The sequence below is a fragment of the Lacrimispora struthionigena genome, assembly GCF_048627165.1.
Lineage (GTDB): Bacteria > Bacillota > Clostridia > Lachnospirales > Lachnospiraceae > Lacrimispora.
Genome location: NZ_JBMBWP010000002.1, coordinates 2,233,529 through 2,291,199 on the forward strand (window position 1 = coordinate 2,233,529; position 57,671 = coordinate 2,291,199).

A 57,671-nucleotide genomic window follows, 5' to 3' on the forward strand; every position below is an offset into this window, starting at 1 on the left:
CGCCATAGCAAGCATCTGCTCTCTTTTTTCCTCTGGAAGCTGAAGTACCTGAGCCAGCTGGGGATTCTGATTCAGGGTAGAATCAAAGGTATCATAAAATACATTAAATGCGATACAAGCCTTAATCCTCTCATCAAATGCCGCTGCTCTCGGCGCAAAATAACCACCTAGGCTCATACCAAGCAGTGCCAGCTTCTCCATATCAACTTCTGGTCTTGTCTCTAAATAATCAAGAGCTGCGCTTACCGGAACTTCTGCGTCATGGCGCATGAAAAGATTTTGTTTCCGTAACGCTTCTCCCTGTCCTGGCATTTCAAATACCAGACAATGGTATCCTCTTTTGATCGCTGCAGCGGCCCCGCAGAAATACAGTTCCTGTAAAGTGGAATCATATCCGCCTATAAATACAAGCACCGGACGTTTTTTAAGTTCTCCTTTTTTGTCCTCAGATGCACCGTAAAAATATCCTTTCAAATGAGTTCCTTCATAAGGGATTTTTACGATTTCAAAATGACTGTCTAAAAGTTCCATAGCTTTTTCAAATGCCATGACGCTTTTATCAAAATTTTCCATTCTTCTTTCGTCGGTTCCATCTAAAAAGAATTCTCCAGTACGATAATAATTATGGGCTCGCAAAAATGCCTCTCTGGCGCTTACCTTATGCTTCTTATCAAAGCAATCCATTGCTGTCTGGTAGGTTCTGTCCGCTGTTTTTTTCCACTCCAGAAACCAGCTTTCAAAGTTGCCTTCTTCCATTTTTGCTGCTGTTGCAAGGCACTCCCCTATTTCTGCTCCCTGATAACCTGCGTAGGCTGCAGCCCTTAATAATTCAAATGAAAATGCCTGATCGTTAAAATAAAGTTTCATGTCGATTTCCTCCTTGTAATTGTGATATTAATTGGTATAAGTTGTTTTATGTTTATTTCATTGAACATTCAGTGAATGTTATTTCTTAAAAACTACCTGGAAAAATATCCATTCTATTTTCCAGGCTAAAAATTGTAAGCAGCATTTTCATTCACCATTCGTTCAATCAATATTATATATCAATGTTTTTTAAAATGCAATAGTTTTTTATTGATAAATTATTACATCGTAGCCATACGTCTGCGCCGGTTAAAATAACTATATTGACTTCTCCTATTTTAAATAAATTACCTTTACAGCCGCTAAATTAAGATCTGCTGTTGTTGAATCATCTGTTTTATTATAAATAATAACATTTCCTGCTGCTAGCTTGTCAAATATTGCATCATATTCCTGCTTTGAAAATGTACTGAATTTAGATGTCTCCATTGGAAGTCCTATGCCATTATTTTTAACTGAATAGGTCTGAGGGGCTCCTCCATGAAAGGAACCGGTATAGTAATCCTCTAAAACATCATAAATCACTGGTTTCAGCATTTTCATAGCAGATGTAATCACTGTCTCCGATTCTGAGCTTTGATCAAGATCAACACCAATGACCTTTGCCTTATTTTCTTCTGCAGATCTAATAACCGATTTACCGATCGCTCCGCCGCATGCAAAAATCACTTGTGTACCCTGGTGATACCAGCCATCTGCTATTGACTTGATTTCCGGTGACTCAAAGAAAGTACCTGTATAGTTATATGTGATTTCAACCTTTATCCCCATTTCTTCTGCTGCCAGGTTACAGCCTTGTACAAACCCATATCCATAACGAATTACGGATGGCACCGCCATTCCCCCCGTAAATGCCAGCTTCTTATAGCCATCCTTTACTGCAGCATATCCTGCTAAAAATCCTGCCTGCTCCTCCGAAAATACCAGCGATAATACATTATCGTTTATTCGGGTTTCCGTATAAGATGCATTATGAGGCTGTCCGTCAATCAAAACAAATTTTACATCCGGATATTTATCCTGTTCTATAAAAACAGGTGTTTCAAATAAGAACCCAGGGCAAACAATTATTTTGGCACCATTTTCAACTGCCAAATCAATCTTCTCGATGTAATTATCTGAAGTAGCTTCCTCTGGCTGATATAATTTATATGTAATATTATGTTCTTTTGCATACTGTTCAATTCCTTCCCATGTGGCCTGGCCAAAGGAATGGTCCTGGGTTGTTCCAAAGAACGATACCAAGGCTATTTCATATTTTTCTTCATTAATAGAGGTGGTTACACTCTCTTCTGATTTTACCTTCTCTGAGTTATCCCCATTGCTGCAACCAGATAAAATCATACAAACACTTACAATTAGGAAAAAACTTTTCATCCTCCGCATCCTTTTATCCCTCAACTCTCTGTGTCATTTTCAGCTGATTTTTCCCATTTTTTTTCGCTTCATATAACGCCCTGTCCGCTGCTTTGTAGAGATTACTGAATTCTTGTGCATCATTGGGGTATAAGCAAGCACCTGCACTGAAGGTACAAGGTTGTACGCTTCCCTCCGTTTGGGATAAGACTTGCAGGCATTCCTTCATCTTTTTAATTTGTTCTGCTACTTCTTGTTCCAAAAGAATATCTTTAACAAATATAATAAATTCATCTCCGCCGATTCTGCCTACCACATGGTATTCGCCATAAGTTTCTTTCAGATGATGCCCCACTCTTTTTAAAACCGCATCCCCTTCTGCATGTCCACGGCTGTCATTGATATTTTTAAAATTATCAATATCCAATATAAACAATACCCCTCCTGCACGAGGATAATCCTTTATATACTCCATGATCTTGCTCTCTGTTGCCATCTTATTATATAATCCGGTGAGCAGATCCATATTGGCTTGCTTTAGCAATTTTTTATTTGTCTTGTTATAAATGATGCGCATAATAATCATGGTTCCTATTAATACAATAACAAAGGTAATGATCAGAGCAAGTAAATAGTCGATTAACTTTTCTATATCACCCCATTCTCTTGTTAACAGATTGTCATATAATTTCTTGTCAAACCCAATTGTAATATACCAGTCATTAATCCCGACGGGTGTACAAATTACATATTTATCATACCTTTGACTTGTAAAGGCAGCTATTTTTTTATTACTATTTATAGCCATCTGCAATTGATCTGTATCGGTCTTAAGATCCCAGTCCTTTAGTAATTGAGTTATTGTTGTTCCCTTAGGCGGTTTCTCTTCAATGCCATCAGTTGTAATCACAATACCATGATCTACGCTAAATATAAAATTAGCGTTATTAAATAATTCATTTTGATGAAAAATCCTTTTTATACGGCTAACGGAATAATACATTAATATGTAATTGCTGACAGTCCCCTCTCTGACAACTGGAATTATTGATACAACTGCTTCCGCCTGCATAATTCGATCTTTTTGAATGTATGCATAATAAGGGGCTGTTGCTGCATCTGGATGAAGCAATTCATCTTTCTCAACGTTTACTTTAATGCCATTCTGTGTAACTCCAATCCCATCCGTATCACAATAGACCACCATATAAGCCTGGGAATTTGCACACAAAGTTCCAATTAACGGTAACGCGTCTATGGATTTTTCCATGGGTAAAGCAACTATCATATCACGAAATGCAATTCCCATACGGGTCATATTGTCAAGATCCTCATAAATCTGGGAGGAAAATCCTCCGGCAGTCGCTGCAATCTCATCCTCAACGATGGTGATCGCCGTCTTATTACTGCTAATACCAAATTTATATAATGTCACAAGTATTAGAATTAGCAATATGCTTATTAGCAAAATGATTGCTAATATCTTTGTATTAGGAGCCTTTCCGCTAATTTTCATATAACTCCTCCGATGATCTCTTCTGTTTTGACCTCTTTCGAACACTTGAATCTATCATATATTCCAGAATTCAGATTGCACGCTTTATTACGTTCAGTTTACTATATTTCAGATAAACCGTCCATAACAAGTACGGCTCGTAGATACAAAAAATAAGCTGACACTCTATGGTCAATTCCATAGAGTGCCAGCTTATTTTCGATTTATATAATCTTATTTTGTAGTCTTACTTTTGTATAACCGGAATCCATATCTCAGCACTATACCCTGATTGTAGATTGCCAAAATACATTTCCATATCAAAATCACAATCCGCATGCTCATAGCTTGCTACCGGAAACCATTCGGAATAGATTCTTCCCCAGACTTCATGCAGCTTTTCATCATCGTCTTCACTTTTCCATTCGGTTTGAAATATTGCCCATGTTTGCTTTGGTATGGCCAGAGTCTTATATTCAGGTGAAACTGCCTGATCCTTCTTAATACAGCCAACCATGTAGGACATGTCTCCATTCACATTATGGGCATATGTTACGCCTGCATCAACCGGCTCACCTGTCTTTTTGCCGGCCGCCTGTATGAGTGCCGGTTCCCGCCCATCCTGTCCGCAGGTCATCCAAAACTCAGGGATATCTTTATAGCATTGACCATTAACAACAGTTGTTTTCAGCTCAAGTCCAAATACCTCAAATGGTTCTTTCTCTTCAATACGATAATTCATCTCGGATACTCCTTTGATCGATATTGAGAAGGTCATTTTAGGAAAAGCTTTGAGCGAAACACCAATATCGCGCGCTGATATCGGCATTACACCATGAAGATTTTTAAATGCTCGACTAAATGCTTCTGGCGATTCATATCCGTACTTTACCGCCACATCAATCACTTTAATATTGCTTGTCTGCAACTCAAAGGCTGCCAATGTCAAACGTCTTCGTCTGATATACTCGGATAACGGTACGCCCGTAATGAACGAAAACATTCTTTGAAAATGATATGTCGAACAACATGCAATCTGCGCCAGTTTTTCGTATGAAATTTCATCCGTGAGATTTAATTCAATATAGTCTACAGCATTGTTCATTCTGTCAATCCATTCCATTAATCTACCTCCTCTCCAGAGCTATATTATCATATCGGACTGTCTGACACCTTGCATTTGATGTACAAAAAAATCATGTTGCGGTATGTCGCATTCTATTATTTTTTGCATTGGTGGCATTTGACCATACGGCCATTTCATACAGAAAATCAGGAAATCCTTCTATATCACTATGCCATCGCAGTGGTCTATCTCATGTTGTATAATCTGTGCAATCCATCCGGAAAACTTCTGGTACTGTTTTTTAAAATTTATATCCTGAAACTCCACCTCTATATCTTTATATCTGGTGGTATTGCGTACTCCAATCAAAGAAAGACACCCTTCCTCCGTCTCGTACATACCAGATTTCTTTACAATCACTGGATTAATCATGGCAATATTGGCAAAACCTATACTTACTGCTATTATTCTCTTCTTAATACCAATCATGTTAGCCGCCATTCCTACACAGCCTTCTTCATTCGCTTTTAATGTATCAAGCAGATCCTGAACCACCTGCTTGTCTGCTTCCGTCGCCGGTTCTGACTTCTGATTCAGGAAAACGACATCCTTCATTACTGGTCTAATCATTACAAACCTTCTTTCATTTACTCAAAATAGTTGTATTTCAGATAGCTATAAATTTAGTTTTTTGTTGATGTTCCTGTGATAGCTTCAACTGCAACCTGCCATCACCCATCCCTTATTATTTTTTCATCAGCTTAAATATAATATTGGTAATGTATTTGTATGTCTTACAATTAAAATTCGTGTAGGACATTTCAGAGCTTTTGAATATATATTTTGACAAAACCTGAAAGAATATTGTTAAAATCAAAAGGCAACCTTAATAAATTGCCTTTAGTTCATAATATTTGAAAATTCCGAAATACTAATTATTCTATTTCTTTAAATCAGTATTTTATAATTTATTAGTAGTTGTAGTAATACTAAATTTATACATATTTTCATTATCCTCTTCATCGAAAACTGTTCCTAATAATTTCCCATTATTCTTTTCTATAATTTTTTTTGAAGCTATATTATCTACGCTGCAAGTCAAAACCGCTTCTTTTATTCCAATCTTTTCCGCTTCAACTACTGCTAATTTAAGAATTTGATTTCCATAACCTTTATTTCTACAGTTTGGTGAGATATCATACCCGATGTGTCCAGCTGTTCCTATTTCCTGGTGCCTAATTCTTACCACTCCCACAACCTCATTATTATCAATCAACCAAAATGTTGAAGTGGCAACCCATCCTTTTTCTACATCTATCCCTTTAGAGTTATTGCGTAACCCATTTAAATACTCATCAAAATTCTCTAGCCCTTTTTCATATATATCCAAATAATGATTATCATTTACACTTTTATACGCTTGGACATAATTTTCAAAGCTCTTCTGGTATTCTTTAGCAGGTCCAGCCAAAAATAAATTCTTCATAATTTATCCCCCATCTTTACATATATTAATTCGTAAAATTTTAATGTTATGTTAACCTATTCATTAAATAATTTTGCTGATAAAGGGCTGTAGGCACACTGTTGGTTTAGAGTATCATTAGGGTATACTCTTGTGATATAGCGCTAAACTGAGTCATTAGAGTGCACTTTCTATACATACTATAATGACATATCCACCCACTCTAGCTCAACGACAACAGAAACAGGCACCCGGCTTCTAACGAGCTTAGTTTTCTCTTTTTCACTTGTCCGTTCAAATACCGTATGCTTCACAAAGTGTTGAAAATTCAGTATTTCTACAAATCCTTGCGACGTAGTCCTACCACTGTCTCCACGTGTGTAGTCCAGGGAAACATATCACACCCTCTCACCCGGTCAAGCTCATACCCTCGCTCCGCCAGATACTTCAAATCCCTTGCTAACGTGGCAGAGTCACAGCTGACATACACCACCCGCTTCGGTCCCATCTTCACAATGGTCTCCAGGCATTTTTCATCGCACCCTTTCCTCGGCGGGTCCACCACAATCACATCGGCATAGACCTGATTCTTTTCAAACTGTTCCGGCAGTACCTCCTCCGCCTTCCCTACAAAAAACTCTGCGTTCTCAATCCCATTTAGCCTTGCATTCTCCCTTGCATCATCAATTGCCTGGGGAACGATTTCCACTCCATATACCTTCTTTGCTTTCTGCGCCAGAAATAAAGAGATTGTACCGATTCCGCAATACAGATCCCATACTGTCTCACCGCCGGTAAGTCCCGCATACTCCAAAGCCGTTTCATATAGCTTCTTAGTCTGTACCGGATTGACCTGATAAAAAGAAAGAGGGGAAATACGGTACTGTACGGAACCAATATAATCGGTGATATATCCGGGTCCAAAAAGATTCTCCACCTTGTTTCCCAGAATCACATTGGTCTGTTCCTTATTCACGTTCAGAGATATACTTGTCATTCCCGGGATCTCAAGCAGGCTTTTCACCAGCTCCTCACTGTGCGGCAGCTGATTCCCGTTAATCACCTGACACACCATCAGCTCACCTGTCTGAAATCCTTTCCGGATCAGCGTATGGCGGATCAGTCCCTTATGAGTGCTCTCATCATAAGGAGCCAGATGGTATCGCTCCATGTGGGTCTTAATACGACCTAATACTTCCCGGTTCTCTTCCACCCCTAACAGACAGTCCTCGCACCCGATAATGGCATGAGTCCTTCCAGCATAAAAGCCTGCCACAGGTTTTCCAGCCTTATCCAGCCCCCAGGGAAACTGGGCTTTATTCCGATACCTCCATGGCTCGTCCATCCCCATAATAGGAAGCATGGGAACATCTCTAAAGCCGCCGATCCGGGTAATATTGCCATATATTTTGCGTTCCTTGTAGCGAAGTTCCTCTTCGTAGCTCATGGACTGAAGCTGGCAGCCTCCGCACTGCTTCGCTACCGGGCACAGGGGGGTAATTCTGCTTTCTGACGGCTTGATTATTTTTTCTAAATGTGCGAAGCCGTAATTTTTTTTCACCTTCATTGCTTTTCCTTCCACCTGATCACCAATTACTGTATCCTTTATAAACCAGGTGAAACCGTCAGTTTTACCAATTCCTTCTCCTGTCTCACTTAGATCCTCAATTAATACCTGGATTCTGTCATTTTTCTTCCACTCTGCCATTTCGTCCTCCAATTGACGCCTCATTTGAACTAATTGTATCCTGTTTTCTCTCAGGAAGCAAGAAAAAAACAGGAGCTAAACACCTCCGGTAAGACAGGCCGTCTTCCTTCGTTGTTCAGCTCCCGAAAATTTATTTGCCTTTTCCGTTGGCTTTTTCCATATGGATATTTTTACCCTTAATTTTTACATCCTTCATAGCAGTTAACACGGCATCAGCGCTTTCTCTTGGAACTTCTACAAATGTATATTTGTCATACATGTCGATGCTTCCAACCATCTTGCCGGGCATACCGGATTCTCCGGCAATGGCACCAAGAATATCTCCTGGTTTGACATTCTGGTTCTTACCGATGTTAATGAATAAGCGAGCCATATCTTCTCTGGAAGAGGAATCATATCTTCCGCTGTTTCCTCCACGGCTGCTGTTGCTTCTTCCTCTGCCGCCTCTGCTGTTGTTTCCGCCTCCGAAGCCTTCCAGCTCGTCAAGGTTGCGAGGTTCTCTGGTATCGATGATGTCTTCATTCTCTTCACCCATCATCTTACGTAAGAGAGCCGCTGCCAGATCAAGAGAGGTGTAATCCTCCTCCAACAGCTTCTTCTCAATGATATTAACTGTTTTGCTGAGATCTGTATCACCAATAATCGCTGCAACGCCTTCTAAAATCTTGTCTACCTTGATGGCAGTTACATCGTTGAGTGATGGAATTGCCTGAGGTACGATCTTGGTCTTGCAGTAACGCTGAATGTCACGAAGCTTGTACACTTCCTTACCAACCACGAAGCTAAATGCGATTCCTTCACGGCCAGCACGACCTGTACGGCCAATACGATGTACATAATACTCGTCATCCTGAGGAAGGTCATAGTTAAATACCGCTTCTACGTCGTCTACATCGATTCCTCGGGCTGCTACATCAGTAGCCACAAGAATCTCTGTCTTGCCGTTACGGAAGCTGTTCATGACACGATCACGCTGGATCTGCTTTAAGTCTCCGTGAAGACCTTCCGCAAAATATCCTCTTCCCTGAAGGGACTGTACCAGTTCATCTACCTGCTTTTTCGTGTTACAGAAAACAACGGAAAGCTTGGGTGCATACATATCTAAAAGACGACACATTACTTCCAATTTACTCTTTGGTTTCACCTCATAGTAATACTGGGTTACTTTCGGCACTGTCAGTTCTTTCTTCACTACCTTTACATTTACCGGTTCTTTCTGGAACTTTCTTGCGATGTCCGAAATTGCCGGAGGCATGGTAGCTGAAAACATAACTGTCTGCCGATCTTCGGGAAGCTGACTTAAAATGGTTTCCATGTCCTCTAAAAATCCCATGTTCAGCATCTCATCTGCCTCATCCATAACAACCGTATGGACAAAATCAAACTTAACGGTTTTCCGGCGCATATGGTCCATAACACGTCCCGGTGTTCCGATGATGATCTGAGTACCGTCTTTTAAGGAACGGATCTGTTTCACGATGTCCTGGCCGCCGTAGATAGGGACGACCTTCACACCATGCATATATTTAGCAAGCCTGCGGATCTCATCTGCCACCTGAATAGCAAGCTCTCTGGTTGGACAGAGGGCCACCGCCTGAAGCTTTTTTACCTTAGGGTCAACTTTTTGTAACAGGGGAATTCCAAAGGCAGCGGTCTTTCCCGTTCCTGTCTGGGCCTGACCGATAATATCTCTTCCTTCCAACTGAACCGGAATTGCCTGGGTCTGGATCGGAGATGCCTCTTCAAATCCCATATCTGCTACTGCCCGCAGAATTCTTTCATCTAATTGTAACTCATCAAATCTAACTGTTTCCATAAATGATTAATTCCTTTCTCATTGCCAGCCGGGTTCTTATGTTGCCGACGGCCGCACAAACACACTATCGCAAATAAAACGAGAGGTATCAGGCACGTTTCAGACCTTCATCCTCTCGTTTCACACGAAAGTAAAGTATAACAGGTTTTTTTTTTCATGTCAAGGGGATCACATTAATTTTTCTATTGTTTTAAGTTGAAGGGAAATCCTTTTGAATGTTATTTTTTTAACCACCCTTTTCTGGTGAAATACCAGATCTCCAAAGCAATCAGCAGGATACTCAAGAGGATACAAAAAGGATATCCGTATTTCCAGTTAAGCTCCGGCATATTTTTAAAATTCATACCGTACCAGCCTGCTATGAGAGACAGGGGAGCAAAAACAGCGGTTACCATAGTCAGAAAGGATAATGCATGATTCTGCTTCATGTCCATTCTCACCTGATACATCTCCCGAATCTGCTGAGCGTATTCCCTCAGTTCTCTCCCATATTCTGAAAGCCTTGCCATTCTGCCGGCAAACAGATGAAACAGTGCCCGTTCTTCATCCTTTAACAGACCATTATAATTCTCCGTTAAAGTCTGACTCATATTCATCAGCTGCCCATAATAAGACGATACCTTAGCCAGTTCCTTCCTGGCCTTTAGAATGATTCCCAGTACGTCTTCCTTTTCTCTTCTGCCGCTCATGATTCTGTCTTCCATTTCTGTTAAGTATTCCTCATATTTCTGAAGATATTCAATGTCATCTCTGACCTGATATTCCAAAAACTCGAACAGGAGATGGGCTGGATAAGTCTTCTCAAAAATCTGAGTCTTATCAATCTCCTTTAACATTCTATCAGCTTCTCCGCTGTCATCAATCAGGATCAGGCGCTTTTCATTCATATAATAACCAAATATCAGTGGGCGTTTCAAAGGATTTTTCTTCACGGGTATTACCAGGGTACCTACCACACAGTCTTTTAACAAATCTGTTCTGCAGTACTGGCTCCGTTCCAGACTCCGGATTAGTATATGATCCTCATAACGGGTATGATGTCCCTTTAAATATTCTTCCTTGCTTAAAATATCGATCAGAACATCATCTTCAGATACCGTTTCTTCTCCCTTTACAGGAATCAGTCTTTTGTCTAATTTATATCTCACATCTGTTTCCTCCTAAACCCCCATACTCGGTCTTATTTTTGACCTGCCTTTTCTAAGTTTAGTACCTGATATTTCACTTGTCAATAGAACAGGCCTTTTGGGCAAACGCTTCGGACTCCCATCCTAGTTTCACCAAAAAGGCCTATTTTAATAGGAAACTTCTGAATTCATCTTATGATTCAAATAACTGATGTACAATCTCTGCGATTAACTTTGCGGATCCAGTTACGCCAAGTAAAGAAGAGTCAATCATCAGCTGCTTATGCTCCGGATCATTGGGTAAATAGCCTGCATATTTTTTATGATATGCATTCCGGGCTTTGTCTACGGAAAGAATCATCCGTTTCGCCTCAGACTCTGTCATACCTAGTGTATCCACACAGTTTTGCAGACGTTTCTCATAAGAAGCGTAGATGAATATGTTGATGTTATTTTTCTCTTTTTCAAGAAGAAAATCAGAGCATCTGCCAACCAGGATACAACTTGATTTTTTTGCCAGATTAAGAATAATATCTTTCTGCACATCAAATATAATATCCTGCATATATTCCTCGTCAGTTCCAAGTGGAAACATTCTTGGCAAAAAGCTGTGCCTGGATTTTTCCTCTTCGTTGCTGACTGTTGAAACCGGCAGATTCAGCTTATTTGCAACTTCCTCCACAATATCCCGGTCATAAAACTCCACTCCCAGAATCTGTGACAGTTCCCTGGCAATGGAACGCCCCAGACTGCCAAACTCACGGGTAATGGTGATCGTAAACTTCTCCATAACAGATGTACCTCCCTAACCGGTTACAATTGTTTTCTGATATCCCCTGACTACACAGCTGAGGGCAAAACAGATGGCAAAATAGCATAGTGCCTCGAAAGCGAACAGCATCATCATTCCTCTGACATCGTAGATACTGCCAAGGACTACGGCGCAGTTTCTCATGAATTCTGCTACGTCTACCATCTTTAAGAATGAAGTATCCTTAATAATAGTAATAACCTGGCTTAAGAGAGCCGGAATCACCTTCTTATATGTCTGAGGCAGTACAATATACCACAATGTCTGAAAAAAGCTGAAGCCCTGGGACTGAGCCCCTTCAAACTGCCCATTGGGAATGGAATTTAATCCCCCACGGAAGATCTCTGCCATAACTGCAGAAGTAAAAAGAGTAATGGCAAATACCGATACTCCTACTTTATTCCCTTTTACTGTAAAATAGATCCAGAGAATCCATAAAAGGTTGGGGGTACAGCGGAAGAACTCTGTATAGACTGCTACCAAAGTTCCGGCCCACTTCCATTTACCAGAAGAATAAGTACGAATCAGTGCCAGCATGGTTCCGAAAAATATACTGAGGATCGTAGCCAGTACGGCAATCATGACCGTCATCTGTAAGCCCTTCAGCATGAAAAGTACATTTGCCGGTGTAAATATCTGTTGAAATAATTCTAACATGCTGCCTCCTCGTCTGCCTGTATATCAAGCTTTTTTGCAACTGGCAGCCGCATGGAGCGGATCTCTAAATATCTTGCCAGTCTGGCTAACGGGAAACAGATAATAAAGTACATCACTGCACTTGTGAGATATGCCTGGGCAAAATACCCTCTGTCAGCGCCCCATGAATCCGTAAAATACATCAGATCCATGCCCGCAACCATGGCTAGTATGGAAGTATTTTTAACCAGATTTAAAGCCTGATTGGCGAGAGGCGGCATAATAATTTTAATGGTCTGAGGCAGAATGATATGATACATGGTTTCCAGATAGCTAAAACCCTGAGATGCTGCTGCCTCAGACTGCCCCTTTGGAATCGCTTCAATTCCGGTTCTTATGACCTCAGAAATATAGGCACCATGATAGACGCCTACCCCGATAACCCCTAATACAAACTTAGGGATACGAAACCCGGAACTGGAAAACAGCATGGGAAGAACCGAGTAATAACACATGACCTGTAAAGCCAGAGGTGTATTCTGTATGAATTCCACATAGATTCGTGAAATGATCTTAAGCAGCTTCCACTTGGATGAAGAGAACATGCCGAATATCACTCCAAGGACCAGCGCAACCGCCAGTCCTACCAGTGATATTTTAAGTGTCATAAGAAATCCAGGGATATAATATTCGGGGAATGCCGCAAAGAGGGCACTCCATCGTTTTCCATCAAAAAGACCTTTAATCATGTCATTTTTCCTTTACTTAAAACAGCTTACTGTAATCCCCACTGATCCTGAAGTTTCTTCATGGAACCATCAGAAAGCATGGAAGTAACTTTTTTCTCTACTGCCTCTGCAAGACCTGTATTTCCCTTTGCAGCTGCAACACCGTAATCCTGCTCTGCAAAGCGGTCTTCCAGAATCATATTTCCATCATTTACATAACCTGCAAGAATCGCGCGGTCAACAGAGAAGCAGTCAATCTGCTTGGTTGCCAGTGCCTGAGCCAGTGCAGGATAACCGTCAAATTCCTGGAACTGGGGATTTACCTTTAATCCCTTTTCATCCACATACTTCTTAAATCCGTCCTTTGTTGTGGAAGACTGTGCCACACCGATTACTTTCTTGTCTAAATCCTGAATGGATTTAATTCCGGAATCTTTGTTTACCAAAAGACCAACTGCATCGGTATAGTATGGTGTGGAGAAATTATAGGTTTCTTTTCTTTCTGGTGTAATGGTAAAGGTTGCAATAACCAGATCGATTTCCCCATTCTCTAATAAAGGTCCTCTTGTTTTAGCCGTTACACCCTGGAATTCCACCAGCTTCTTTTCCTTTGCCTCAGCTGCGCTGCATCCGAAGATGGATCCGGCGATCTCATATGCAAGATCATCTTCAAATCCTTCGTACTGTCCAGTTGCTGTATTCTGTAAGCTGAACTTTGGAATATCTGATTTACAGCCTACTTTTAACACTCCGCGGTCAATAATTTTCTGTACGTCTTTTGCAGCTGTGCCTGCTGCACCTGCTCCGGTTGTTGCTTCTGCAGAAGAACCTGCAGCTTTGGTATCTGCCGGTGCTTTCGTTGCCTCCGGTGCTTTGGAACCGCATGCGGTTAAGGTTGCTGCCATAGCAAACGTCAGTGCCAGGGATAACATTTTCTTCATCATAATTGTTTCCTCCTCAATCATCTTATTATATTAAACATCACCCTAATGAAGGATTTTGCTTAAGAACGCTTTTGTCCGCTCATGTTCCGGGCATTCAAAGAAGTGTTCCGGTGTTCCCTCTTCCAGAATATACCCACCATCCATGAAAATTACACGGTCTGCCACCTGACGGGCAAATCCCATCTCATGTGTCACACAAATCATTGTAATATTCTCATGAGCCAGTTCCACCATAACGTTTAATACCTCCTGCACCATCTCTGGATCCAGAGCTGATGTGGGTTCATCAAATAAAATCAATGGCTGCTTCGTGCATAATGCTCTGGCGATTGCCACCCTCTGCTGCTGTCCGCCGGAAAGCTGTACCGGATAATTACCCGCTTTTTCTTTTAAACCCACACGTTCCAGACATTTCATCGCTATCTTTTTTGCTTCTTCCTTGGGTACGTGCTGAAGTTTAACGGGTGCCAGTGTCAGATTTTCCAGAACAGTCAGATGGGGATATAAATTAAATTGCTGAAATACCATAGACGAGTATTTTTTTGCCATTTCCAAATGATTTTTCTTTGTTACCTGTGTACCTGCCACGGTAATGGTGCCGCTGGTAGGCTCCTCTAAATAGTTAATACAACGGATAAACGTGGATTTTCCGGAGCCGGATGGTCCGATGATAACCAGTTTTTCCCCTTCCCTGACCGTAAGACTGATATCCTTTAACACCTCAAGGTCTCCGAAGTTCTTTTTTAAGTTTTCAACTTTCACCATATCTGGCATGTTTCCAGCCCCTCTCTGCGTAATTTCTGAAAAAAAGCACAAAGACACCTAAGAATCTTAAGTTCTTAGGCGCCTTTGCCTGGTTGCGTTTTGATATTGTTGTTATTATAAAAAGTTTTGCATCAAAAGTCAAGAATTATTTTCCCCTGCATAGGGGCAGGCTACAAAGTGGTTGGGGGAAACTTCCATCATTTCCGGTATATGGTTTTTACAGTCTTCCCTGGCATACATGCATCTGGTATGGAAGTGACATCCGGTTGGAACATTCATGGGACTGGGGAGCTCACCACTTAACATCACCCGTTTTGATTGGGCTGCCAGCCTGGGATCTGCCAGTGGAATGGCAGAAAGCAGCGCCTTCGTGTAGGGATGAAGGGGGTTTTCATACAACTCATCACTGTCTGCAATCTCCACCAGCCTTCCTAAATACATCACGCCGATCCTGGTTGAAATGTGGCGCACCATGGATAAATCGTGGGCAACAAACAGATAGGTAAGCCCCATCTCCTTTTGTAAATCCTCCAAAAGATTAACCACCTGCGCCTGTATGGATACGTCCAGGGCGGAAATGGGCTCGTCACACAGAAGAAACTCCGGTTCTACTAATAATGCTCTTGCAATTCCGATTCTCTGGCGCTGTCCTCCGGAAAATTCATATGCATATTTATACATATCATCCGGTTTCAATCCCACCTTTTTTAAGATCTCTTCCATTCTGCCTTCCATTTCATCATTGGATAAACCGGCAACTGCAGTCAGGGACTCTTTTAATATCTCCCGCACATTGTGGTGGGGATCTAAGGAAGAATAGGGATCCTGGAAAATGATCTGCATCTGTTTATGAACAGGGAGAAGCTGCCTTCCCTTTAAGCCGGTGATATCCTGCTCTTTAAACAAAATAGAACCGGAAGTCGGATCATACATACGGATTAAAGTACGGCCAAGGGTGGATTTTCCACACCCGGATTCTCCTACCAGACCAAATGTCTCTCCTTTTCGTATGGCCAGATTAATATGATCAACTGCCTTTACCTCCGCTTTTTTCCTGCCAAAGAAATCTCTGGCTGGAAAATACTTACAAAGATCTCTGGCTTCCAGAAGTATCTCACTATTTTTATTATCCATGGGATTTTACCTCCCCTTCCTTATGATCCAGCTCTTCCCCGGAATAAATGCACAAGGCTCTCTGGGTTTCGCTGTAAGTGCGGTACTGGGGAATTTCTTTCCTGCAGTCTTCACAGGCGAATTTGCACCGTTCCGCAAAAGGACAGCCGGATGGCGGGTTAATCAGTGATGGTGCCATACCCGGTATGGGTTCCAGGCGTTCTTTCCCTGCTGAACGGGGTTTCGGCACCGCATGAAGAAGTGCCCTGGTATAAGGATGTCTGGGGGAATAGAAGATCTCCTCTGTTGTTCCTTCCTCCATTAAAAGTCCGCCATACATAACTGCAATTCTATGGCTTAAACTGGCCACCACCCCTAAGTCATGGGTGATGAGAATAATGCTCATACCGGTTTCTTCCTGAAGACTCTTAAGCAGATCCAGGATCTGTGCCTGAATTGTCACATCAAGAGCAGTGGTAGGTTCATCGGCTATTAAAAGCTTTGGCCTGCAGCAAAGAGCCATGGCGATTAAAACCCTTTGTCTCATTCCTCCGGAAAATTCGTGGGGATATTGTCCCAACCGCTTCTCCGGTGAGGGAATTCCCACCTGGTCTAATACTGCAACCGCTTCTTTTTTTGCCGCTTCTTTATCCATTCCCCGGTGGCGTTTTAATACCTCCATCAGATGAGAGCCGATGGTCTTTAAAGGATTTAAGGCAGTCATGGGATCCTGGAAAATCATGGCCATTTCTTTTCCCCGCATTTTTCTTAACTGCTCCGGATCCATAGCCAGCATATCCTGCCCGGCAAACGTAAGTTCATCAGCCTTTACCTCTGCATTATCCGGCATCAGACCCATTACTGACTTCATAAGTACACTTTTTCCGCTTCCTGATTCTCCAACCACTGCCAGAATCTCACCGGATTCCACATACAGACTGACTCCACGCACTGCCTGTACGGTCCTGCCATGAGTATGGAAGGTGGTCCGAATGTCTGCAGCAGACAGTATTATTTCTTTCTTTTTTAATGTCTCTTCCAATCCTTCGTCCCTCCTTTACTCTTTCTCACCGCTCATTACCTTTGGTTCTACATAGACGCGGAGCAGATTACCCAGCTTATTAAAAGCAAAAATTGTAATAATAATTAAAAGACCGGGAATCAAGGCCATATGAAAACTGTTCTGCATGGTTCCCTGGGCATTTTGCAGAAGGCTTCCCCAGGAAGACATGGGCTGCTGAATACCAACTCCAAGAAAGCTTAAGGAAGATTCCGTCATAATGGCATTGGCCATGCTGGTGGTAGCTGCCACAATAATAGTCGGGAAAACCGACGGTATAATATGGCTGATAATTATTTTCCATTTACTGACTCCGGAAAAACCAGCATAAAGAATAAACTCCCGTTCTTTTAAAGACAGCGTCTCGGCCCGCACAAGCCGCGCAATCTCCATCCATGTAAAAAGACCAATCACCAGTATAATAGACTGGATTCCCGGCTTTAAGAAAATGCTGACAACGGTAACCAGTACCATCCACGGTATGGAATGAAGAATATCAACAATTCTCATCAGAATCATATCCACAATTCCGCCAGTCAGCCCTGCAATGGTTCCTGCAGCCACACCAATGGTTAAACTTGTGAGCATGGCTAAAAACGCTACGATCAGGGAAACCCTGCCGCCATAGATCACCCTTGCAAAATAATCTCTTCCCACTTCATCCGTACCAAACCAGTGGGTAAGAGACGGTTCTTTCAGTCTGTTGGCAATATCCGTTGCATTTGGCTCCATGGGAAGAAAGGGTGCCAGAAGCGCAAACAGAATAATGATACCTAAAAGGATCAGGGAAATGACTGCTGCTTTATCATGCTTTAAGGCCAGCTTAACACTGTCAATCCGAATTGATTTATCTTTATTTCTTTTTTCTTTTATCATGTCCCGTCACCCCATTTCCTTAATCCGCGGATCGATCAGACAGTATAAGATATCCGACAGCAGGTTTCCCAGAATAACCAGAGTGGAGGAAAGCACCAGAATAATCATAACAATTGGGTAATCCATTCCCTGAATCGCTTTGATGAAATAAGGACCTACTCCCGGCCAGCTGAACACCGATTCCGTGATAATGGCTCCTGTCACCAGAAGAGGCAGTGCCATACCAAGGCGCGTAATCACAGGCAGAAGCACATTTTTACATACATGCTTAAACATGATCTCACTTTTTGTTGCGCCAAATGCCCGCTGCACCATAACATAGTCTTCAGAAAACTGGGTCAGGGTGGAGGAACGGACAAACTTAATGTTTGCCGGCATAAAAGAGACCGTAAGTGTAAGAAACGGCATAATGAAGTGCTTTAAAAAATCAGCTATGGAAGATTCCTTACCCACGGCGTGCATTCCTACAATGGGCAGAAGTTTAAGTTTATAACCCAGAGCAAAAATGAGAAGCATGGCAAACCAGAAGGAAGGAACTGCAATTCCCACGGAAGAAACCGCATCTATGATCTTATCCGCTTTTTTATTTTTATTGGCACCAGCAATAAGACCCAGAACAACCGCCAGAATATAAGCGGTTATAAAAGCCGGAAGTACCAGTTTTACTGTATTGGGAAGTCTCACCGCAAGGTCTGCCGCAATACTTTGTTTTGTCACGATGGAATATCCGAAATTACCGTTCATAATCCCGTCAAGCCAGCGAACGTACTGAATATACACCGGCTGGTCATAACCGTATTTTGCTTTGATTAAATTGATTGTCTCCTGTGACATCTTAGGGGTTGTCATGGCGTCAATGGCATCATAGGGTGCAAAATGCATCAGCGCAAAGCATAGAACCGTTATGAGAAGGACCATAGGGATGGCTGTTAATATTCGTTTCAATATATATCTGGCCATATCATTTCTCCTTAATAAAGAAAGAGGTGTCTGCTGCAGTTAATGCAGCGAAACACCATTCTCTCTCATTTTTTGCAGATGCAATTACTTTTTCTGTAACTTAGAGGTATCCTCAAAGGTATAAACAGGAACCAGCTTTGCAGCATCAATTCCTGATACATTCTTAGAAACAACTAAGAGGCGTTTGTTGGAATATAACGGATAGAAGCATGCTGTATCCTGAATCTTCTTCTGAAGATTGGTGTAAATTTCTTTCCGTTTTGTCTCGTCTGTTTCTTTACGTCCCTGTGCAAACATCTCATTGATTTCAGGCTGATCATAATACATATAATTGTATGCTGCGCCTGTTTCAAATAAGCTGGAGAAGGTGTCAGGGTCAATTCCCATGATATAACCGCCAAAGTACATATCATAGGTATTATTCTTATCTTTCATCTGCTGGCTGAGTGCCTTGGAATCAATACCGGAAAGAGTCACTTTAAATCCAGCCTTTTCAAGCTGTTCCTGTACCAGTAATGCTGAAGTAGACTGTAAGGTGTCTGAACCGCTGTATGCAAGATTCAGTTCAGGCTTCTGTACGCCGGAAGCCGCAAGATATTCTTTGGATTTCTCAAGGTTCTGCTCGTATTTTTCAACATCTTCTGTAAAGAACTTGCTGTTCGGCGGCATGAAACTCCATGGCAGATCATAATAATCTGAGCTTAAAAGAGCCGCATCTGCAATTGCCTTCTTATCAAGAGCATACAGAATTGCTTTTCTTAAATCCTCATTCTGAACACGGGCGGCATTAATCATCATATATGCCACACGGCCTTCCTGATAAGGATAAACAGTTAAGTTAGCAGAATCAAGATTCATCTGAGCAACCTGAGCCGGAGTTCCAATCCATGCATCTACTTCACCGCTCTGGATTGCTGTCATGGCTGTATTCTCATTTTCAATAATACGGTATACGATATTATCAATAGAAGGTGCTCCCAGGAAATAGTTCTCATTCTTTGTAAACTTCACATAAGAACCTGCTGAGTATTCAGACATTACATAAGGTCCGGTTCCTACTGGCTTTGTATTAACATCATTATTTTCAAAATTAGTTACATTCTCATACACATGCTTAGGCATGATGAAAATCTGGGAGAACATCTCCACTGCTGCGGAATTTACAAAAGGCATGGTTAATTTAACAGTGTAATCATCAACCTTTTCAATCTTTACAGCGCCTTCTTTATAAACTAACTGGGAATAAGCCCAGCCTGCATTTTCTTCCTTCTCCATAGCCTCGAATGTAAAGACAACGTCATCAGCGGTAAATTTCTCTCCGTCTGACCACTTTACATCATCGCGTAAATGCATGGTATAAGTTAAATTATCATCGGAGGTATCAATGCTCTTTGCAAGGAAATAGTTAATTCCGTCCGCATTATACATATATAACGGGGAGTAGATCATCTTAATAGTCATAAGACCAAAACGGTCACTGGTTGTGATTACATTTACATTGGCACCCGGATCACCTGCGATGGCATAGGTAAATGTACTCTCTCCTCCCTCAGACGGTTTAGACGCCTCTGCTGTTGTCTCACCAGCCCCTGCTGAGCTGCCGGATACTGCTGTTGTTCCCTCTGCTGCCGGATCTTTGCCGCCGCACGCGGTGAGTCCTCCAAGCACCATAACAGCTGCCAAAAGAATGCCCGCACGTTTCATAAAATTCTTTTTCATAATTTTCTCCTTTCATATACTGTCCCTTAAAACTTATCTGTCATTCATCAGAAAAAGTTAAAATCATTATATAACGAACTACCTACTTTTATCAACATATTTCGACATATTTCCTATTTTTCTATAGTTTTAATATGTTAATCGTAGTTTCTCCATAACCCAAGTAGTAAAAAAGACAGTCGTCAAGCCGGACAACTGCCTCTTTTGGCATATGATATATTTATTATGAACAATCTTGCAAATATGACTCTGCTTTTTTTATATATTTCGAATGGAAAACGTTCTTTCATAAGGAGTATAGTCATTTAAATAGAGAGTAAAGCCTGCAGTGTTGATTTCCTCACCTGAGTAATGACCGCCAAACTCATGTGTTCCGTAACCCGGTCCGATGAGAAGCTTCTGATCTTCGTGAATCAGATTGACGAAGCCGTCCCTGAGAACCATCTCTCCTGCCTTTTCCGCTCTCATGTGGAAATGCTCATTTTCCAGAACACTGCCTGCCGGAATACAAATTTCCACACGAAGAGGCGCTTTATCAAGTCCTTCTGCCTTAACAGTCACTTCCATACCGTCAGTTAATTCTTTCAGTGTAACTGTCATACGAATTTCACTGCTGTTTAATATCTCACGTTTCTTATGATCCATCTTCCACCAGTCAGCTGTATCCTGCTTTTCCTTAAAGGGAAGATAATACCAGCCTTTGGCAACAGAGGTCAGAACACAGACCCCGTCTTTTTCCTCAATGGTCTGGGGAACGAAATTACGGATATCACAGTAGCTTTCGCCTATTTTTAAATATACCAGAGTTTCTTTAAATTTCAAGAACAAAAATGCACTTTTTCCCTTGAGAATGCTGTAGCCATAATTAGAAGTCTTTCCTCTGATTACGCCTGCTTCTTCAAAATGCTTATGGTAGGTATCCAGAAAGCCGTAGCCCTTAAACTCATACTGTTCCATAAAATCATGAAGCATGATTATATGCAGACATTCCGGTGCCATATCACCCCGCTCCATATTATCTTTGATGATTTTATGAGCGGCGCGGTCGAAGATTTCTTCTCCCGTCTTTGCAGCCATATATAAATACTGGTAGAAATACTTATCCGGATAATCAGCTTTGCCCTGATCCTGTCTGGTTGAATTCTGTGTGAAAATGGTATCATCCGGATCAATATAAAAGAGCATCATTTTTAAATTTCGCTCTACATAACCAAGGTAATTTTCATCGTCGGTTTCTTCATACATTGCCATCATGGCATTGTTAACCACTGCATTGTAATTGCCGGTGGAACGTTCTGCGTACTCCCCTTCCTCATTTCCGTCAATTCCTTCTGCCAGATACTGGTCAGCCCGGGCAAGAAGCTGAGCCGCAAATTCAGGATTGTCTTCTTTTACAAGATTAGCACCCTGCATCAGAGCTGCAGTAATGCCCCAGCGGTGGTTTGGAGTGTGGAAGCCACCAGTTAAAAGAGCGTTTAAGGATTCTTCCAGTATAAAGCGGTAACCATCTTTCAGTTTGTCCAGTTCGCCTTCCCCGGTATATTTTAAAAACAGACGGTAAGTTGCAATAAGACGTTTAAAGCAAAAAGAGGTGTCTGGCGCAGATTTAAAATTGCAGGATGGATAATCAAAGCTTCCATCTTCTCTCTGGCAGTTTGCAATAAAGGTTACAGCCGCCTCCATGGCACGAAGTAGCGCAGCGTCCTTATAATATCTGCTCTCAGAATTTAAATAAACCGATGCAGCATCTGCCATCACATAGATGGTTGGCTTTACCTCTAAAATGGCACGTTTCATTCCGCCATAAAAAGGATCCTTCTCATTGGTGACCTGAGTGCTTAAAAAATGATCCACCCGCTTCTCTGCGGAACGTATCAGATGTCCCATATATCGTTTCATAATTATTGTCCTCTTTTCTTCTAGTCTAATAAAGCAGCTCCGATAAGCCCTGCATCATTGTCCAATACAGCTGGAACGATTCTTGTCCTGCGTTTTGAGGTTCTTGCATAGTCTCCCTGGTCAATCACCTTTTTCAATGGTTCTAGCAGAAGATCCCCGGCTTTGCTGATGCCTCCGCCGATGCAGATTAACTCCGGCTGGAATATATTGATTAAATCAAGCAGACCAGCCGCCAGATATTCAATGTACCGGTCAAATACCTTAATCGCCGTTTCATCCTGTCTTCTTACACCATCAAAAAGTGTCTTGCCTTCCACGCGCTCAATCTCCCCGCCGCAAAGTTCCCAGAGGATGGATTGTGTGTTTTCAAGCATCGCCTCTTTTGTCTGGGAAATGAGGGCAGTGGCAGACGCATAAGCCTCAAAGCATCCTTTTCTTCCGCAATTGCAGGGAATTCCGTTCCGGTCTATTGTGAAATGTCCAAATTCTCCTGCTGCATAGTTAATTCCCTCGAATAGTTTTCCGTCAAGTATAATTCCGCCGCCTACACCGGTTCCCAGAGTAACCGCCAGCATGGAGCTTACACCTTTTCCGCTTCCAGCTATATATTCTCCCCAGGCGGCCGCATTGGCATCATTATCAAAACGAATTTTTTTACCAGGAAGTGCCTTCTCCATCATGGAAACCACCGGCTCATTATAAAATCCCAGATTATTGGCATATTCAACCATACCGGTCTCCTTGTTAGCCGTCCCCGGCACTCCAAGTCCTACCGCTTCAATCTCTTCCCAGGCAATATTGCCTTCCTCAGCAGCCTTCTTAGCCAGATCCGCCATATCCTGAACAATTTCCCCTGCACTTCTTCCGCTTTTGGTTGGTACAGACAGGCGGGTAAAAAGAGTTCCGTCTTCTCCTACCAGACCTGCGGCTATATTGGTTCCACCTAAATCTATCCCGATATAATACTTCATTTACTATCCGCTCCCTTCCGCACACAACTGCCGGAGCTCAACAACGCCCCGGCATTCTCTTCTCTACTGTACTCTCCGTTTATGAAGAAACCAGGACTCCAACTGCTTCATATCTGCATTTACCACCAGTTCTTCCGGAAAGTTCAGGCTGTTTAACAAGGATAGTGCTTCATCAAACACTCCCACACTGCGGCAAAAATGTGCATCAGAGCTTACTATCACAGGAACGCTGTATTTCATACATAGTCTGGCAATTATCCGGCAATTATCTGCAGAACTTTTCCTGACACGAAAGGTTCCTTCATTAATTTCTACCACTTTGCCATTCTTTCCAAACTCCGGTATCACCCGCTCATAATCATATTCATAACAGGCAGTCCCGCTGTGACCAATAATATCCACCAGTGGATTTTCAGCCGCATGAAGATACGCTCTTGTATGATCCTCTACGCTTCCCGGTGGTATCACATCATCATGAAAAGAGGCTATGGTATAGTCCAGACGGTTTATTATGGTATCAGAACTTAAATCAATTTCACCTTCAAAGTCAGTGAAATTCAGTTCAGCCCCGCGATATACACGGATACCGTCCACCCACTCCGGTATTACCCTGAGATTTCGAAAATGACCTTCAGGTGCCCCATCCGGGTGAGCCGGACAATGGTTGCTGATTCCCACAGCCATTAATCCAAAATCCTTTGCTGCCGTTATGATTTCATAAACGGTACTGTAAGCATGCCTGCTTATATCTGTATGAGTGTGCAAATCTGCAGCAAGATGTTTTATCATAAAATTCCCACTTTACTTTTCTCGTATTCTTACCCGATGAGTATATCCCTTTTACCCGCAAAGCTTCTACATTATTTTTGTCTTTCTTTCCATAATTATTGCAATTTTTGTTTTTCTCATTCTAACCGTTCACTGAATCAATCCGTTTATCGTTGGACAGGCGGATAACCAGATCATTTTTTTCATAGCCTGCAGGATAAAGCAGATCAAGTTCGATCTTGGTTCCGTCCTTGGATTTCCCGATCTTTACATTCAGCACCTTAACCTTATCCTCATTTAGCTTATGAAATAACTCTGTAATAACGGCGTCGTAATGGGATGTGTTGATTTTCAGCATGCACCGGTAAGGTTCCTTGGACAAAAATGGCACATCGTGGAGCAGAACCTGTATCATAATCAGCAGAAACGCAGAACCACAGCCTAGATAATAAGCACCGGCTCCTACCGCCATTCCCACTCCTGCAGTTGCCCAGATTCCGGCAGCTGTAGTCAGACCGCTGACTGAATTATTCTTTACAAAAATAACGCCCGCTCCCAGGAAGCCAATTCCCGATACAATCTGGGCGGCGATTCTGGAGGCATCAAACTTGGGAATATCCTGAAAGCCGTACTTGGATACAACCATCATAAGAGCGGCTCCCATGGCCACAATGGCATGGGTTCTCATTCCAGCCCCTTTATTCCGGTTTTTTCTTTCGTATCCAATTAAATATCCTGAAAATCCGGCCACGACGATTCGTAAAAGCAAACTGGTCTGGTAAACCAGATCATAACGCTCCACCCAGCCAATCACCATCTGTTCCAATTGATACATGACAACTCCTCTTTTCTGTAATGAACTATATCTAATAAAATATGCTATTAATTTAACATGTTTGAACGGAAACGTCAGCGCAGAAATTGCTTTTTATATGCTGGTTACTATGCACTTTTTGTACTTTATTAGCCAAGATGGGGCTTCTTTTATGTGTTCAAAGTGCTTTAAAATTATAAATAGAATCGCACGTGACTTATTGTCTGTAGACTTATTATCTACATAACTTTAAAATTTAGGTTGGGATTGATATTGAATAATGGAGGTTAATTAAGTGGAGGATATATGCCTATTGTTTGGAAAAAATGTTCGAAAGTATAGAACTGAAAAAAAAATATCACAAGAAGAATTTGCAAGTATCGTTGGACTTCACAGAACTTATATAAGTGCTGTTGAGCGAGGTCGAAGGAGTATTGCATTGGAGAACATTAAAAAAATCGCTGATGCTCTTGACATTGACGTTTATAAACTTTTCATATTTAAGGAGGAATTCGATGAGTAAAATGGACGATGGAATAAAAAGAATAATAGGTGAATATAGAAATTCCTTTTCAGAGAAAACTTATTCAGATGAGAATAATGAAACAGATATTTTAATGCAAGCGTTTAATATATCCCCTGAATTAAAAAGAGAGAATCGACAGTATTGGGGTAGAGAGCTTGGAATGGCATGGCAAAGAATTGTAATTGAAATTTTTAAAAATAACCATCCTCAGTATAGCCCTGCATTGAGGTTTGGTGGAGATGAGCCTTGTGACTTAGTTGCTGGCAAGGATGCAATTGACACAAAATATCGAGTAGGGTCTGGAGACTCAGGAACACTAAAAAAGTTTAAGCAATATGGGGAAATGCTTAGAAACGAAGGGTATAGACCTGTATTTCTTATGTTGAGAAGTGACAACCTTAACGCAGCTATAACTGCTTGTAAAACGGGTGGGTGGACTGTACTTACAGGAAAAGACTCTTTTAAATATATCCTTGATAATACAGGCGTAGATATTGAGAAATATTTAAAGGATTTAGGAAGCAACTATCATATAAAAAGGTAGCACCCTAAAAAGTGCTACCTCATATTTTAAAAGGATAGTTGTTCTGGCGTAGTTACAGCATTTTGCAATCGTTTTTGTGCTATTTCAATATATTCGTTATCAATCTCAATCCCAACAAAGCCTATACCTAAACAAGAGGCTGCCAATGCAGTTGTACCAGAGCCCATGAAAGGATCGATAACTAAGTTATCTTCGTATTTTGGAACAGACATCTCAATCAGCATTTTTATTAAATCTAATGGTTTTACTGTGATGTGGTCATTAAAATCATCAATTGAATCTCGCTTTATATCCTCAATTATATTTGATTGAAATTTATTATTTACTTTCGCATGAAGTACGCTAACTTTGTATTCGGTAAGGGTTTCAATATAGTTATTAGACAATGGCTTCTGAACTAACGATATTGCTTCCCATTCGTTTCGGAGACAGCTATGCCATCCTTCCCATCTTTCAGAATCTTCTACACCCATCTTTTGTAGTTTTTTGGATATATTTAACCCTTTTGGAATTCCACTGTGTCTTCTCCATGCAATTATATCTCTAGTGTAAAAACCTACATTTTCAAGTCCAACTTGCACATGAGCAACTGTTCTAGTACTGTTAAATGTGAAAACATACGCACCCGGCTTCAGAATCCTATAAAGTTCCTTACCCCATTCTTCAACCCATTTTTGGTATTCAATAATATTTTCTCGATTCTTTTTGTACCATCTTTCATTTCGTACTCCACCAGCCAACCCACTACCGTATGGCATGTTCTTTACTAGAGTAGATGAGTTTTGAACGCGCTCAGTTCTTCTTTTTATTTCCTCTTTATCCCATTTGCGTCCTGCAAATTCATAGTTATATGGTGGATCAGTTATACATCCAGCAATTGAATTGTCAGGTATCTTTTTCATGACTTCAATACAATCTCCACAAATTATTCTATTTAAAAATTCCAATTTGATTTCTCCTTTCAAGTTGACTATATAGAATTGTAGCATATAAGTAACAAATATTCCAGTCAAATTATCTCTCCTATGTACAAAATATATTTTAATTTTAAATTTTTGTTATACAGATGCCCTTCTAAACGTAGAAGTTTATGAGGGCATAAAATTTCTGGTTCTCAACACTACGATTTGTCATGGCAAATAATAAAGATTTTTTTGTAGGATGTCTATTTCATCGTGGAAGTAAGTGAGAGGATAAATTCTTTTCGTACAACTTGCCTTCTCATCGTGAAAATATATGAGAAGAAAATTTTGTAGGATAGCTAAATTTTTATCTTAAGTAGTGAGGGGCACTTTTTTGGAACCAACCACTCGTTTCGTCGACGAAATAAGTAAAGGCACTTTTTTTCAAAACAGGTTGTCAAAATTGCTTTCTTGTTGGCTATACAGTATGGGCTTCTCTCAACTTTATAAAGAAAAATTCAAAGGAGGAATCACAAAAATGAAAAAACGATTCAACACCATTGATGGTCAAACACTTATGACCATGCCACTTTAGCCGCTTGAATTTGTCATTGAAAATGCGGGGTCACCAAAAGTGGGTAAAAGTTGGCTTGCTGTTACTGTTTCAAAAGGCGAAAAAATATGGGCAATAAAGTAAAGCAAGGAGATACTTTGTAACTCTGCTTTGAGGACAGCCAAATTCGAATTCAAAATCGACTGTTTGAAATTACAGATGAAGCTTAAGCGGCAGTTAATTTCTGTACAGAGCAAGCAACACTTGGCGGTGAATTAGAAGAATTAGATGAGCGGATCAGAACTTTTGTAGATGAGCATCCAAACTGTGTTCTGATTATTATCAACACCCTTCAAATGATTCGTGGGTCTGCTATTGACAATAGCTATGCTAGTGATTATAGTGATTTATCTGTTTTAAAAAATATTGCAGATGAACTTGGAATTGCCATACTGCTCATGTCGAATTGTTATTGAAAAAGCGAAACGGTATACTGACATCACAGAAGTGACGTCAGTATTATTACACCTTTTTATAGACAAGATTGTAGTGGGTGAAAAGGCTGAAAGATATTCAAGAACTGCTGAACAATGCGTCTGGATCTACTATCGTGACATTGGAATACTTGATGATGTCACTAAGGAAAATGATATATCAGAACTTGATTATGAATTTATTGCTGAGAATAACGATGAGCTAAGGCTTGTAATCTAGGCAAAACAAAAGCGGACAGCTTTAACTGTCCGCTAAATACCACCATTCATTAGTAGGTGCAGAAAGTATCCTTATGAACATGCCTTAAGAGGCAGGTCCTTTGTCTTACATTGTAATTTCGGAGATTCTAACCGGTCTGTGCTCTTTCACAGATTTCTTAGCTGCGATTCCCATTAATACCGGTTTTAAACCATCTAATACGCCAAGAGGAGTGTCTGTATCATTCTCAATGGCCTGGATAAAGCAGTTCACTTCTTTTGCAAAGGACTGCATATAACGCTCTAAGAAGAAGTAAAGAGGTTTCTCGCCAGTCACACCGTCAGCAGTGCTTAAAACTGCACTGGATTCTGTGTCGTTTGTAGTTGCAACCATACCCTTGGAGCCGAATACTTCTGCTCTCTGGTCATAGCCGTAAGCTGCTTTTCTGGAGTTGTCGATTACAGCAATTGCGCCATTCTCCATCTTGATTGTGATTACAGCAGTATCCACATCGCCAGCTTCTCCAATTGCTGGATCAACTAAAACTGCAGACTGTACATAGATCTCTTCTGCATCACATCCAGCCAGGTAACGTACCATATCAAAATCATGAATGGTCATATCAAGGAACATACCGCCGGATACTGCTGCATATTCTGCGCTGGGTGGCTCAGGATCTCTGGAGGTAACTTTGATGATATGGGGATCGCCAATTTTTCCTGCTGCAACTGCATTTCTCACTGCTTCAAAGTTGTGGTCAAAGCGGCGGTTAAAGCCTACCTGATATTTAACCTTACTATCCTTTAATGCATCAATTACCTCTTTGATCTTCTCTACGTCATGATCAATTGGCTTTTCGCAGAATACATGCTTTCCAGCCTTAATTGCTTCTACAGAGATAGGAGAATGAGTGTTTGTAGAGGAGCAGATTAAAACTGCATCGATCTCCGGATCTGCCAGAATTTCTTTATAATCCTTGGTTGTATTGGATACACCCATGCTCTTTGCCCAGTTTGCTGTTTCTTCGTTCATAAATGGGTCAGCGATTGTCTTAATTGTTGCGTTCTTAACGATATTGCAGATGCTTGCGGTATGAACCTTTCCGATTCTGCCTGCTCCGATAATTCCTACGGTTACCATAATATTCTTCTCCTTTTATCCTTTAAATTAAAGACCTGTTTTCTCAGCAATAAACTTTCTTGCACGGATTGCATACTCTAACGGATTAGCCTTAGCCGGATCCTGCTCTGCTTCCACTACCATATATCCCTCATAAGCTGCATCTTCCAGCACCTTGAAGATCGGCTCAAAATCTACACAACCATCGCCTGGAATGGTGAATGCGCCTGCACGTACGCCTGCTAAGAAGCTCATCTTCTCTTCTCTCACCTGTTTTACAACTTCCGGACGAATATCTTTTAAATGTACATGTTTAATACGCTTGATGTGCTTTGTTACCATCTCAACCGGATTCTCTCCGCAGTAAGCAAAGTGGCCGCTGTCAAAAAGAAGGCTTACGTATTCCGGATCTGTATGTTCCATCATGCGGTCTGTCTCTGCAGCTGACTGAACTACGGTTCCCATATGATGGTGGAATGTTAATGCCACACCGTATTTTTCTTTGGACAGCTTGCCAAGACGGTTTAAGCCTGTGCACAGAAGATCCCATTCTCTGTCGTCCATCTCATGCTTTCCTTCGAAAACCGGCTGGTCCTGAATTCCCTGTGTGCTGTAGCTCTGCTCGGAAACACCTACTACCTTTGCGCCCATGGCAGCTAAGAAAGCTACATGTTTCTCAAACTCAGCCTCAGTCTCCTCGTAAGGTTTGCTGATTAAGAATGTGGAAAACCATGCATTGCAGATCTCAACCCCTCTTAATTCCAGAGCCTTCTTTAAAACCTCCGGATCTTTGGGGTATTTATTACCCACTTCAGAACCGGTAAATCCTGCAAGTGCCATTTCGCTGACACACTGCTCGAAGGTATTCTCCTTACCTAAATCCGGAAGATCATCGTTTGTCCATGCAATTGGTGCAATTCCTAATTTAACTTTCTCCTTGTTTAACATTTTTGCTTCCCTTCCCTGTCTTATCATATTTTTATACCGCTGGTTTCGCGGCGATTAACCCCTGTGTTATTTAAAACTCCGCATCATGCAGCCACACGTATCGTTCATCTTCGTTACGGTCAGTCTGATTCCATGGATTGCCCTCCAGATGGCGGATCATCCAACAGGTATACATCTGGTATCCCGGAGCCACTGCCTGGGGATGGAGTTCCCCTCCCGGAATTGCGGAAAAGCTTCCGTCTGTGCTTTTAAATACCTGGTCGCCTACAAAGCTTGCACCGAATCCTTCCGGGTGGTCAAAAAGGAAATAGTAGGTCTCCGGCTGTGGATGTCTGTGAGGAAGATAACCGGACCAGTTTCCCCGGTCATTTAAAACCTCTCCTAAAACCATATTGGAGTAAGGAGCGATCTCTATATCAAAAATCGTATTCACCCGCCGTTTTGCCACATTACCAAACTTGCCCACAGAAGAATACTTCCATGGCGCATCTTCGGGCTGATACAGTTTTGCTTCAAAGGTTCTCTTATTTTCTGCTGACTGGACTAAAATTTCTGAATCCTCTTTTGCTTCCACGGAAATCTCTGTTCCTGCACAGCCATGCAGACACCATGGTCCCTCCGTAAAAACATCAATTCTTGAGGCTTCCTGTTCCACACTGCCGCCACGGTATACGATCTTTCCCTTTAGAAGAAGCACAGCTGTTTCCTCTTCTTCTTTTAAAAAGGTTCTGGTTTCCCCAGCTTTCATGCGGTAAACACGAATGTCCATGTTCATCTCCTTATACTCATTGGTATAAGTTGTTAAAATCTTTTCTCCGGACTCATCAAATTCCGGATATCCGAATACCTGACTCATATTTTCTTCCTTTCCGGTCATGTCCGGCCGTTTAATACTTTCTTGCTGCGTTTCTGCCTTCCATGACTCTTCCAAACGCTTCGTTTACGCTGGTTTTTTCAGACGTATCAGCAAGTCCCACATTCCACCAGGATTCATATCCGTCGGACATGGTCTTTGGAATTACCTTTAAGTCAAACAGGCAGGCTCTCTCCTGGCTCTTGGCATCCTTTAATGCATCTTCCAGTTCTGCAATGGTACGGCAGGTATAAGTCTTTAATCCATAACCTTCTCCCACCTTTGCATAGTCTACAGGGATTAAATCGCCGGTTGGTTTTTTCCCGTCTGTATAGCGGTACTCTGTTGCAAGGCTTCCAATTCCGTGGTTCATCTCCAGGTTGTTGATACAGCCAAAGCCGCAGTTATCAAAGATGAGGATATTGACTTTTTGTCTTTCCTGCATAATAGTCATAATTTCACTGTGCAGCATCTGAAAACTGGAATCGCCGACTACGCAGTAAACCTCATGTTCCGGCTCTGCAAATTTGACGCCCAGAGTTGCTGCCACTTCATATCCCATACAGGAATATCCATACTCAGCGTGATATCCGCCCCGCTTGTCAGTGGTCCACATACGCTGCATACAGCTTGGAAGGGAACCTCCTGCCGTAATAATTGTGGCATCTGCATCGATTACTCTTCTGATTGCTGCCAGTGCTGCGGTCTGGGTGATCTTACCATTGGTCAGACGGACAAATTCCGGAATTGTTCTGGGATCTCTTGCTTTGATAATGGGTTCGAAATCATCTCCTGTATACTCAATGCTGCCCAGGCGAACCATCTCTTCATCCCACTTTTTCTTTGCGTCTGTGATCTCATTGCGGTACTGGGATACATACTGTTTTTCTCTCAGCTTTTCCGTCAGTGCCTCTACGGTAACTTTTGCATCTCCCACTGCCATGGATGCATCCATCTTATAGGCATGAAATCTGCTGTTATTTATGGTAACAAATTTCACATTTTCTCTTTTAAACAGCCACTTGGAGCTGGTGGTAAAATCGCTGAGTCTGGTTCCAATGGCGATTACCACATCTGCATCCTTTGCAATGACATTGGAGGCATAAGTACCGGTCACTCCGATTCCTCCAAGACAGTACGGATGGCTTGATTTGCAGGCGCTCTTTCCAGCCTGGCTCTCTCCAAATGGAATCTTAAATTCTTCACAGAATTGTTCTACCACTTCTCCTGCATCTGAGTAACGAACTCCTCCGCCCACAATCACAATGGGTTTCTTTGCTTCTGCAATGATGTCAGCAATCTCTTCCAGTTCTTCTTCCACTGCCACAGGTCTTGTAATCTTATGAACCCGTTTCTTAAAGAAATACTCCGGATAATCAAAGGATTCTCCCTCTACATCCTGACAGAGGGAAATACAGCAGGCTCCCGTCTCTGCCGGATCTGTGAGCACACGCATTGCATTAATTAAAGCGCTCATAATCATCTCTGGTCTGGTAATTCTGTCCCAGTACTTGCATACCGGTTTAAATGCATCATTGGTAGTCGTTGCAAGGCTGCTGCTCTGCTCTAACTGCTGAAGTACCGGATCAGGCTGTCTGGATGCGAAGGTGTCCGCAGGAAATACCAGCAGCGGAATGTTGTTGACGGTAGCAGTGGCGCAGGCTGTCACCATATTGGCAGCGCCAGGTCCTACTGAGGAAGCACAGGGAATAATTCTTCTTCGCTGGTTCTGTTTGGCAAATGCAATGGCTGTATGACACATCCCCTGCTCGTTTCTTCCCTGAAGAACCCGAAGCTGTCCCGGATTCGTGTCCAATGCCTCTCCCAGACCAACTGCAATTCCATGTCCGAAGATTGTAAAAAAGCCTTCAACAAACTTAATTTCTGTTCCATCCACTGAAACATACTGGTTATCCAGGAACTTTACTAGTGCCTGTGCTGTTGTCATTCTTATTGTTTTTGACATGTTCCGCTCTCCTTTATATTTTATACACGGGCGATCATCTCACCGAATTTTTCCTTTTCCTCTTTTATAAATGCATGCACTTCCTCTGGTGTGGGAAGGGAGTCTGAGCAGTTATTGCTCTTTACCATCATGGACGCTTCTGCAGAACCAAATTCCAGGCAGTCAATAATATCCCAGCCCTGATACAGACCATATAGGAAACCGGAACCATATCCGTCTCCGCCTCCAAAGCCCTTTCTCGCCTCTACCGGGAACGGTTTAATGGAAAATGACTGACCGTCGCGGGTATATGCGGTTGATCCCTTCATACCATGCTTGATTACTACGATTGCTGCATGATATCCCTGCCATAAAGCGGCACTTTCTTCATCTGTCATACCAGGTTTAATCAGCTTTTCTGTCAGATCAAATTCTTCTCTTGATCCCATAATAATATCCGCTTCTTTTGCAACAGTTGAGTAGTAAATGGATAACTCATCTGTATTTTTCCAGTTATATGCCCTGTAATCAATGTCAAATATAATTCTTACATCGTTTCTCTTAGCCAGCATCACAGCCTTAAGAGCCGCTTCTCTTGATGGGCTCTCGGCAAGTGCAGTACCTGATATTAAAATTGCTTTCGCCTTTTTAATGTATTCCTCGTCGATGTCTTCCACACTCAGCTGTAAATCAGCAATGCAGTTTCTATACATCAGAATGCTGCTTTCGCTTGAGGACAGCATCTCTGTAAAAGTAAGTCCCAGTTTTTCTCCGTTTTTACATTTTGTAATGTGGGAGGTATCAATTCCCTGTTCATTAAAATAATCCACTACAAATTCCCCGAACTGGTCATCTGATACTTTTCCAAGAAAACCAGCTTTCATACCATGTCTTGTCACGCCTACGGCAATGTTGGCAGGAGAACCGCCCACAAATTTTTCAAACATGTGAACCTTTTTTAGCGGCTTAAACTCTTCCTTCACCTGCTCATTGTAAGCAGGGTTAAAATCAATGGCCACTCTGCCAAGAAGTATTAAATCAAGCTCTCTGGCTTCGTTAAATTTTATATATTCCATCGTTACACCTCTCCCATCTGTTTGCGTGCTTTTTCGCTCATCTCATGTGCCTACATTATACCACGCACGCAGTCCGCGTGCAAGTAATTTCGCTTAGTTAATAAAAAAAATCAGGACCTGTTTTTTACTCTGAACAGACCCCTGATTCCATGGTGATTTTAAATATTGTATTTTGTTTTAATAATAATATCCGTGTAAAAAAATTCCTGCTCTTTTCTGCTCCCAGCCTGCATGATATCCGTTAGGATGAACAGGGCGCGGTACCCTTGTGTATAACCGTTCTGGTCAATGAGAAAATCCGCTATTCCTTCTTCCAGAGCTTTGATATTTCCCGTGGTCAGATCATAGATAATAATATGGGGTTTTTTATCCAGCTTAAGCTCATCAAACGCCTTTTTTACGCCCCCCTGGCCTCCTGAGAATATCACCGCACCCTGGAGATCCGGATAAGCAGTCAGGGTGTTGACAAGGATTTTTTCCACCTCTTCCTTTTCATCAAAGCTGCTTTGTACTCCTACAAGCTCAAGCCCCGGAAATGTCCTCTTTATCTCATCCACAAACCCGTCCACACGCATGCTGTTAACACTATTCCCAAAATATCCTGTAATAGCGAGAATCTTTCCCTGTCCGCCGGTGAGCATTCCCATAAGCCCGGCCGCTGTGCGTCCGCTCCGTTTGTTGTCCTGGCCTACAAAACAGCTTCGTTTTGTCCCTACAATATCCGTATTAAACGTTACGACCGAGATCCCCTGCTCAATCAGGGAATTGATCTTATCCCTTATTTTATCACACTCCACAGGCATGATCGCAATGCCTGACACCTTGTTTTTTTCCAGTCTTTCAATGGCTGCAAGCTGCTCTTCCTCACTTACCGTGACACATTCTTCCATTACAAAGACAATTCCTCTTTTTTTCAATTCCTTTTGTGCATCTTCTAACCCTTTTCTGATGGGAATCATAAATGACGATTTAGCCAGCTGGGTTACAATGCCGATTTTAACCGATTCCTTTTTTACTGCCGTCTTATCTTTTTTCGGCACGTAACCGATTTCGTCTGCAATCTGAAAGATCCGCTCTTCCACTTCCTTGTCAATCCGCCCCCGTTTATTTAACGCGCGGTCAACAGTACCTCTGGACACACCTGCCCGCTCTGCTATTTCCCGAATCGTTCCCGCCATCTGTTCTCTCCTTTAACAATTCACTTCACCAATCATATCACACATAAAAATAGCACGCAAGTGTATGCGTGCTATTTTTTCAATAAAAACAAATTTTAGATTGTTCCATCCCAGGTATTAACAGCCGTGGACTCTCCCGTTTCTTCGTCGAACCATCTGGTGGTAACAACTTTATTCTCTGTATAGAATCTGAAACCATCTTTTCCTAAGCAGTGAAGATCTCCGATAAATGACAGCTTATTGCCGTTGAATGGGAACATACCAACCGGAACCGGAATTCCTACGTTGATACCGATCATACCGCCGTCTGTATGTCTTGCAAACTCTCTTGCATAGCGACCGTTCTGTGTAAAGATAACAGAACCGTTGGCATATGGATTGGCATTCATGACTGCAAGTCCTTCCTCGAAGGTCTTTACTCTCTTAATGCAAAGTACCGGTCCGAAGATCTCTCTTTCGCCTACGCTCATTTCAGGTGTAACATGATCAAGAATTGTTGGCCCTAAGTAGAATCCTTTTTCAAAACCTTCTACTACTACATCACGGCCGTCCAGTACCACCTTGGCACCTTCTGCGATTCCTGTCTCAATCCATTTTACAACAGAATCCTTGTGTGCCTGATTGATAACCGGTCCAAGATTTGTGGTTTTATCATAAGCTGGTCCCACTTTTAACTTCTTAGCCTGAGCTACGATTTCTGCTACAAGTGCATCCGCAATTTCTTCCTGAACAACAACTACCGGAAGAGCCATACATCTTTCACCAGCACAGCCAAATGTGGAGTTGATGATACCTGCTGCCACACGTTTAACAGGAGCATCTTTTAATACAAGAGCGTGGTTCTTGGCTTCGCAAAGTGCCTGAACTCTCTTTCCTGTTGCTGCAGCTGTGGAATAAATGTGCTTTCCAACCGATGTAGAACCTACGAAGGTAATTCCCTTAACATCATCGTGTGTAAGAAGAATCTCTGCTTCGTTTCTGGAGCAGGTAACAATATTAATTACGCCATCCGGAAGTCCTGCTTCTTTGTACAGCTCCGCGATACGCATGCTGGACTGAGGAGTAAAGGAGGCTGCTTTTAATACGATGGTGTTACCGCATGCGATACACATAGGAGTCATCCAGCCCATTGGAATCATAGCCGGGAAGTTAAATGGTACGATACCTGCGAATACGCCCAGAGGCATACGATATAATACTGTGTCAAATCCGCTGGAAGCGTCCATTAAGCTTTCTCCCATCATCAGTGACGGAGCGCTGATGGCCTGCTCGGTTCCTTCTTTTGCTTTCAGAACATCACCCTGAGCTTCTTCCCAGTTTTTACCGTTTTCTTTTGCTACCAGCATGGTCAGTTCATCCATATGCTCGATCAGTAAATCTCTCAGCTTATAAAGAATCTGAACTCTTTTAATAACCGGAGTTGCTGACCAGGATGGAAATGCAGCTTTCGCTGCTGCTACAGCCTCTTCCACTTCATCCGGAGTACAGCATGGTACTTTCGCAATCACTTCACCAGTGCTTGGGTCAAAGGCATCTGTATACTTCGTTGTTTTAGATTCCTTCCACTGACCGTTTACAAAATACTTTAATGTTTTTACTTCTCCCATTTTTCTATCCATTCCTTTCTTAGCGGTTTTATATATTTAATGGTTAATATTATAGCGGCTCTACACAGTTAAAGATCCTGATATGCTGCTTCACATTCTCATATACGCCCTGGACCATGGCTTCATTCAGTCCAAAGTAATCATGTCTGCCTTCTGATTTCAAATACTTTTCAGCTTCTCTGGTAAGACTGTCAAAGCTGGCTGTTGCAATGTTGATCTTTCGGATTCCAAGTCCAACTGCCTTTCTGAAGTCCTCCGGAGTGATTCCGGTTCCGCCATGTAATACCAGGGGAACATCTGTCTTTTCATCAATTGCCTTTAAAACATCAAAGGCCAGTCTGGGTGCTACCGGGTAATTGCCGTGGGCATTGCCAATGGCTACGGCCAACGCATCCACACCTGTCTTTTCACAAAATACTCTCGCGTCTTCCGGATTGGTGCAGCGGATTCCCTCATCTGTGCTCCCATCCTCACTACCGCCTACAAGACCAAGCTCCGCTTCTACGGTGGCCCCATATTCTTTTGCCAGACAGGCTGCTTCTAAGGTTTTGTTAATATTCTCTTCAAAGGGAAGTGTGGAGCCGTCCATCATGACTGAGGTAAATCCATATTCCAGAGCCTGTCTCAGCACACCTATGGTCTTGCCGTGATCTAAATGAACTGCAATCTCTACCTTTGCGTTCCTTGCAGCTTCTACCATCATAGGCCCCATGAGTGACAGCGGGGAATGTGGCAGACGGACTTCTGCAATCTGTAAGATAATGGGAGTGTTCATTTCTTCAGCTGCCTTTACCGCACCTTTTATCATCTCTAAGTTCCCAACACTGAATGCTCCCACCGCCCGATTTTGCTCTGATGCCTGATTTAGCAAATCTTTCATTTTTACTAATCCCATGTCCTGTTTCCTCTCTCTTCCTCCCTTTATGAGTATGTTTTGATTTTGTTTTTGTAATGTGTTGGTTATATTCTAACACCTTAATCGAGAACGGTCAAGATCTACTGAAAAAAAAATTTCTTAATTTGGTGATCTATTGGTGATTTCTTGATATTTTTGCTTGTGTCTGATATAATAGGTCAATAACAGCAGAACAATGGAACCGCCATATAAGGAGTACAAGCTATGAGAATTTCCCGAATCGAACAATTAGAGCAATATATACTGGAGCACAAATCCGCATCCATCGATACCCTGTGCGAATTATTTCAGATATCCAAAAACACGCTGCGCCGGGATCTGGAGGTGCTTGTGGGAAGAGGAACTGTGGAAAAGGTATATGGAGGTGTAATTGCCTCAGAAAATATTCCACCAATACCAGATCTGGTCACATTTCAGGACAGAGCCAGCCGTAATTTTTTAAGCAAGCAGCGAATTGCATCTCTTGCCGCTTCCTTTGTACGGGACAGAGATATCATATTCATTGACAGTGGAACCACTACCATGAATATTGTAGACTTTCTTACTCATTTAAATACAGTCACTGTCATAACAAACAGCATTCAGGTCATTAACAAATCCATGAATTATCCTAATATTGACTTAATCGTGCTCCCAGGCACTTTAAAAAGGGATACCGCTTCTCTGACTGGCAGCTCCTGTGTGGAATATTTAGAGGATTATAACATCGTACGTGCATTTATGGCATGTACCGGTATTTCCGTGGAATCAGGAATCTGTAATGCATCAACCGATGAGTATAACATAAAAAAAGCAGCATTAAAAAAAAGCCAGAAGCATTATCTTCTGGCAGATTCTTCCAAGTTTGGCCGGGCATCCCTTATGACCTATGGAGATATGAATCAATTTGATTATATTTTAACTGAAAAGATGCCGGAAGACGCGTTCTGCTCCTATTGCAAAGAGCAAAACTGCGCCATTTCCATTGCTTCTTATGAGGATTAAATTGTGATTTCCTGTGAGTGGCTTAAGGTAACATCCTGTTTGTAGAACGGTCTCATACTTTCCGCCACCTGAATCTTCACATGCTCAAACCGGATATCCCTGGCATACTCCGCATAAATTCCGGATATTTTAGTACGAATCAGTCCATCTCCCTGGCAGGGGCGGATATCATATCCCTCAATCTCCCAGCGGGAGTTTTTCTCCAGAGTGAGGTGGATGTTTTCAAAACTCACGTCTTCAATATAGTTATCTTCGCTTCCCCGGATAAAGATTCCGTTTTCACCCTTGCAGCTGATATTCTCAAACCGCACATTTCTGATTTTTCCGGCCTTTACACCCGGCTTTCTGTCGTGGGCTGTGATGCAGATCGGTTCTGCCCTTCCCCACCACTCATGAGAAAAGCGGCGTGTTTCAATGGTGATATTGGAGAATACCACATTTTCAACATTTCCTCCGTCCCTGATCTGTATGGAGATACCACGGTTGCTTTTACTGATGGTACAGTTTTCTACCAGAACATTTCTGAAATCACTTTCCCCTTCTGTTCCGAACTTAATCGCAGCACTGGTGGAGATTAAAGTACAGTTTGAGATTACAATATTCTCACAGGGACCGTACTGTTTATAGTCACCGGAATTTTTTAATACAATTGCATCGTCGCCGCATTCAATGTGGCAGCCGATAATCCGTACATTGGTGCAGTGATCCGGATCAATGCCGTCAGAATTAGCCATCTGTAAGTTATTAAGAAGGCGGATTCCCTCAATTAATGCATCGTTGCATCCCACCAGATGAACGGTCCAGAATGCGCAGTTTACCAGCTTCACGTCACGGATGGTGAGATGGTTAAATTTTTCTAACAGCATCAGGGGAATTCTTGGATAATAAGTTCCTTCAATGTGATAACCGGAATTATCCCCGTAAAATATGGCCTCATTGGCATCTATGGTGCCAAATCCGGTGATTGCCACATTCTCCTGGTCATAACCGTATATAAATGCATGAAATGGTCTGCCATTATATTCACTGTTTAAAAAAGATGGAAGACCGGATTCATGAGCCACGATCTTTCCGCCGTTGGCCAGAGGATAATAATCATTTAAATCATCGCTGGCCTTTAATACTGCTCCCATCTCTAAATGAAACTCTACATTTGATTTAAGAAGAATTGAACCGCTGTTATAGATATATCCGCCGGGAAGGAGTACACGGCCGCCGCCTGCGCCAGTGCATTCGTCAATTGCTTTCTGAATTGCTGCGGCGTCATTTGTTTTCCCATCGCCTTTTGCTCCGAATTCCAATACATTGTAAATCATAATTTCCTCCATTTCCTGTGCCTCAACCAGATTGTACTACTAAACTGCCCAATTATATCAATTTAGACTGACAAATGAAAGGTCTAAACCAAAAAAAATAACAGAGGCGCACAAAAAAGCTGTTTTTTGTACTGCCTCTGCCATATTTTAACCTTTTAAACCAGATGTACTGATTCCTTCCACCAGATACTTCTGCAGGCTGATAAAGATAATAACTGCAGGCATAATGGAGAGTGTTGCCATTGCAAACATGGCTCCGTAATCAGAGGAGGAACCTGGATCACAGAACAATTTCAATGCAAGACTGACGGGATACTTTGCAGATTCATTAATGTATAGGAGGGCGGAAAGGAAATCATCCCATCTCCACATGAACGAGAAAATACTTGCAGTAATTAAAGCCGGTGTAATTAAGGGCAGTATAATTCTTGCAAATATACCGTAGTAGGAGCAGCCGTCAATCTTAGCCGCTTCATCAAGTTCCCTGGGAATTCCGTCAATGAAGTTAATCATCAGGTAGATGAAGAAACCCTGAATTGCAAAATAATAGGGGACAATCAGAGGTCTGTAACTTCCTACCCACCCCAGCTTCTGATACCATAAATACTGGGGAATCATTAATACCTGCGCCGGCAGCATCATGGAAAGAAGCATGGCTACGAACAGGAACTTTCTTCCAAAAAATCTGCATCTGGCCAGTCCATATGCCACAAAAGCAGAGGAAAATACCGTACCAAGGGTTGCAACAACAGCAATAAACATGGAATTTCTTAAAAATACAGCAAATCCTGTTTTTGCAAATCCTCTCCAGCCAGTTGCATAATTGGCAAACACAAACTTCTTAGGTATCAGCTGACCTGCTGTGATAAAAATAGTATTGCTTTCCTTAAACGAACTCATGATCATCCAGACAAGAGGGTAAATCATGATCAGACCAAGGCCGCAGACAATGACGTGATAGACAATCCCGCCGATTCTTTTCCTTGTTTTCATGAATATTACACTCCTTCCGTATAGACCCAGAATTTTTTAGTAGCAAATAAGATTAACGTGATCAATCCGATTATTCCCAGCATGACCCATGCCAGAGCCGCACCATAACCGGTATTGTAAAACTCAAAGGATTGCTGGTACATATAAACCGTGTAGAACAAAGTGGAATTCAGGGGTTTCCCCTGTGTAATAATAAAACACTGTGTAAATGCCAAAAATCCATTGATGGTCTGCATAACCAGGTTAAAAAAAATGGTGGGAGTCAAAAGAGGCAGTGTGATCTTAAAAAACTGGGAAAACCGGTTTGCCCCATCCACTCTTGCGGCTTCATAAAGCGTAACCGGAATCTGTTTCAGTGATGATAAGAAGATCAGCATGGAAGAACCAAACTGCCAGACAGCCAGTATAATCAGGGTCCAGATGGCTGTATTTACATTTCCAAGCCACGGGAAACTGGTCTTTATTCCTATAATCCGAAGCAGCTGATTTATCACTCCGTCGGTTGCAAATATACGCTTCCAGAGAATCGCCACCGCCACCGAACCACCGATAATAGATGGCAGATAGTAGGCCGCGCGGTAGAATGCCGTAGCTTTTGTAGTCCTAAACAGAATAAGTGCTACAATAAGGGCAAATACCAGACGCATGGGAACCGATACAAATGCAAAATAAAAGGTAACTCCAATGGTTTTTAAAAACACCGGATCATCCGTAAACATCTTTATGTAATTTTTCATTCCTACAAAGACTGGCGGTGCCAGAATGTTGTAGTCACAAAAGGAATAATAAAGGGACAGCCCCATGGGAACTACCATGAACATGAGAAATCCTATGCTAAACGGAAGGCTGAATACGAATCCTGCCGTACTTTCCCTGTTCATAAAATGTCTGAAGCTTTCCCTCTTTTTTTCTTTCATATACGTCCCCTCCGTTCACATATCACTGCTCTGATTGAAAACGGGGCAGAGCGTTCTCTGCCCCGAATATTACCGGAAATTATTTCTGGCTCATGATCTTATTGGCACTGTTAAAGAATTCCTCAGCAGCCGCTTTTGAATCAAATGTACCATAGCAAAGCTGTTCCTGAACCTGATTTAACAGATTAAATACCTCACTTGCTCCATCTGGCTGGGGAGGATTGATCGGTGAACTGTTAGGTGTTACAACTTCGTTGATATAGCGGATGATCTCCTGGTTGATGGCATCCATCTTGGGTGAAAGCTCCTGTGCAATCTTACTGGATGCAGGAACGCCTCTTTCGCCTAAAAGAATATTATTTGCATCGCTTGAATTAATCAGATAATCTAACACTTTCACTGCTTCATCCGGATTCTTGGTATGAGCACCAATGGAGAAGAACTGGCTGGATTTTAAGTAGCCGGACTTCTTGGGATCAGGTGATGGCCAGGTAGTCATGCCAATGGTCACACCTTCCGGAGCAGCGTTCTGGACTGCTGTCAGCTGGTTGGAGTTTGCAAATGCGCACCAGGACATGGTTTCGGGGCTGGAACCATTTACAAGTGGATCCTGTTCCACAGAACCAATGGAGATTTCTGCAAATACACCCGGATCAATGAGCCATCCCTCTTTTAAGCCGGTCTCATACATCTGGAAGAACGGAATGTAATCTTCTGCTTTTCCGCCCATCTTCTTATCACCAAATAAAACCACATCGTATGCTCTCATAAAATAGTCCAGATAAGTCTGGGCTGTGCCGTAAACGATTGATGTCTTATATCCGGTTTTTTCATATACCTGCCGGCAGACTGCCTCAAAATCGTCAATAGTCATATAGTCCTTGATAGTGATACCGTTCTTATCAAGTAACGTCTTGTTATACATCATGGCAGGAGAGTTAATACCTGCACAGATTGCATAAACTCCTCCGTCTACAGTACCGGAAGCCATGGTGTTTTCCGAAATATTGGATACATCCAGGGCACCCTTTTCAATATAAGGCTTTAAATCAACTAACAAGTTGTTCTTTACATACTGGTCTATGTACATGTAATCCATCTGAACCAGATCAGGAAGTGACTGGCCTGCTGCCGATGTAGCAAGCTTATTCCAGTAATCAGACCACTCGGAAAACTGTCCTTCAATGGTTACTCCTTTATTCTGTTCGGAATAAAGGTCTAAAGCTGCCTGTGTTCTCTCATTTCTGACCTGGTTCCCCCACCAGCTCATCGTGAGTTTTACATCTCCACTTCCACCGGAGGCTTCCTTAGAAGGAGCCGTCGTGGCCGCCTGTGTGGTTGCAGGTGCCTGAGTTGCAGCTGTGGTAGCGCTTGCTGAACTTCCTCCGCAACCTGCCAGAGAAGCTGCTGCCATACAGCAGGACATCAGTAATGCAATTTTTTTCTTCATAATACCTTCCTCCTTAAAATTAAGAACTCATCTTAGGTAGTTTTATTATACGTTTCTAAGACTAAGCAGTAAATGCGGAAAACCGAGTTCAAAGTGGAAAAAACCGTGTTTTTTTGTATAATTTGTATATTTTTAACGGTTTTGTGTTGTATTATTGTTACGTTTTATATATAATCTGTTTATCAGACCAGGGGCTGTCCCGTTAAGGAGGACGTATGAAAGCATTTATCCGGAATCTTACGTTAAAGAAGAAGATTCAGTCCATAGTGTTTCTGTGTATTCTGCTCCTTACCATTGTTTCCATATTTAATATCCGCATGATCTCTGTTGCCCACCAGAAGGTGCTTTATCAGACAGTTGCTTCCTCTTTGTCTTTTTCCGCCAAGGAACTAAATAACCATCTGGACGTGATCAGCACCATGGCGGATATGGTGCTTGCAGACAGTACCATGCAGAAAAATCTGGGAATCCTAAAGGATACAGATCAGATCCAGGAACGCACCGTGGCCTATAAGGCGATCTATGGTATGTTAAATGAGTACTATTTTAACTTCAGAAAAAATAACATCCGCTACATGAGCCTGTACCAGGGTAATTTTTCCATTCACACCCACATTATCAATAAAGAAAAACTTCCCGATTCCATACGCAAGGACTTAATTTCACGGGCTGAAGAGGCAAAGGGAAAGACCATTCTCGTAACGGATTACAGCGACCAGTACGGACTTTTTATGGTTAAGAACATCCGCCGCACCCAGTTTTTAAAGCTGGATTCCATCGGCAGCCTGATCATAAACATTGATATGAAGCAGTTGATTGACTCGTCAACGGATAACAGCCATCTTTACGAATCCGCCGATTATATCCTGTATGATGGGGATAATTTAATCTACCAGTCTTCTGCCGTTACTGACAAAGATCCTACGGTGATCTCAAAAATCTTCCTATCCCGTTACGGACTGTTTCAGTCCATGGGAAAGAACTACTTCTATGTAAGACAGGCTCTATCCAACTATAACTGGGATTATGTCTGTATCATTCCTTATGACAACATCCTGGCTTCTCTCACCACAAGTTTTCGCTTCTCCTTTATTATCACTGTCATTGCAGTAATTATTTCCAGCATCCTGTCTTCCGCACTGATTGACTCCATAATGCGGCATTTTAATAACCTGCTGTTAAAAATGAAGAACTTCGCTGACGGCCAGAAAGAGTCCCTTGATATTCCCTATGATTATACTGGGCGAACCGATGAACTGGGTATCCTTCATACCCAGTTTGACCAGATGGTAAATGAAGTAAATGAACTGATTCAAAACGGCTACTTAAACGAGATTCTAAGAAAGGAAGCACAGCTAAAAGCCCTGGAAACCCAGATGAACCCCCACTTTCTTTACAACACACTGGAATCCATCAACTGGAGAGCCAAATCGGTGGGCGCAAAGGATATCTCATCCATGGCTGAAAATCTGGGTACGCTTTTAAGAATTACTCTGGATCAGAAAAGCAAAGAAGTACCTTTAAGGAGGGAGCTGGAGCTGGTACAGTGCTATATGACCATTCAGAAATTCCGTTATGAAGACCGGCTGGAATATAAAATCACAGTACCCGAGGATCTTTACTCCTGTTACGTGTTAAAACTCACTCTGCAGCCATTGGTGGAAAACTCCATACGATACGGCCTGGAAGAGAATACAGAGGGCTGTTTTATTCACATATTGGCAGAACGGTCTTTGGATGTTCTTTATGTTTACATAAGAAATAACGGATCAGCTTTTGAAGACCAGCTGTTAGAAAAGCTGAAGACCAATCAAATCAGTCCCCATGGCTTTGGAATCGGGCTTCTTAACATTCTGCAGCGGATGCAGCTGACCTATGGGGAAGATTATGGACTCACCCTTTATAATGAAAATGAACAGGCAGTGGCAAGGCTTGCCTTTCCTCTTGCCCGAAAGGAGAATGGAGATTGTTGAAATTAATGATTGCAGATGACGAACGTATGATACGGGAATCCATTTCCAGTTTAATAGACTGGAACAGTCTGGGAATCGAGCTGATTGGAAGCTGCAGCGATGGCATCGAGGCCTATAACATGATACTTGATGAATCCCCTGATATTGTTCTGACCGACATCCGTATGCCGGGAATTTCCGGTCTTGAACTGGTTGAGCGGATCTCACAGACAGACATGGATATCCAGTTTATTATTCTTTCCGGGTTTGGAGAATTTGAATATGCCAAGCAGGCCATGAAATACCGGGTACACCATTACCTGCTAAAGCCAAGCAATGAAGAGCAGATTATTGAGAGTATGAAAGATGTGATTAAGGAATATTATCACAGGCGTGCCTTTAAAGATCTGCAGGACAGACAGAAATCACTAACCTGCCACCTTCATTATAGTGTGCTGGCAAATATTATTAACGAAGGAATTTTTATGGAGGAGGGTTTAAGTCCCGCCTGGGAAGTCTATTCCGGCTTTATGGATTTCTGCTACACCGGTTATGAGCTGTGCTACCTTCATTATCTGGAAGAACCCTTCCTGGAAACAGCTCTCCAGCTGATTTATGACTACATGACCGAAAGTGCACCGGGCATTGCCGTATACAGCATCTATGTTAAAAACACCCTGATACTGTTTTTTGAAAGCCACCAGGTATCCTATGAACTTCTGGATGATTTTATGAGACAGCTGGCATTAAACGATCAGTCTATTACACTGGATTATCACAGAAGCACCTATCCAAATCTGATTCAGCTGATCGAAGCCTTAACCTCAAAGATCAGACGGTATGGTATGATCTATTTTATGAATGGTTTAAGACCAGTACCAATCTGTAACTATAAAAATATGATCGAGAAACTGGAACAACTGACTACTCTTTTGATGGAAGCAGATATGAAAGAGCAGCAGATGGGCCTAAAAGAACTGAAGGACACGCTTCACGATATCAGCAATCCTGATTTTTTAAAGCAGGCAGGTTCCCGCATTATAATTAAATTAACAGCCGGAAACCGCTATGGCTCTTCAATCGTAGCCACCGAATATTTATTGACCTTAAACCAGCAGACGGATCCGGAAATCATACGCAATATGCTGATGGAGAAAATAAACAGGATACTGGAGGACTCTTTGGAAACCACCAGATCCTACAGTCCGTTTATTGAAAAAGTCATACAGTATGTGGAGAACAATTTAGACAATCCAAGCCTGACACTAAAATGGATTGCTGATAACTACTTATTTATGAATGTGGATTATGTAAGTGCCCGTTTTATGAGAGAAACCCGGCAAAAATTTTCCAATTACCTGACTACCCAGCGAATCCAGAAAGCAAAACAGCTTCTGGCTGAGGGGCACGCAGAGCAGATTCAATGGATTGCAGAAAAGGTGGGCTGCGGAAACAACCCCCAGTATTTCAGCCAGATTTTTAAGAAAAATACGGGTATGTCGCCCAGTGCTTACGTGAAACGGATGAATGGAGGAGAATAAAAAAACCGCCCTGGTCTGGTTTTGGAATTCCAGCCATGGCGGTTTCATTTATTAAGAAACTGGTGATTAAGAAATACAGTTCAGTATTTTAATCAGTGCATCATGAGCCATGGTAAACGCCTCTTCCCCGCTCATCTTCTTCTTTTGCTCTCCATGCTGTTCCAGTGCAGAGAAGCCGGCAAAATCACTGAGATGTGGCTCCAGGGATAAAAAGCCCTGATATCCACTTTCTTTTAAGTTTCCAAGTATCTTTTCCACATTTCCGTCTCCCATACCTGCAGGAACCACGCTTGCATCTGCCCAGAGGGCATCCTTTATATGAATGTAGGAAATATAGGGTTTTAACATCTCATAAGCTTCCATGGTATCCTGTTTGCACTGGACGAAGTTGGCAAAATCAAATACTGCCTTAAAATGATCCCCATAAAATTCCTTCATGATTTCCAGGCATCTGTCTGCCATATCGCCATAAATATCCTTCTCATTTTCATGAAGAAGAATTACTTCATTTGCTTTGGCGTAATCCACAAACTGACCAAGCTGATCCATCACCTTGTTTCTATATGGCTCATAGCTGGAATTTTCCGGCATAAAAAAGCTGAACATACGGATATTGGGAGTTTCCATTACATGTGCCAGTTCCACAGTGTGCTTAAATAACTCCATATGAGGAGCAAACTCATCTGCAATTTTAATTTTTCCAATGGGAGAACCTACGGATGATAATTTAATTCCATTGCTGTCAAGGCGTCTTTTAATCTCTTTTGCCTCTTCTGTTGTATGCTCCACCAGGCCCTTACCATCTACTCCGCGCATCTCTACATAAGACATTCCCAGTTTTTTAAGCACGTTCATCTGAACGTCTAAATCCATATCAATCTCATCTGCAAATCCGGATAGTTTTATTTTGTCCCACATTATGCTCTCTCCTTTATTTAATAACTTCCTTCAGTATCAAATACCACGCCAGTCCCCTCTTTTTTTCTGGAAGCAGCACGTCTTTTATTTAATTCCTCTAAAAACAGATTTTCATCAAATGGAATTTCAACTTCCTGGTTCAGCCAACTGGATAAATGCATGGCGTTTGATAAAGTCAGTCCATTGATTCCTTCCACTCCTTCTGCTACCAGAGGTGTTCCTCTTAAAATTTTACCTGCAAATGCCTTTAATACTCCCACATGCTGCTCGTTGACACCGTCTGTCTCCACCTCTGTGACGGTACATTCTGGTGTATCAAATCCGCCTTTTGCGGTTTTGCAGAAGGTTCGCTCATTTTCCGCCAGTTTATGAAGCATAAGGCGGTCATTTTCACAAACCACTTTACCCATTTCCATGGTAATCTCGAACCGGTTTGTACCGGGTGCATCTGCCGTTGTGGTTACAAAGACTCCTGTTGCCCCGTTTGGATATTCCAGATAGGCTGTCACATCATCCTCCACCTCAATATCATGCCACTTTCCGTTGTGGCAGAAGGCACGTACCTTATCCGGCATTCCGCAGATCCATTGAAGCAGGTCCATATTGTGAGGACACTGATTTAGCAGTACGCCTCCCCCTTCTCCGTCCCAGGTTGCTCTCCAGCTGCCGGAATCATAATAGGACTGTGTTCTGTACCAGTCAGTTACAATCCAGTTTACCCGTTTGATTGCTCCTAACTCTCCACCAGTTACCAGCTCATGCAGCTTTCTGTAAATGCAGTTGGTTCTTTGATTGAACATCATGGCAAATACCCGGTCAGATTTTTGCGCTGCTTCATTCATCTCTCTGACCTGAGCTGTGTAAACGCCTGCAGGCTTCTCACACAGAACATGTTGACCGTGCTCCATAGCATAGATTGTAAGCTTTGGATGGTGATAATGAGGTACAGCAATTAATACAGCATCACACACTCCTGCATCGATTAAATCCGATCCTTCTTTAAAAAATAAAGTCTCAGCAGGCATATATTCTTTCGCCCAGGCAATCCGTCCGTCCTCCCTGTCAGCCACTGCTGTCACTTCAATCTCCGGAACCTTACCTTCCTGAATACTCTTCAAATGGTTGGTACCCATATTGCCAATTCCGATAATTCCCAGTCTCACTTTTTCCATGATTTATTTCTCCTCACTTCCTGCAGATTCATAGATATCCATCATCGTATTAAATGTAAGCCGAACCGACTTAAGATCATTTCCATAGGCTTTTCCTGTGCAGACACAGTCATAAAAATCGTGAATGCAGGCTTCATGTCCACTGCCCCAGTAAGATTTTCCCGGTACAAGGCTTTTTTTCGAACGCCAGATAACAGGCTCCATCTCCCCTGCCTCCTGATAAGTGACTGTATCTCCTTCCACCCGGATAAATCCTCTTTCCCCTGCAATCTCAATGAGAACAGGCGCGTCACTGACGTATGCAGTCGTGGCGTAGAAGCTGGCTCTTACAGGATCTTTCCCCTGTGTAAACTCCATATAGGCTTCCAGGGTATCCTCCACCTCTACAATACCCTTTAAGTGATGGTTGTTCACGGAAGCTTCTGTTTTGATCGGCTTGCCAAGCCAGCGAAGCAGCAGATCAAGCGCATGTATGGACTGATTCATAAGGGCTCCGCCGCCTTCTGTCTCCAGCTTTCCTCTCCATCCGCTTTCGGTGTAATAAGGTGCATTCCTGTTCCAGGTAACAAACGCTCTTCCTCCCCGCAGGGCTCCGATTTTACCTTCCTCAATAAGCTCTGTGGCTTTTTTTGTTGTCTCGTTATACCGGTTCTGAAAACAGAATCCAAGTCTTGCGCCGCTTTCTGATGATGCCTTCTCTAACTGTTCAAATTGCTGTCTGCTAATAGCCGGCGGCTTCTCCATAAATACGTGAAGGCCCTTCTTTAAGGCCATTTCCGCCATGGGAACATGACAAAAATGAGGCGTACAAATATGAATTCCATCCAGCTCTTCTTTCTCAAGCATCTCTTCTAAGGATTCATATGCATGTCCTTTTCCCTCCGTATATTGGCGGCAGAATTCCTCTGCCCTGTCTATACGAATATCAGCCATGGCACAGAGCCTGACTTCTTTTAATTCCTTTAAGATCATGGAATGGACTTTACCAATGTTTCCGCAGCCAATCACTCCAACCCGAACCATAATCATTCCTCTTTTCTTTTCCTTGTTTCTTCTGTATTTCTATTATATAATTATTTTAACGCAATTTGTTTGCGCAGATTGACTATAAACATGCGTAGATTGTCTATTTAAGGAGGTGCCCATGAAAAAGGAAAGCCCCTATCATTACAGCGAATTTTCCGATCCCATCAGCTGTGATTTCACCACCAGTAACATGGCTGGTAATGTGGATTTTCACATGCATAACAGCCATGAAATTTATCTTCTGGTAGACGGCCATATTCAGTATTTTGTTGAAAATGCATGCTATGACATGAGTCCCGGCAGCCTGATTCTGTTTTCCAACCGGGAGATTCATAAAGCAATCAATACCTCCAATGAGCCATTTACCAGGCTGGTGATTCACGTTAATCCATCTTACATCCGGCCTTATTGTACCCCATCAACCAATCTCTTAGACTGCTTTCACAGAGATCCAGGAAAAAACAATCTGGTATTGCTATCCCAGACCGATCATGAACTTCTCATTTCCATGGCAAAAAATCTGGAGAAGGCAATAAAAAATCGCCGCCCATACGGCAGCGATTTAACAGCGTTAACAACGATTATTCAAATTCTCATACTGATTAATCAGGCCTGGCAGAATACCGGCTCTGTAAAAACAGCGCCAAGGCCACATAGGGCACAGGCAATCATGAATTATATTGATGACCATCTGACCGAACCCCTAACACTGGACTCCATCTCCCTTGCCTTATCCCTGGATAAATATTATTTAAGCCACTTATTTAAATCAGAGACAGAGAGCAGCATCTTCCAGTATATTGTGGTGAAGCGGGTGGCTCTTGCTAAGGAACTGCTCTTAAAAGGTCATACCGTCTCAGAAGCCTGCCATCTGTCCGGTTTTGTGGATTACTCCAACTTTATCCGCACGTTCCGACAGACAACCGGCTGTACACCAGGTCAATTTAAACGGCTTAATCCGTAGCCATCAAAACTGACTATTTCTGCTTATAGGGAGGATCAGCAGGGTATCCTCCCCTGATCTTCTGCATCCCACGCTGAACGGCATCCTTTGACTGCTTCCAGTCCGCATCCCTGTTTAAATAATCATACTTTTCAATAAACCAGTCTATGTCACCGGAAACCCGTTCCATGTTTTTAACCATCAGTGGAAAAATCACAGAATACAGCTGAGTCCGTTCTCCTTCATTTAAGTACCGGTCTGACTCTCTTAACAGATCTCCAAAGTGATGAAGACAAAAACCTTTGCTGTTTTTCAGCTTTTCAATAAAGGATGAATCCTTTTTATACAGATGGTAAAACGTAGCGATGTATCGTTCATAAACCGCCGAAGACCTGTCGCAGATATAGCAGGTCTTCTCTTTGCCTTCAATCCAGCTGCATATGGAATTCTCCTCAGTCTTCCTGCCGGTGATCCGGTCCTTCAGAGATTTTTTACCGGGGGAAAAGTTCTTAAACTCTTCCTGCATTTCTGATATCATCTTCTTGTAATAGGTTTTTAATATCCAGCCATTGCCCAGGGCATTGCCGTAATCAAACATCCGCTTCTGATGGGTTCTGCAAAAGCCTGCACAGTCGGTTTTCTCTCTGGTATCACTCTCCATATAGGAAGCGCAGGAACCCAGTACGAAATCCATCAGCTCTTCTTCCCCTTTGCGCTCCAAATAACAAAAGGGACATTCATCATCTGCATCCATGGCATCATTTAGGGGAATCTCGTATAGTTTTTCCTTCATCATTACACCTTAAAGCGGTAACCTACACCCCAGATTGTCTCAATATACTGAGGTTTCGCCGTGTTAAATTCAATTTTTTCCCTGATCTTTTTAATATGCACCGTTACTGTGGCGATATCTCCGATGGATTCCATATCCCAGATCTTATTAAACAGCTCTTCTTTCGTATAAACATGGTTTGGGTTCTGAGCCAGGAATGTAAGCAGATCAAATTCCTTGGTAGTAAAGTTCTTCTCTTCTCCATTTACCCATACGCGCCTTGCCGTCTTATCGATCTTAAGTCCGCGGATCTCGATCATCTCATTATCCGGCATACCGCTGCCGATCAGCCGCTCATAGCGGGCCAGATGGGCCTTTACGCGGGCAACCATCTCGCTGGGAGAAAAGGGTTTTGTAATATAATCATCAGCACCCAGTCCAAGTCCCCTGATTTTATCGATGTCTTCTTTTTTCGCAGAAACCATAATAATTGGAGTGTTTTTCACTTCACGAACCTTCCTGCATATCTCAAATCCATCCACTCCAGGAAGCATCAGATCCAGTATGAGTAAATCAAAATCCTTTTGGAGTGCCAGCTTAAGCCCTTCTTCTCCGTCATTTTCAATCTCAACTTCAAAACCGCTTAACTCAAGATAATCCTTCTCCAGCTCTGCGATGCTCTCTTCATCTTCCACAATCAATATTCTGCTCATTCCTGCATGACCTCCTGGTATTTTCTTAAAACAAAATGTATCTCAGTTCCAATTCCTTCTTTGCTGGTGGCCCAGATTCTGCCTCCATGGTCCTCTATGATCTTCTTAACAATGGATAAACCGATTCCGCTTCCGCCCTGGGAAGAATTTCGCGAGGAATCAGTCCGGTAGAAGCGGTCAAAGATACTTGGCAAGTCCTTCGCCTGAATACCTTTACCGTTGTCTTCAATCTCCACCTGGATAAAATCACCCACATCCTTGATCCTGATATTAATGATTCCACTTTTCTTATCCATATACTTTACTGAGTTGCTTACGATGTTGTTAATGACTCTTCGCATCTGTTCCGCATCCGCTATAATAATCACATCTTCATCTACATAATTAAAATAACCAAGCTCAATGCTTCTCGCCTCCATCTCCAGACCAACCTCATCGATACAGTCACCAAAATAATTGGACACATTGATTTTGGAAAAGGTATAAGGAATCTTATTGGTATCAATCTTGGAATAAAAGGTCAGCTCATCAATCAGCTTATCCATGTCGTTGGCTTTGTTGTAGATTGTCCGGATATAACGGTCTAACTTCTCAGGAGATGAGGCAACCCCATCCATAATTCCCTCCACATATCCTTTTATGGCGGTAATGGGCGTCTTTAAATCATGGGAAATGTTACTGATCAGTTCCTTGTTCTCCTTGTCGTACTGAACCTTTTCCTCTGCTGATTCTTTTAACCGGATTCTCATCTCTTCAAAATCCTGGCAGAGCTGACCGATCTCGTCATCATTCTCTACTTCCAGATTAAAATCCAGATTCCCATCCTTGATCTTTTTCGTGGCTACCTGCAGCCGTCCAAGAGGGCTTACGACTGACCGGTATACCCACATCATTAAAATCGCATCCGTAAATAAAATAATCATAATGGCTGCAAACAGCATCTCCGCCATCATAACCTTAATCTCAGGAAGGAGACCGTCTACGTTGGATACAATGAAAACACTTCCCGTCTCCTGGTCTGAATACAGGAAGTCCATCTGCTTCACCAGATGCTGTGTCTCACCATCCAGATAAATGGCTCCGTCAAGAGTGCTGTCTATCTCCTCATACTTGGGCAGCTGTTCAAAAATCCCCTGAGTAATATGGCTGTTGCCGTCAAAAATCAGAGTATTCCCTTTTCGCACAATCATATAGGCATATTTGGATGCCAGATTATCATTGAGCTTCTGCAAAAAATCCTGATCATTAAACTGGTCAGGGTCGCTTTGTAATATCCTGCTGATCTCTTTTTGGGTTTCTCTGGTTAAACGGTTAAATATCTGCAGGGAATTGCCGGATAACAGATCTACATGCTCCGTTAAGTTATAAGCTTTGCGGAATGCTTTCATCTGATAACTTCCAAGACCGGCCACCACTGCAAAAATCATGGTCAGAGGAACGACCGTTATGATTATAAACGCTACGACCAGGCGTGTTCTTAATTTTAGTTTCACCTTTTCGTCTCTCCCACGTTATCTTTGATTTATAACAAAAATTTAATATTACGTAAAGGTATTATAACACAGTTAGCTATTAAAATTTATAAAACAATTCTAAAATTTAAGGTATTATGTAAAATAAATGATATTACCGATTTTATTCATAAATAAGAAGGGATCATTGATCCATAAGTTTAAATATCACTTACGGATCAATGATCCCTTCTTTGCATTTATTTATAATTCATTTGGATTAATACCAAAATGATCAAAAAGAATCTTTTCTGCTTCCCGATTCCATAACCCCTTATGGGCATTGCAGGATTCACTGAGCTTTTTAAAAAGCGGATCAGTCTTTCCCAGTTCTTCAAAATCGTCAATGGCTGTTAAAGGCAGATCAAATTGGGTATAGGTAAGTTTTTTTCCTCCGGGAATGGAAGGCAGATTCTTAGTCGCCTCTGCAATGCTGTCAATTCCTCCCACATGGGTTACCATAACAGCCGCTTCAATGGCCCCATCGGCTGACAGCTGATTGGCCTCTACCAGATCATCTGTATTACCGCCAGTCGTTCCCATGATATGTGTACTTGTATAGTGGCAGTTGTAAAGATTGATTTCCGCCTTAAACTGGCTGTCAGAGGGTCCGGCAAAAAAGTTCATGCAGCCGTCAAATGCCAGGAGTTTATCCCCCATCTGTGCCACCTCTTTCACAGGTACATACACAAATACATCATCATAACCATGCCCCTCCGTAAATGCCATAAGTTCCGAAACGGGATCAGCCATGACAGCTGTATTCACATAGCGAAGCTCAATTCCTCTCTCCAAAGCAGACTCTTCTGAAATAACTTCCTTTGCCCGGGCAATCCGTTCATCGCTGATATCCGTTACCACAATTTTCTTTGGCTTATTTTCAAACTGCAGACCATAACTGACTGCTCCCAGTCCCATGGGTCCGCAGCCTCCCATAATCAGGATATTACCATCTGCTTTCGTTCCCATGGCATGATCATAATTCCTTTTGTTGGTATGATAATTGGCATGAAATCCACCAATGATACAGCTCATTGGCTCTCCCAGTGATGCTTCAAAAAAGCTTTCTCCGGTATAATCAAGAAGACATCCCAGCTCCATGACCTCGTTAGGCATAATACAGTAAGTACAGGCCCCTCCGCAGAATTCATAGGAATATCCCGGTGAATCCAGCTTTCCTTTGTAGTTTAACGCCGGCTGCAGAGAAAACTTTTGTCCCGGCCGAAACTGATCCTTCCACTTGTTTCCAACTTCCACAATCAGCCCCGCACACTCATGACCCACAATCACAGGATTGGTATCCATGTTCTGAGGTGCTCTTTTATGCTTTTTCCCCTGCTTTACCAACTTGTAGGTGGACATACAGATGCTGTCGCTTACGATTTTTACAAGAATCTCATCTTCCTTAATAGGAGGAAGTTCAAACTCCTCCAGTCTTAAGTCATCTGCACCGTACATTCTTACCGCTTTTGTTTTCATATTTCCATCCTCCAGCCTATTCATAAATTTTAGTATTAGATCTCCAACAGTTCTACCTGCTCCACCAGTTCATCCACCAGACTGCGTTTAGGCGGCTTGGTTCCTATGCTGGTGACCGCACCTGCTGAAGCTCCCATGCATAAACGGATACAGGTTTCAAGGGGAAGCTTTTCATCCCAGCTGTATGCCATGGCTGCAACTAAAGCATCCCCGGCGCCTACAGTGGAATGGGCTTTCACCCGAAGCCCTGGACAACGATACCGTTTTTCCTTTGTTAAGAAAATGGCGCCCATTTGCCCAAGAGAAATCGCTGCCATGGAGACTCCCTGATCAAGAAGTTTCCCACCCATGGTGACCAGTTCCTGTTCGGAAGCCCTGTAATCCATCTGATAATACCGTTCCAGTTCTGAGCGGTTGGGTTTTAACATATCCGGCTTTCCTTTTAAGGATTCGGAAAACAGCACGCCGTCTGCATCCAGCAATACCATTGCACCTTTTTGGTGAACCTGTTCCGTAATTTTTCTGTATATATCCGTTGGTATCCCCGCCGGTATGCTTCCTGCCAGTACAAACAGGGTATCCGGATTTGCATAACCTTCCAGCCTGTTAAGAAGATCGTTCAGCTGTTCCTTTGATACTTCCGGTCCGGGCTCATTCAGCTCTGTCACCTCACCGGTTTCCTCTACCACCTTTAAATTCGTTCGCGTCTCCCCTTTTACTTCCACGAAATCGGTCCTGAGCCCCAGGTCAGTCAGCACCTGTTTGATGATGGTGCCGCTGGTTCCTCCCACAAAACCTGTGGCAATACTCTCCCCTCCTAATTCTCTGATAGTTTTGGAAACGTTAATACCTTTTCCACCGGCATCAATTTCCACCCGATTTATTCTGTTTAAATCTCCCCGTTCAAATTTCCCAATATCCACTGTTTTATCAATGGCCGGATTCATTGTTACTGTAACGATCATTTAAGAACACCCCTTTCCGGTAAACATGGTATAGATCTCCTTGGCACTGCATCTGGTGATCCGGTCTACATCGTCCGGATCCGCAAGGCACTGTGCAATGACAGAAAGTATTTCCAAATGCTCCTCTCCTGCTCCTGCAATCCCTATAACCAGTTTAACCGTCTCTCCTCCCCAGTCTGTACCATCAGGAAATACCATGACTGCAATACCGGAACGTCTGATGTTTTTTTTGGCTTCCTCCACACCGTGAGGAAGTGCAATTCCATTTCCGATATTCGTTGGAAAGGTCAGTTCCCGCCGAAGCATTGCCTCTATATAGGATTCATCCACGCAGCCACTTTCGCAAAGCATTCTCCCCACTTCCCTTATGACTGTATCTTTTTCACCGGATCTGCAATTCAGGCGGATATTCCCAAGCTCTAAAAGTTCTGTATTCTTTTCTTCATTTTTTTTCCCGTATCCAAACACGCTGTTCCCCTCCTTTGCTGGTGTTCTATTAAATTATAGGGTTCATATCTTATGTTTTTCAACGAAAACAAAATGGCATTTGGCACCATCAGATAATGCCAAAATTAAAAAGCACAAAAAAACCAGGTCCTTTACGAACCCGGCTTTCCTGTTTTAATTCCTCAGATTTTATCCAGATAATGTCTGAAATATTGATTTAAATACTGGGAAACAAATGCTCTTATTTCCTCTTTTCCACCATGCCTGACAGCTTCTAAAAACTCCTCTTCCTCAATCAGCCTCTCGCTTAAGACCCCCAGGATTTCACTGTTTTCTGCTGTATGATCATCTTTTGGAACCAGCATGACCAGCACAACACATACGCCCTTAAAATAGGGATCAGAAAATGATGTTCCGTCTTTTGTCTGGCAGACTGAAAATACCGGCTTTACCACCCCTTCCGTCCTGGCATGAAGCAGGGCGAAGTTTAATTCAGGGTAAATCTGGCTGCTAAGCCGTTCTCTCCTCATTAAATCATCCTGTATCATGATCTGACGTTCCGGATAGGAAGCCAGCTTTTCACTGACAGCGATCAAAAGCTCCTCAAAGGTGATCCCATTGTCTACCCGCTGATACTCCATGAGCCTGATCACATTTTTAATCTGGACCGCCATAAAATTCACCTGGTCCAGCTGAATGGTAAACTCCTTGTTATCCTGCTTTTTAGGCATATATTCGCATTGGCGCA

At 42.4% G+C, this 57,671-nt stretch carries 53 protein-coding genes (2 of these 53 running past the window's edge); 7 read left to right on the plus strand and 46 right to left on the minus strand.

Annotation, left to right across the window (positions count from 1 at the left end):
* From ACOAOT_RS19420 to ACOAOT_RS19530, 23 genes are all read right to left on the minus strand, one after another.
* Positions 1 to 867: the 5' portion of an alpha/beta hydrolase family protein gene (locus ACOAOT_RS19420; protein ID WP_420218481.1), read on the minus strand. Its footprint begins 348 nt before the window's first position; only the first 867 of its 1,215 coding nucleotides appear in the window; the start codon lies at positions 865 to 867; the stop codon falls past the left edge of the window.
* A gap of 273 nt (positions 868 to 1,140) precedes the next feature.
* Positions 1,141 to 2,244: a BMP family lipoprotein gene (locus ACOAOT_RS19425; RefSeq protein WP_420218482.1), complete on the minus strand. Its 1,104-nt coding sequence runs from the start codon at positions 2,242 to 2,244 to the stop codon at positions 1,141 to 1,143.
* Positions 2,245 to 2,257: 13 nt separating this feature from the next.
* On the minus strand, positions 2,258 to 3,739 hold the full coding sequence (locus ACOAOT_RS19430) for a GGDEF domain-containing protein (RefSeq protein ID WP_420218483.1): 1,482 nt from the start codon (positions 3,737 to 3,739) through the stop codon (positions 2,258 to 2,260).
* A 226-nt stretch (positions 3,740 to 3,965) separates the two neighbouring features.
* The gene (locus ACOAOT_RS19435; RefSeq protein WP_420218484.1) at positions 3,966 to 4,841 is read right to left on the minus strand and encodes an AraC family transcriptional regulator; all 876 of its coding nucleotides are present in this window, start codon (positions 4,839 to 4,841) and stop codon (positions 3,966 to 3,968) included.
* A 162-nt stretch (positions 4,842 to 5,003) separates the two neighbouring features.
* Positions 5,004 to 5,414 carry a peptide deformylase gene (locus ACOAOT_RS19440; RefSeq protein ID WP_420218485.1) on the minus strand — a complete coding sequence of 137 codons (411 nt, stop codon included), beginning with the start codon at positions 5,412 to 5,414 and terminating at the stop codon, positions 5,004 to 5,006.
* A 331-nt stretch (positions 5,415 to 5,745) separates the two neighbouring features.
* Entirely contained in the window at positions 5,746 to 6,270 is a 525-nt protein-coding gene (locus ACOAOT_RS19445) for a GNAT family N-acetyltransferase (protein WP_420218486.1), read from the minus strand.
* Between the two features lie 316 nt (positions 6,271 to 6,586).
* Entirely contained in the window at positions 6,587 to 7,957 is a 1,371-nt protein-coding gene (gene rlmD, locus ACOAOT_RS19450) for a 23S rRNA (uracil(1939)-C(5))-methyltransferase RlmD (protein WP_420218487.1), read from the minus strand.
* 130 nt (positions 7,958 to 8,087) lie between these two features.
* Positions 8,088 to 9,773 carry a DEAD/DEAH box helicase gene (locus ACOAOT_RS19455; RefSeq protein WP_420218488.1) on the minus strand — a complete coding sequence of 562 codons (1,686 nt, stop codon included), beginning with the start codon at positions 9,771 to 9,773 and terminating at the stop codon, positions 8,088 to 8,090.
* A gap of 218 nt (positions 9,774 to 9,991) precedes the next feature.
* Positions 9,992 to 10,921, minus strand: a complete 930-nt coding sequence (locus ACOAOT_RS19460) for a magnesium transporter CorA family protein (protein WP_420218489.1) — start codon at positions 10,919 to 10,921, stop codon at positions 9,992 to 9,994.
* 172 nt (positions 10,922 to 11,093) lie between these two features.
* The gene (locus ACOAOT_RS19465) at positions 11,094 to 11,690 is read right to left on the minus strand and encodes a cytidylate kinase-like family protein (protein WP_420218490.1); all 597 of its coding nucleotides are present in this window, start codon (positions 11,688 to 11,690) and stop codon (positions 11,094 to 11,096) included.
* Positions 11,691 to 11,705: 15 nt separating this feature from the next.
* Complete coding sequence (locus tag ACOAOT_RS19470; protein ID WP_420218491.1) at positions 11,706 to 12,368, minus strand: amino acid ABC transporter permease; 663 nt, start codon at positions 12,366 to 12,368, stop codon at positions 11,706 to 11,708.
* Positions 12,362 to 13,096 carry an amino acid ABC transporter permease gene (locus ACOAOT_RS19475; RefSeq protein WP_420218492.1) on the minus strand — a complete coding sequence of 245 codons (735 nt, stop codon included), beginning with the start codon at positions 13,094 to 13,096 and terminating at the stop codon, positions 12,362 to 12,364. Before ACOAOT_RS19475 ends, ACOAOT_RS19470 begins: the two co-directional genes overlap by 7 nt.
* 26 nt (positions 13,097 to 13,122) lie before the next feature.
* Entirely contained in the window at positions 13,123 to 14,019 is an 897-nt protein-coding gene (locus tag ACOAOT_RS19480) for a transporter substrate-binding domain-containing protein (protein ID WP_420218493.1), read from the minus strand.
* A gap of 42 nt (positions 14,020 to 14,061) precedes the next feature.
* Positions 14,062 to 14,793, minus strand: a complete 732-nt coding sequence (locus ACOAOT_RS19485; protein ID WP_420218495.1) for an amino acid ABC transporter ATP-binding protein — start codon at positions 14,791 to 14,793, stop codon at positions 14,062 to 14,064.
* A 129-nt stretch (positions 14,794 to 14,922) separates the two neighbouring features.
* Positions 14,923 to 15,918, minus strand: a complete 996-nt coding sequence (locus tag ACOAOT_RS19490; protein WP_420218496.1) for an ABC transporter ATP-binding protein — start codon at positions 15,916 to 15,918, stop codon at positions 14,923 to 14,925.
* On the minus strand, positions 15,911 to 16,939 hold the full coding sequence (locus tag ACOAOT_RS19495; protein ID WP_420218497.1) for an ABC transporter ATP-binding protein: 1,029 nt from the start codon (positions 16,937 to 16,939) through the stop codon (positions 15,911 to 15,913). The genes ACOAOT_RS19490 and ACOAOT_RS19495 overlap by 8 nt, the downstream gene beginning before the upstream one ends.
* A 15-nt stretch (positions 16,940 to 16,954) precedes the next feature.
* Positions 16,955 to 17,833, minus strand: coding sequence for an ABC transporter permease (locus ACOAOT_RS19500; RefSeq protein ID WP_420218498.1), 879 nt, complete (start codon positions 17,831 to 17,833; stop codon positions 16,955 to 16,957).
* A 6-nt stretch (positions 17,834 to 17,839) separates the two neighbouring features.
* The gene (locus tag ACOAOT_RS19505; RefSeq protein ID WP_420218499.1) at positions 17,840 to 18,793 is read right to left on the minus strand and encodes an ABC transporter permease; all 954 of its coding nucleotides are present in this window, start codon (positions 18,791 to 18,793) and stop codon (positions 17,840 to 17,842) included.
* An 84-nt stretch (positions 18,794 to 18,877) separates the two neighbouring features.
* On the minus strand, positions 18,878 to 20,512 hold the full coding sequence (locus ACOAOT_RS19510) for an ABC transporter substrate-binding protein (RefSeq protein ID WP_420218500.1): 1,635 nt from the start codon (positions 20,510 to 20,512) through the stop codon (positions 18,878 to 18,880).
* Positions 20,513 to 20,770: 258 nt separating this feature from the next.
* The gene (locus tag ACOAOT_RS19515) at positions 20,771 to 22,411 is read right to left on the minus strand and encodes a hypothetical protein (RefSeq protein ID WP_420218501.1); all 1,641 of its coding nucleotides are present in this window, start codon (positions 22,409 to 22,411) and stop codon (positions 20,771 to 20,773) included.
* A 20-nt stretch (positions 22,412 to 22,431) separates the two neighbouring features.
* A complete protein-coding gene (locus tag ACOAOT_RS19520) occupies positions 22,432 to 23,382 on the minus strand; it encodes an ROK family protein (RefSeq protein ID WP_420218502.1) in 951 nt (316 codons plus the stop codon).
* Between the two features lie 63 nt (positions 23,383 to 23,445).
* Positions 23,446 to 24,171 carry a phosphatase gene (locus ACOAOT_RS19525; RefSeq protein ID WP_420218503.1) on the minus strand — a complete coding sequence of 242 codons (726 nt, stop codon included), beginning with the start codon at positions 24,169 to 24,171 and terminating at the stop codon, positions 23,446 to 23,448.
* Positions 24,172 to 24,292: 121 nt separating this feature from the next.
* Positions 24,293 to 24,985 (minus strand): MgtC/SapB family protein, encoded by a 693-nt coding sequence (locus tag ACOAOT_RS19530; RefSeq protein ID WP_104433877.1) that lies wholly within the window; start codon positions 24,983 to 24,985, stop codon positions 24,293 to 24,295.
* 274 nt (positions 24,986 to 25,259) lie between these two features.
* Between ACOAOT_RS19530 and ACOAOT_RS19535 the strand changes: the two genes are divergently transcribed.
* Positions 25,260 to 25,487, plus strand: coding sequence for a helix-turn-helix domain-containing protein (locus tag ACOAOT_RS19535; protein ID WP_420218504.1), 228 nt, complete (start codon positions 25,260 to 25,262; stop codon positions 25,485 to 25,487).
* Positions 25,480 to 26,034, plus strand: coding sequence for a hypothetical protein (locus tag ACOAOT_RS19540; RefSeq protein ID WP_420218505.1), 555 nt, complete (start codon positions 25,480 to 25,482; stop codon positions 26,032 to 26,034). The genes ACOAOT_RS19535 and ACOAOT_RS19540 overlap by 8 nt, the downstream gene beginning before the upstream one ends.
* Before the next feature lie 26 nt (positions 26,035 to 26,060).
* On the opposite strand, the gene ACOAOT_RS19545 is transcribed toward ACOAOT_RS19540, so the two are convergent.
* Complete coding sequence (locus tag ACOAOT_RS19545; RefSeq protein WP_420218507.1) at positions 26,061 to 26,981, minus strand: DNA-methyltransferase; 921 nt, start codon at positions 26,979 to 26,981, stop codon at positions 26,061 to 26,063.
* 952 nt (positions 26,982 to 27,933) lie between these two features.
* Here ACOAOT_RS19545 and ACOAOT_RS19550 point away from each other — a divergent pair.
* Positions 27,934 to 28,203, plus strand: a complete 270-nt coding sequence (locus ACOAOT_RS19550) for a DUF4368 domain-containing protein (RefSeq protein WP_420218508.1) — start codon at positions 27,934 to 27,936, stop codon at positions 28,201 to 28,203.
* A gap of 105 nt (positions 28,204 to 28,308) precedes the next feature.
* On the opposite strand, the gene iolG is transcribed toward ACOAOT_RS19550, so the two are convergent.
* The 8 genes from iolG to ACOAOT_RS19590 all read right to left on the minus strand — a co-directional run bounded on the left by iolG (position 28,309) and on the right by ACOAOT_RS19590 (position 37,803).
* Positions 28,309 to 29,322, minus strand: coding sequence for an inositol 2-dehydrogenase (gene iolG, locus ACOAOT_RS19555; RefSeq protein ID WP_420218509.1), 1,014 nt, complete (start codon positions 29,320 to 29,322; stop codon positions 28,309 to 28,311).
* Positions 29,323 to 29,349: 27 nt separating this feature from the next.
* Positions 29,350 to 30,249 carry a myo-inosose-2 dehydratase gene (iolE, locus tag ACOAOT_RS19560; protein WP_420218510.1) on the minus strand — a complete coding sequence of 300 codons (900 nt, stop codon included), beginning with the start codon at positions 30,247 to 30,249 and terminating at the stop codon, positions 29,350 to 29,352.
* A 70-nt stretch (positions 30,250 to 30,319) separates the two neighbouring features.
* Positions 30,320 to 31,105, minus strand: coding sequence for a 5-deoxy-glucuronate isomerase (locus ACOAOT_RS19565; protein ID WP_420218511.1), 786 nt, complete (start codon positions 31,103 to 31,105; stop codon positions 30,320 to 30,322).
* Positions 31,106 to 31,136: 31 nt separating this feature from the next.
* Positions 31,137 to 33,068 carry a 3D-(3,5/4)-trihydroxycyclohexane-1,2-dione acylhydrolase (decyclizing) gene (iolD, locus tag ACOAOT_RS19570; RefSeq protein WP_420218512.1) on the minus strand — a complete coding sequence of 644 codons (1,932 nt, stop codon included), beginning with the start codon at positions 33,066 to 33,068 and terminating at the stop codon, positions 31,137 to 31,139.
* Between the two features lie 20 nt (positions 33,069 to 33,088).
* Complete coding sequence (gene iolC / locus ACOAOT_RS19575) at positions 33,089 to 34,123, minus strand: 5-dehydro-2-deoxygluconokinase (protein ID WP_104433861.1); 1,035 nt, start codon at positions 34,121 to 34,123, stop codon at positions 33,089 to 33,091.
* 158 nt (positions 34,124 to 34,281) lie between these two features.
* Positions 34,282 to 35,301, minus strand: coding sequence for a LacI family DNA-binding transcriptional regulator (locus ACOAOT_RS19580; RefSeq protein ID WP_420218513.1), 1,020 nt, complete (start codon positions 35,299 to 35,301; stop codon positions 34,282 to 34,284).
* Positions 35,302 to 35,396: 95 nt separating this feature from the next.
* Positions 35,397 to 36,908: a CoA-acylating methylmalonate-semialdehyde dehydrogenase gene (locus tag ACOAOT_RS19585; protein ID WP_420218514.1), complete on the minus strand. Its 1,512-nt coding sequence runs from the start codon at positions 36,906 to 36,908 to the stop codon at positions 35,397 to 35,399.
* Between the two features lie 49 nt (positions 36,909 to 36,957).
* Positions 36,958 to 37,803, minus strand: coding sequence for a class II fructose-bisphosphate aldolase (locus ACOAOT_RS19590; RefSeq protein WP_420218515.1), 846 nt, complete (start codon positions 37,801 to 37,803; stop codon positions 36,958 to 36,960).
* Positions 37,804 to 38,028: 225 nt separating this feature from the next.
* Between ACOAOT_RS19590 and ACOAOT_RS19595 the strand changes: the two genes are divergently transcribed.
* The gene (locus tag ACOAOT_RS19595; protein ID WP_349671927.1) at positions 38,029 to 38,808 is read left to right on the plus strand and encodes a DeoR/GlpR family DNA-binding transcription regulator; all 780 of its coding nucleotides are present in this window, start codon (positions 38,029 to 38,031) and stop codon (positions 38,806 to 38,808) included.
* Here ACOAOT_RS19595 and ACOAOT_RS19600 read toward each other — a convergent pair.
* The 4 genes from ACOAOT_RS19600 to ACOAOT_RS19615 all read right to left on the minus strand — a co-directional run bounded on the left by ACOAOT_RS19600 (position 38,805) and on the right by ACOAOT_RS19615 (position 43,484).
* Complete coding sequence (locus ACOAOT_RS19600; RefSeq protein WP_420218516.1) at positions 38,805 to 40,124, minus strand: glycoside hydrolase family 28 protein; 1,320 nt, start codon at positions 40,122 to 40,124, stop codon at positions 38,805 to 38,807. The two genes, ACOAOT_RS19595 and ACOAOT_RS19600, sit on opposite strands and share 4 nt — an antisense overlap.
* Before the next feature lie 147 nt (positions 40,125 to 40,271).
* Complete coding sequence (locus ACOAOT_RS19605) at positions 40,272 to 41,117, minus strand: carbohydrate ABC transporter permease (protein ID WP_420218517.1); 846 nt, start codon at positions 41,115 to 41,117, stop codon at positions 40,272 to 40,274.
* A 5-nt stretch (positions 41,118 to 41,122) separates the two neighbouring features.
* Positions 41,123 to 42,034 carry a carbohydrate ABC transporter permease gene (locus ACOAOT_RS19610; RefSeq protein WP_420218518.1) on the minus strand — a complete coding sequence of 304 codons (912 nt, stop codon included), beginning with the start codon at positions 42,032 to 42,034 and terminating at the stop codon, positions 41,123 to 41,125.
* Between the two features lie 79 nt (positions 42,035 to 42,113).
* On the minus strand, positions 42,114 to 43,484 hold the full coding sequence (locus tag ACOAOT_RS19615) for an ABC transporter substrate-binding protein (RefSeq protein ID WP_420218519.1): 1,371 nt from the start codon (positions 43,482 to 43,484) through the stop codon (positions 42,114 to 42,116).
* A gap of 215 nt (positions 43,485 to 43,699) precedes the next feature.
* Here ACOAOT_RS19615 and ACOAOT_RS19620 point away from each other — a divergent pair, with 215 nt between their 5' ends.
* Complete coding sequence (locus ACOAOT_RS19620) at positions 43,700 to 45,457, plus strand: sensor histidine kinase (protein ID WP_420218520.1); 1,758 nt, start codon at positions 43,700 to 43,702, stop codon at positions 45,455 to 45,457.
* On the plus strand, positions 45,451 to 46,977 hold the full coding sequence (locus tag ACOAOT_RS19625) for a response regulator transcription factor (protein ID WP_420218521.1): 1,527 nt from the start codon (positions 45,451 to 45,453) through the stop codon (positions 46,975 to 46,977). Before ACOAOT_RS19620 ends, ACOAOT_RS19625 begins: the two co-directional genes overlap by 7 nt.
* Positions 46,978 to 47,043: 66 nt before the next feature.
* Here the strand turns inward: ACOAOT_RS19625 and ACOAOT_RS19630 are convergent, their stop codons facing one another.
* The 3 genes from ACOAOT_RS19630 to ACOAOT_RS19640 are packed head-to-tail and all read right to left on the minus strand — an operon-like array spanning position 47,044 to position 50,090.
* Complete coding sequence (locus ACOAOT_RS19630; RefSeq protein ID WP_420218522.1) at positions 47,044 to 47,895, minus strand: sugar phosphate isomerase/epimerase family protein; 852 nt, start codon at positions 47,893 to 47,895, stop codon at positions 47,044 to 47,046.
* 17 nt (positions 47,896 to 47,912) lie between these two features.
* A complete protein-coding gene (locus tag ACOAOT_RS19635) occupies positions 47,913 to 49,067 on the minus strand; it encodes a Gfo/Idh/MocA family protein (RefSeq protein WP_420218523.1) in 1,155 nt (384 codons plus the stop codon).
* A 3-nt stretch (positions 49,068 to 49,070) separates the two neighbouring features.
* Complete coding sequence (locus ACOAOT_RS19640; RefSeq protein WP_420218524.1) at positions 49,071 to 50,090, minus strand: Gfo/Idh/MocA family protein; 1,020 nt, start codon at positions 50,088 to 50,090, stop codon at positions 49,071 to 49,073.
* Between the two features lie 121 nt (positions 50,091 to 50,211).
* Here ACOAOT_RS19640 and ACOAOT_RS19645 point away from each other — a divergent pair, with 121 nt between their 5' ends.
* A complete protein-coding gene (locus ACOAOT_RS19645) occupies positions 50,212 to 51,057 on the plus strand; it encodes a helix-turn-helix domain-containing protein (RefSeq protein WP_420218525.1) in 846 nt (281 codons plus the stop codon).
* Between the two features lie 13 nt (positions 51,058 to 51,070).
* On the opposite strand, the gene ACOAOT_RS19650 is transcribed toward ACOAOT_RS19645, so the two are convergent.
* The 7 genes from ACOAOT_RS19650 to ACOAOT_RS19680 all read right to left on the minus strand — a co-directional run.
* Positions 51,071 to 51,829, minus strand: a complete 759-nt coding sequence (locus tag ACOAOT_RS19650) for a DUF6062 family protein (RefSeq protein WP_420218526.1) — start codon at positions 51,827 to 51,829, stop codon at positions 51,071 to 51,073.
* Positions 51,830 to 51,831: 2 nt separating this feature from the next.
* The gene (locus ACOAOT_RS19655; RefSeq protein WP_420218527.1) at positions 51,832 to 52,521 is read right to left on the minus strand and encodes a response regulator transcription factor; all 690 of its coding nucleotides are present in this window, start codon (positions 52,519 to 52,521) and stop codon (positions 51,832 to 51,834) included.
* Entirely contained in the window at positions 52,518 to 53,948 is a 1,431-nt protein-coding gene (locus tag ACOAOT_RS19660; RefSeq protein WP_420219455.1) for a sensor histidine kinase, read from the minus strand. Before ACOAOT_RS19660 ends, ACOAOT_RS19655 begins: the two co-directional genes overlap by 4 nt.
* Positions 53,949 to 54,236: 288 nt before the next feature.
* Positions 54,237 to 55,511: a zinc-binding dehydrogenase gene (locus ACOAOT_RS19665; protein WP_420218528.1), complete on the minus strand. Its 1,275-nt coding sequence runs from the start codon at positions 55,509 to 55,511 to the stop codon at positions 54,237 to 54,239.
* 35 nt (positions 55,512 to 55,546) lie between these two features.
* The gene (gene pfkB / locus ACOAOT_RS19670) at positions 55,547 to 56,476 is read right to left on the minus strand and encodes a 1-phosphofructokinase (RefSeq protein WP_420218529.1); all 930 of its coding nucleotides are present in this window, start codon (positions 56,474 to 56,476) and stop codon (positions 55,547 to 55,549) included.
* Entirely contained in the window at positions 56,477 to 56,944 is a 468-nt protein-coding gene (locus ACOAOT_RS19675) for a PTS mannitol transporter subunit IIA (protein WP_420218530.1), read from the minus strand.
* Between the two features lie 161 nt (positions 56,945 to 57,105).
* A protein-coding gene (locus tag ACOAOT_RS19680) for a BglG family transcription antiterminator (RefSeq protein WP_420218531.1) crosses the window boundary here: on the minus strand, positions 57,106 to 57,671 show its final stretch. Its footprint extends 1,540 nt past the window's final position; 566 of the gene's 2,106 nt are visible here — the last part of the coding sequence; its start codon lies off the right edge, out of view; the stop codon is at positions 57,106 to 57,108.

Excerpts from the sequence above, each read along its gene's own strand:
- ACOAOT_RS19425 (WP_420218482.1), bottom strand. The coding sequence starts at position 2,244 with ATGAAAAGTTTTTTCCTAATTGTAAGTGTTTGTATGATTTTATCTGGT.
- ACOAOT_RS19430 (WP_420218483.1), bottom strand. The coding sequence starts at position 3,739 with ATGAAAATTAGCGGAAAGGCTCCTAATACAAAGATATTAGCAATCATT.
- ACOAOT_RS19435 (WP_420218484.1), bottom strand. The coding sequence starts at position 4,841 with ATGGAATGGATTGACAGAATGAACAATGCTGTAGACTATATTGAATTA.
- ACOAOT_RS19440 (WP_420218485.1), bottom strand. The coding sequence starts at position 5,414 with ATGATTAGACCAGTAATGAAGGATGTCGTTTTCCTGAATCAGAAGTCA.
- ACOAOT_RS19445 (WP_420218486.1), bottom strand. The coding sequence starts at position 6,270 with ATGAAGAATTTATTTTTGGCTGGACCTGCTAAAGAATACCAGAAGAGC.
- rlmD (WP_420218487.1), bottom strand. The coding sequence starts at position 7,957 with ATGGCAGAGTGGAAGAAAAATGACAGAATCCAGGTATTAATTGAGGAT.
- ACOAOT_RS19455 (WP_420218488.1), bottom strand. The coding sequence starts at position 9,773 with ATGGAAACAGTTAGATTTGATGAGTTACAATTAGATGAAAGAATTCTG.
- ACOAOT_RS19465 (WP_420218490.1), bottom strand. The coding sequence starts at position 11,690 with ATGGAGAAGTTTACGATCACCATTACCCGTGAGTTTGGCAGTCTGGGG.
- ACOAOT_RS19470 (WP_420218491.1), bottom strand. The coding sequence starts at position 12,368 with ATGTTAGAATTATTTCAACAGATATTTACACCGGCAAATGTACTTTTC.
- ACOAOT_RS19475 (WP_420218492.1), bottom strand. The coding sequence starts at position 13,096 with ATGATTAAAGGTCTTTTTGATGGAAAACGATGGAGTGCCCTCTTTGCG.
- ACOAOT_RS19480 (WP_420218493.1), bottom strand. The coding sequence starts at position 14,019 with ATGATGAAGAAAATGTTATCCCTGGCACTGACGTTTGCTATGGCAGCA.
- ACOAOT_RS19485 (WP_420218495.1), bottom strand. The coding sequence starts at position 14,793 with ATGCCAGATATGGTGAAAGTTGAAAACTTAAAAAAGAACTTCGGAGAC.
- ACOAOT_RS19490 (WP_420218496.1), bottom strand. The coding sequence starts at position 15,918 with ATGGATAATAAAAATAGTGAGATACTTCTGGAAGCCAGAGATCTTTGT.
- ACOAOT_RS19500 (WP_420218498.1), bottom strand. The coding sequence starts at position 17,833 with ATGATAAAAGAAAAAAGAAATAAAGATAAATCAATTCGGATTGACAGT.
- ACOAOT_RS19505 (WP_420218499.1), bottom strand. The coding sequence starts at position 18,793 with ATGGCCAGATATATATTGAAACGAATATTAACAGCCATCCCTATGGTC.
- ACOAOT_RS19510 (WP_420218500.1), bottom strand. The coding sequence starts at position 20,512 with ATGAAAAAGAATTTTATGAAACGTGCGGGCATTCTTTTGGCAGCTGTT.
- ACOAOT_RS19515 (WP_420218501.1), bottom strand. The coding sequence starts at position 22,411 with ATGAAACGATATATGGGACATCTGATACGTTCCGCAGAGAAGCGGGTG.
- ACOAOT_RS19520 (WP_420218502.1), bottom strand. The coding sequence starts at position 23,382 with ATGAAGTATTATATCGGGATAGATTTAGGTGGAACCAATATAGCCGCA.
- ACOAOT_RS19525 (WP_420218503.1), bottom strand. The coding sequence starts at position 24,171 with ATGATAAAACATCTTGCTGCAGATTTGCACACTCATACAGATATAAGC.
- ACOAOT_RS19530 (WP_104433877.1), bottom strand. The coding sequence starts at position 24,985 with ATGTATCAATTGGAACAGATGGTGATTGGCTGGGTGGAGCGTTATGAT.
- ACOAOT_RS19540 (WP_420218505.1), top strand. The coding sequence starts at position 25,480 with ATGAGTAAAATGGACGATGGAATAAAAAGAATAATAGGTGAATATAGA.
- iolG (WP_420218509.1), bottom strand. The coding sequence starts at position 29,322 with ATGGTAACCGTAGGAATTATCGGAGCAGGCAGAATCGGAAAGGTTCAT.
- iolE (WP_420218510.1), bottom strand. The coding sequence starts at position 30,249 with ATGTTAAACAAGGAGAAAGTTAAATTAGGAATTGCACCAATTGCATGG.
- ACOAOT_RS19565 (WP_420218511.1), bottom strand. The coding sequence starts at position 31,105 with ATGAGTCAGGTATTCGGATATCCGGAATTTGATGAGTCCGGAGAAAAG.
- iolD (WP_420218512.1), bottom strand. The coding sequence starts at position 33,068 with ATGTCAAAAACAATAAGAATGACAACAGCACAGGCACTAGTAAAGTTC.
- iolC (WP_104433861.1), bottom strand. The coding sequence starts at position 34,123 with ATGGAATATATAAAATTTAACGAAGCCAGAGAGCTTGATTTAATACTT.
- ACOAOT_RS19580 (WP_420218513.1), bottom strand. The coding sequence starts at position 35,301 with ATGGCGGGAACGATTCGGGAAATAGCAGAGCGGGCAGGTGTGTCCAGA.
- ACOAOT_RS19585 (WP_420218514.1), bottom strand. The coding sequence starts at position 36,908 with ATGGGAGAAGTAAAAACATTAAAGTATTTTGTAAACGGTCAGTGGAAG.
- ACOAOT_RS19590 (WP_420218515.1), bottom strand. The coding sequence starts at position 37,803 with ATGGGATTAGTAAAAATGAAAGATTTGCTAAATCAGGCATCAGAGCAA.
- ACOAOT_RS19595 (WP_349671927.1), top strand. The coding sequence starts at position 38,029 with ATGAGAATTTCCCGAATCGAACAATTAGAGCAATATATACTGGAGCAC.
- ACOAOT_RS19600 (WP_420218516.1), bottom strand. The coding sequence starts at position 40,124 with ATGATTTACAATGTATTGGAATTCGGAGCAAAAGGCGATGGGAAAACA.
- ACOAOT_RS19605 (WP_420218517.1), bottom strand. The coding sequence starts at position 41,117 with ATGAAAACAAGGAAAAGAATCGGCGGGATTGTCTATCACGTCATTGTC.
- ACOAOT_RS19610 (WP_420218518.1), bottom strand. The coding sequence starts at position 42,034 with ATGAAAGAAAAAAAGAGGGAAAGCTTCAGACATTTTATGAACAGGGAA.
- ACOAOT_RS19615 (WP_420218519.1), bottom strand. The coding sequence starts at position 43,484 with ATGAAGAAAAAAATTGCATTACTGATGTCCTGCTGTATGGCAGCAGCT.
- ACOAOT_RS19620 (WP_420218520.1), top strand. The coding sequence starts at position 43,700 with ATGAAAGCATTTATCCGGAATCTTACGTTAAAGAAGAAGATTCAGTCC.
- ACOAOT_RS19630 (WP_420218522.1), bottom strand. The coding sequence starts at position 47,895 with ATGTGGGACAAAATAAAACTATCCGGATTTGCAGATGAGATTGATATG.
- ACOAOT_RS19635 (WP_420218523.1), bottom strand. The coding sequence starts at position 49,067 with ATGGAAAAAGTGAGACTGGGAATTATCGGAATTGGCAATATGGGTACC.
- ACOAOT_RS19640 (WP_420218524.1), bottom strand. The coding sequence starts at position 50,090 with ATGGTTCGGGTTGGAGTGATTGGCTGCGGAAACATTGGTAAAGTCCAT.
- ACOAOT_RS19645 (WP_420218525.1), top strand. The coding sequence starts at position 50,212 with ATGAAAAAGGAAAGCCCCTATCATTACAGCGAATTTTCCGATCCCATC.
- ACOAOT_RS19650 (WP_420218526.1), bottom strand. The coding sequence starts at position 51,829 with ATGAAGGAAAAACTATACGAGATTCCCCTAAATGATGCCATGGATGCA.
- ACOAOT_RS19655 (WP_420218527.1), bottom strand. The coding sequence starts at position 52,521 with ATGAGCAGAATATTGATTGTGGAAGATGAAGAGAGCATCGCAGAGCTG.
- ACOAOT_RS19660 (WP_420219455.1), bottom strand. The coding sequence starts at position 53,948 with ATGATTTTTGCAGTGGTGGCCGGTCTTGGAAGTTATCAGATGAAAGCA.
- ACOAOT_RS19665 (WP_420218528.1), bottom strand. The coding sequence starts at position 55,511 with ATGAAAACAAAAGCGGTAAGAATGTACGGTGCAGATGACTTAAGACTG.
- pfkB (WP_420218529.1), bottom strand. The coding sequence starts at position 56,476 with ATGATCGTTACAGTAACAATGAATCCGGCCATTGATAAAACAGTGGAT.